General features: G+C 56.8%; 42 protein-coding genes and 1 tRNA gene (2 of these 43 only partly in view). 33 read left to right on the top strand and 10 right to left on the bottom strand.

The window, feature by feature from the left end; translation table 11 throughout:
* Both AABO57_01370 and recA read right to left on the bottom strand, forming a co-directional pair.
* Positions 1-415: the start of an RDD family protein gene (locus tag AABO57_01370; GenBank protein MEK6284372.1), read on the bottom strand. The gene continues 425 nt to the left of window position 1, outside the view; the window shows 415 of its 840 coding nt (coding positions 1-415); the start codon lies at positions 413-415; its stop codon lies off the left edge, out of view.
* Positions 416-1,039: 624 nt separating this feature from the next.
* Positions 1,040-2,110, bottom strand: a complete 1,071-nt coding sequence (recA, locus tag AABO57_01365) for a recombinase RecA (protein MEK6284371.1) — start codon at positions 2,108-2,110, stop codon at positions 1,040-1,042.
* A 578-nt stretch (positions 2,111-2,688) separates the two neighbouring features.
* Here recA and AABO57_01360 point away from each other — a divergent pair.
* The 5 genes from AABO57_01360 (at position 2,689) to AABO57_01340 (ending at position 8,354) form a co-directional block, all read left to right on the top strand.
* Positions 2,689-3,072, top strand: a complete 384-nt coding sequence (locus AABO57_01360; protein ID MEK6284370.1) for a hypothetical protein — start codon at positions 2,689-2,691, stop codon at positions 3,070-3,072.
* A 304-nt stretch (positions 3,073-3,376) separates the two neighbouring features.
* Positions 3,377-6,595, top strand: a complete 3,219-nt coding sequence (locus tag AABO57_01355; protein ID MEK6284369.1) for a HEAT repeat domain-containing protein — start codon at positions 3,377-3,379, stop codon at positions 6,593-6,595.
* Between the two features lie 33 nt (positions 6,596-6,628).
* Positions 6,629-7,213 (top strand): hypothetical protein, encoded by a 585-nt coding sequence (locus tag AABO57_01350; GenBank protein ID MEK6284368.1) that lies wholly within the window; start codon positions 6,629-6,631, stop codon positions 7,211-7,213.
* Between the two features lie 20 nt (positions 7,214-7,233).
* Positions 7,234-7,695 (top strand): hypothetical protein, encoded by a 462-nt coding sequence (locus tag AABO57_01345; GenBank protein MEK6284367.1) that lies wholly within the window; start codon positions 7,234-7,236, stop codon positions 7,693-7,695.
* A gap of 200 nt (positions 7,696-7,895) precedes the next feature.
* Positions 7,896-8,354, top strand: coding sequence for a signal peptidase I (locus AABO57_01340; protein MEK6284366.1), 459 nt, complete (start codon positions 7,896-7,898; stop codon positions 8,352-8,354).
* A 55-nt stretch (positions 8,355-8,409) separates the two neighbouring features.
* Here the strand turns inward: AABO57_01340 and uppP are convergent, their stop codons facing one another.
* Complete coding sequence (gene uppP, locus AABO57_01335) at positions 8,410-9,267, bottom strand: undecaprenyl-diphosphatase UppP (GenBank protein ID MEK6284365.1); 858 nt, start codon at positions 9,265-9,267, stop codon at positions 8,410-8,412.
* Positions 9,268-9,501: 234 nt separating this feature from the next.
* On the opposite strand from uppP, the gene AABO57_01330 reads away from it, so the two are divergent.
* From AABO57_01330 to AABO57_01305, 6 genes are all read left to right on the top strand, one after another.
* Complete coding sequence (locus tag AABO57_01330; GenBank protein ID MEK6284364.1) at positions 9,502-9,699, top strand: hypothetical protein; 198 nt, start codon at positions 9,502-9,504, stop codon at positions 9,697-9,699.
* A 90-nt stretch (positions 9,700-9,789) separates the two neighbouring features.
* Positions 9,790-9,865 (top strand) — tRNA-Phe (locus tag AABO57_01325).
* A 110-nt stretch (positions 9,866-9,975) separates the two neighbouring features.
* On the top strand, positions 9,976-12,453 hold the full coding sequence (locus AABO57_01320) for a class I SAM-dependent DNA methyltransferase (protein ID MEK6284363.1): 2,478 nt from the start codon (positions 9,976-9,978) through the stop codon (positions 12,451-12,453).
* Positions 12,446-13,756 carry a restriction endonuclease subunit S gene (locus AABO57_01315; GenBank protein MEK6284362.1) on the top strand — a complete coding sequence of 437 codons (1,311 nt, stop codon included), beginning with the start codon at positions 12,446-12,448 and terminating at the stop codon, positions 13,754-13,756. Before AABO57_01320 ends, AABO57_01315 begins: the two co-directional genes overlap by 8 nt.
* Before the next feature lie 4 nt (positions 13,757-13,760).
* Positions 13,761-13,997, top strand: coding sequence for a hypothetical protein (locus tag AABO57_01310; GenBank protein ID MEK6284361.1), 237 nt, complete (start codon positions 13,761-13,763; stop codon positions 13,995-13,997).
* Between the two features lie 18 nt (positions 13,998-14,015).
* On the top strand, positions 14,016-15,707 hold the full coding sequence (locus AABO57_01305) for an RNA-binding domain-containing protein (protein MEK6284360.1): 1,692 nt from the start codon (positions 14,016-14,018) through the stop codon (positions 15,705-15,707).
* Between the two features lie 358 nt (positions 15,708-16,065).
* Here the strand turns inward: AABO57_01305 and AABO57_01300 are convergent, their stop codons facing one another.
* A complete protein-coding gene (locus tag AABO57_01300) occupies positions 16,066-16,269 on the bottom strand; it encodes a hypothetical protein (GenBank protein MEK6284359.1) in 204 nt (67 codons plus the stop codon).
* Between the two features lie 134 nt (positions 16,270-16,403).
* On the opposite strand from AABO57_01300, the gene AABO57_01295 reads away from it, so the two are divergent.
* From AABO57_01295 to senB, 6 genes are all read left to right on the top strand, one after another.
* The gene (locus AABO57_01295) at positions 16,404-19,658 is read left to right on the top strand and encodes an HsdR family type I site-specific deoxyribonuclease (GenBank protein MEK6284358.1); all 3,255 of its coding nucleotides are present in this window, start codon (positions 16,404-16,406) and stop codon (positions 19,656-19,658) included.
* Positions 19,655-20,359: a SprT family zinc-dependent metalloprotease gene (locus AABO57_01290; GenBank protein MEK6284357.1), complete on the top strand. Its 705-nt coding sequence runs from the start codon at positions 19,655-19,657 to the stop codon at positions 20,357-20,359. The genes AABO57_01295 and AABO57_01290 overlap by 4 nt, the downstream gene beginning before the upstream one ends.
* 264 nt (positions 20,360-20,623) lie before the next feature.
* The gene (locus AABO57_01285) at positions 20,624-20,872 is read left to right on the top strand and encodes a DUF433 domain-containing protein (GenBank protein ID MEK6284356.1); all 249 of its coding nucleotides are present in this window, start codon (positions 20,624-20,626) and stop codon (positions 20,870-20,872) included.
* Positions 20,869-21,243, top strand: coding sequence for a DUF5615 family PIN-like protein (locus AABO57_01280; protein ID MEK6284355.1), 375 nt, complete (start codon positions 20,869-20,871; stop codon positions 21,241-21,243). The genes AABO57_01285 and AABO57_01280 overlap by 4 nt, the downstream gene beginning before the upstream one ends.
* Positions 21,244-21,300: 57 nt before the next feature.
* Positions 21,301-22,665: a selenoneine synthase SenA gene (gene senA / locus AABO57_01275; GenBank protein MEK6284354.1), complete on the top strand. Its 1,365-nt coding sequence runs from the start codon at positions 21,301-21,303 to the stop codon at positions 22,663-22,665.
* On the top strand, positions 22,662-23,618 hold the full coding sequence (senB, locus tag AABO57_01270) for a selenoneine biosynthesis selenosugar synthase SenB (protein ID MEK6284353.1): 957 nt from the start codon (positions 22,662-22,664) through the stop codon (positions 23,616-23,618). The genes senA and senB overlap by 4 nt, the downstream gene beginning before the upstream one ends.
* A 5-nt stretch (positions 23,619-23,623) precedes the next feature.
* Here senB and AABO57_01265 read toward each other — a convergent pair whose 3' ends face one another.
* The 4 genes from AABO57_01265 to ftsZ all read right to left on the bottom strand — a co-directional run bounded on the left by AABO57_01265 (position 23,624) and on the right by ftsZ (position 31,159).
* Entirely contained in the window at positions 23,624-27,640 is a 4,017-nt protein-coding gene (locus AABO57_01265; GenBank protein ID MEK6284352.1) for an amino acid adenylation domain-containing protein, read from the bottom strand.
* A 182-nt stretch (positions 27,641-27,822) separates the two neighbouring features.
* Positions 27,823-28,611, bottom strand: a complete 789-nt coding sequence (locus AABO57_01260; GenBank protein ID MEK6284351.1) for an enoyl-CoA hydratase — start codon at positions 28,609-28,611, stop codon at positions 27,823-27,825.
* Positions 28,612-28,691: 80 nt separating this feature from the next.
* A complete protein-coding gene (locus AABO57_01255; protein ID MEK6284350.1) occupies positions 28,692-29,633 on the bottom strand; it encodes a DUF1684 domain-containing protein in 942 nt (313 codons plus the stop codon).
* 320 nt (positions 29,634-29,953) lie between these two features.
* Positions 29,954-31,159 (bottom strand): cell division protein FtsZ, encoded by a 1,206-nt coding sequence (gene ftsZ / locus AABO57_01250; GenBank protein MEK6284349.1) that lies wholly within the window; start codon positions 31,157-31,159, stop codon positions 29,954-29,956.
* Between the two features lie 495 nt (positions 31,160-31,654).
* On the opposite strand from ftsZ, the gene AABO57_01245 reads away from it, so the two are divergent.
* Together AABO57_01245 and AABO57_01240 are read left to right on the top strand one after the other, a co-directional pair.
* A complete protein-coding gene (locus AABO57_01245; protein ID MEK6284348.1) occupies positions 31,655-32,899 on the top strand; it encodes an ABC transporter permease in 1,245 nt (414 codons plus the stop codon).
* Positions 32,900-32,911: 12 nt separating this feature from the next.
* Positions 32,912-34,162: an ABC transporter permease gene (locus AABO57_01240; GenBank protein MEK6284347.1), complete on the top strand. Its 1,251-nt coding sequence runs from the start codon at positions 32,912-32,914 to the stop codon at positions 34,160-34,162.
* A gap of 69 nt (positions 34,163-34,231) precedes the next feature.
* Here the strand turns inward: AABO57_01240 and AABO57_01235 are convergent, their stop codons facing one another.
* Positions 34,232-37,312 (bottom strand): VWA domain-containing protein, encoded by a 3,081-nt coding sequence (locus AABO57_01235; GenBank protein MEK6284346.1) that lies wholly within the window; start codon positions 37,310-37,312, stop codon positions 34,232-34,234.
* 218 nt (positions 37,313-37,530) lie between these two features.
* Between AABO57_01235 and AABO57_01230 the strand changes: the two genes are divergently transcribed.
* The 8 genes from AABO57_01230 to AABO57_01195 all read left to right on the top strand — a co-directional run bounded on the left by AABO57_01230 (position 37,531) and on the right by AABO57_01195 (position 47,931).
* On the top strand, positions 37,531-38,172 hold the full coding sequence (locus AABO57_01230; protein MEK6284345.1) for a TetR/AcrR family transcriptional regulator: 642 nt from the start codon (positions 37,531-37,533) through the stop codon (positions 38,170-38,172).
* A gap of 15 nt (positions 38,173-38,187) precedes the next feature.
* On the top strand, positions 38,188-39,999 hold the full coding sequence (locus AABO57_01225; GenBank protein ID MEK6284344.1) for a long-chain fatty acid--CoA ligase: 1,812 nt from the start codon (positions 38,188-38,190) through the stop codon (positions 39,997-39,999).
* Between the two features lie 52 nt (positions 40,000-40,051).
* Positions 40,052-42,457 (top strand): 3-hydroxyacyl-CoA dehydrogenase NAD-binding domain-containing protein, encoded by a 2,406-nt coding sequence (locus tag AABO57_01220; protein ID MEK6284343.1) that lies wholly within the window; start codon positions 40,052-40,054, stop codon positions 42,455-42,457.
* Positions 42,458-42,620: 163 nt separating this feature from the next.
* Complete coding sequence (locus AABO57_01215) at positions 42,621-42,896, top strand: DUF2442 domain-containing protein (GenBank protein ID MEK6284342.1); 276 nt, start codon at positions 42,621-42,623, stop codon at positions 42,894-42,896.
* 163 nt (positions 42,897-43,059) lie between these two features.
* Complete coding sequence (locus AABO57_01210; protein MEK6284341.1) at positions 43,060-43,539, top strand: hypothetical protein; 480 nt, start codon at positions 43,060-43,062, stop codon at positions 43,537-43,539.
* Between the two features lie 65 nt (positions 43,540-43,604).
* Complete coding sequence (locus tag AABO57_01205) at positions 43,605-44,786, top strand: acetyl-CoA C-acyltransferase (protein MEK6284340.1); 1,182 nt, start codon at positions 43,605-43,607, stop codon at positions 44,784-44,786.
* 187 nt (positions 44,787-44,973) lie between these two features.
* The gene (locus AABO57_01200) at positions 44,974-46,758 is read left to right on the top strand and encodes an acyl-CoA dehydrogenase family protein (protein MEK6284339.1); all 1,785 of its coding nucleotides are present in this window, start codon (positions 44,974-44,976) and stop codon (positions 46,756-46,758) included.
* Between the two features lie 219 nt (positions 46,759-46,977).
* Positions 46,978-47,931 carry an MBL fold metallo-hydrolase gene (locus AABO57_01195; GenBank protein MEK6284338.1) on the top strand — a complete coding sequence of 318 codons (954 nt, stop codon included), beginning with the start codon at positions 46,978-46,980 and terminating at the stop codon, positions 47,929-47,931.
* 2 nt (positions 47,932-47,933) lie between these two features.
* Here the strand turns inward: AABO57_01195 and AABO57_01190 are convergent, their stop codons facing one another.
* Positions 47,934-48,245, bottom strand: a complete 312-nt coding sequence (locus AABO57_01190) for a hypothetical protein (GenBank protein MEK6284337.1) — start codon at positions 48,243-48,245, stop codon at positions 47,934-47,936.
* Between the two features lie 985 nt (positions 48,246-49,230).
* On the opposite strand from AABO57_01190, the gene AABO57_01185 reads away from it, so the two are divergent.
* The 6 genes from AABO57_01185 to AABO57_01160 all read left to right on the top strand — a co-directional run.
* On the top strand, positions 49,231-49,431 hold the full coding sequence (locus tag AABO57_01185; GenBank protein ID MEK6284336.1) for a type II toxin-antitoxin system HicB family antitoxin: 201 nt from the start codon (positions 49,231-49,233) through the stop codon (positions 49,429-49,431).
* A 174-nt stretch (positions 49,432-49,605) separates the two neighbouring features.
* Complete coding sequence (locus AABO57_01180; protein ID MEK6284335.1) at positions 49,606-49,800, top strand: hypothetical protein; 195 nt, start codon at positions 49,606-49,608, stop codon at positions 49,798-49,800.
* Positions 49,801-49,810: 10 nt separating this feature from the next.
* Positions 49,811-51,397, top strand: a complete 1,587-nt coding sequence (locus tag AABO57_01175) for a S8/S53 family peptidase (protein MEK6284334.1) — start codon at positions 49,811-49,813, stop codon at positions 51,395-51,397.
* Positions 51,398-51,469: 72 nt separating this feature from the next.
* The gene (locus tag AABO57_01170; GenBank protein ID MEK6284333.1) at positions 51,470-53,080 is read left to right on the top strand and encodes a benzoate-CoA ligase family protein; all 1,611 of its coding nucleotides are present in this window, start codon (positions 51,470-51,472) and stop codon (positions 53,078-53,080) included.
* Complete coding sequence (locus AABO57_01165; GenBank protein MEK6284332.1) at positions 53,070-54,038, top strand: YCF48-related protein; 969 nt, start codon at positions 53,070-53,072, stop codon at positions 54,036-54,038. The genes AABO57_01170 and AABO57_01165 overlap by 11 nt, the downstream gene beginning before the upstream one ends.
* Before the next feature lie 467 nt (positions 54,039-54,505).
* Positions 54,506-57,671, top strand: partial view of a sigma 54-interacting transcriptional regulator gene (locus tag AABO57_01160; protein ID MEK6284331.1) — the 5' portion only. The gene runs 257 nt beyond the window's last position; 3,166 of the gene's 3,423 nt are visible here — the first part of the coding sequence; its start codon is at positions 54,506-54,508; its stop codon lies off the right edge, out of view.

The raw sequence follows: 57,671 nt of genomic DNA, 5'->3' as shown, positions 1-57,671 counted from the left end.
CGCCGAGCGCCTTATCGACCTTTCGAACCTCAGCTTCCAGATAATCCAGAGGCTCGATCTCATCGAGGACCAACACTGAAGCCCGCTCAACCGTTTCGCCGGCGGGTGATGTCTGCGAGTCGGTGAGATCAGCGATCACCGTCGTTTCCGGGCGTCGCTTTTCAGGGAACGACGCCTCGACGCGCGCAGACTTAATAATTGGAGGTTGAATAAACTCGGGCCTCGGCGCCGGTGTGAACTCGACCCTTGACTCAATTTCAGGTTCTGGAGCTAAGGCTCTCGCGGTTGCCTGGCGATCGCCTGCCAGCGAGACTTGCGAGCTCGCTTGAACGGACCGCGCGGGTTCGATCTTGGGTAGCGCGGCGCGGCTGGCGTTTTCGCTTGCTCGCTTTACGCGAGTAAGGGCAGCTTCCACGATGTTGTTGCTGGACCGTCGAGTGGGAGTCGCGGGCGACTCCGGTCGTTGGTTCGATTCGGATCGAGCCGTCGAAGCGCGGAGGCTCGCATCCCTGCCGTAGGACGTCCGAGCTTCTTCCTGTCGCGCGCCCACGCCAGCGGCGGGGGGCTCAACGTCGAAGGAATTGATCAGTTGTTCGCCAGAGGTCTCAGCTTGCGAGCTGGAAGCGCTACGATTAGCTCGTATAGCCCGGACCTTCTCGTTGAGTTCGAGGCGCCACGCGGGAAGCGAAGGCGTTGGTGCTTCGACCGGCGGTGAGACGCGCGCCCTTCTGGGAAACTCTAGCAGTCTTGAATCTGTGGACGTTCGGCCCCGCCTTGATGTGGAACGATGACAACGTGGGCAGCGCGGAAACGTGCCAGGAAACTCATGCCCGCAACCATGACATTTCATGCTAAAACCACCTCGATATTTGGGGGGGCATCCTGGTGAGTCGCGCGCGATAGTACCAGAAACTTCGCGCCAAGGTCAACACCAAATGTTGGGCAAAGAGCACATCCGGGCACATTATGCTGAGGCTAACGGCTTATCAAGCCGAAAGCCTCACAAAGGCCGCGATACTACCTGCCGGTAAACTAGTGTCTACTCTTTCGAGGCGGCTTTTCTCGAAGACCCAGTTGTTGCCCCGGGTGCCGCCGTTTCTCCGGAGGAGGCGGGGGTGAGTCCGAGCGCCCCGCGAACCTCGGCTTCGATACGGCTAGCCATGTCGTGGTCTGACTTGATGACGTTTTTGGCATTCTCGCGTCCTTGCCCGAGCCGTTCACCCTTGAAGCTAAACCACGCACCGCTCTTCTCAACGATTCTGTTTTCGACTGCCAGATCGAGCAGGTCACCCTCCCGCGAAATGCCTTCGCCGTACATTATGTCGAATTCTGCTTCTTTGAATGGGGGAGCGACTTTATTTTTGACGACCTTCACCTTTGTGCGATTGCCGACCGCCGAATCGCCATCCTTGATCGTACTGGTGCGTCGGATCTCGAGCCTGACTGAGGAGTAGAACTTGAGTGCGCGGCCTCCGCTTGTCGTCTCGGGATTGCCGAACATCACGCCGATTTTTTCGCGTATCTGGTTGATGAAGATCAGGCACGTGTTGGAGCGGGCGACCACGGCCGTAAGCTTTCTGAGAGCCTGTGACATCAGGCGCGCCTGGAGTCCAGGCAGCGAGTCTCCCATCTCGCCCTCCAATTCAGCACGGGGAACGAGCGCGGCAACCGAGTCGATCACAAGCGCGTCGACACCATTTGACCGGACCAGTGCCTCAGCGATCTCGAGCGCTTGCTCGCCGGAATCGGGCTGCGAGATGAACAGATCGTTAACGTTGACGCCGAGCTTTTCGGCATACTTCGCATCCATTGCGTGCTCGGCGTCTATGTAAGCGGCCACGCCCCCCGCCTTCTGGGCTTCTGCAACTATGTGAAGAGCGAGCGTCGTCTTGCCGCCAGACTCTGGGCCGTAGATTTCCACGATTCGTCCGCGAGGCACGCCTCCAATCCCGATGGCCGCGTCCAGACTCAAACAAGAAGTGGATATCGCTGGGATATCCAGTACCTTTTTTTCGCCCAGACGCATTATCGAGCCCTTGCCGAACTGCTTCTCTATACCTGCAATCGCGATGTCTATAGCGCGGTTACGCTCGGTTCGATCGTCTGCCATTTTTGTGATCCCTTTATGTGTGGAATGCACCCAGGAAGGCCACTATACCAATTTGGAAACCGACTCCACAAATGAATTGAACGGGTTCGCTAGTGAATCTGGTTCTCTAGCATGAAAAATCTGCGCGAAGTCGCAAACCCAGGACATCTCCCCGCGCCAGAGCTCGCATTTGTAACCGACTTCGCCTGGCCGCTGTCTAAGCCGTAGCGGGGTTCACTTGTTAGTACGGTCCAGTTCCGGGCGAATGTAGCCGGAGGAGACGCGGTGCTCGCAGAGCCCGCCAAGGCTCGGATCAATGAGAGAGTCTGAATCGGTAAAGTAGGGGTTGGCGCCGGGGCCAGGCAACCTGTTGGCACAAAGGTTGCACAAATGCTTTGCGACCGCCGCCAAAATGGCGTTTGCCGAGTTGTTTCCCGTGCAAGAGGCAACTCGGAAGTTTCTTGAAACAAAAGAATCCGAGTCGCGTTTGAGGGATGGATATCGCGCACTCTTGAGTAGTCGGTGGAGCGCGACGTTCAGGCTCAGGATGATACAGTTACGAACGGGTTCAGAACAGACGGGGGTTGGAGAGAAAGAAAATGGCTAAGAACAATCAAGTAAGACAAATCCGCAGCAGAAATCAGCCGGTAGAGGCACCAAAATTGTCGGCGCTCGGCGCCGATGAGCTTAAGGCCGTCGTTCGCGATGGGCTGGTCGCGATGAACATGACGGAGCGGGAGGAATTCATAGCAACGCTGGAAGCCGAAATGAGGCGTGCTGGCTTGAATATGCGCTCATATCTGGTGCCGCTGGGGATACCGGGGCGTAGCCCCGAGGACCTCACGCCCACCGAGGTCGCGCACCTCATAAGATTTCTAAAGCTCAACGTCTCTCAGGCTATGCGCGCGATCGACCGAGCGCTGGCGCATTACGGGAGTTTTTCAGCGAACGATGGAGGGAAAGGCCATCGCATTGCCGCATAACGCTCTGACGAAGTTGATTAGTCAGAATGCCCGCCCGGCTGTACCGCAGCTTGGCGGGCATTAAAGTGTGAAGAAACTAATCTGCTATCGTTGATCCGGTCCCTTAGCGGCTGAGACCAGGCCGCGAGCGCAAAGCGCGGGCGCTGAGTTGGGCAAGATTGCCTCAATCGCTGCGTCGCAGGCGTGGCCGTCTTGTTTACGCAAGCCGTCCGCCCCTCCACTTTCTAAACGGCTCATACCTAATGTAGTATTCCTGCTGCAAGCCGACTAGCGTTTGCTTCCCCCTGCCGTAAAGATAGGAGAGATGAGAAGGACCTTTCTCGCGATCGACTCAATTCTGCTCGCATCGCTCTGTGCGGTTAGTACGTTTGCACAGCAAGCTTCTGACTCCAGGGAGAGCCTGGCGAGCGCTGCGCTCGCGCGCGCCCAGCAACTAATTGCACTTATAGACTCGAAGGAAACCGACGCGCCCGCGAGGCTCAAACAAGCGCTCTCGGATGAGAACTGGTACGTGAGGGGCCAGGCGGCCAGGGCATTGGCCAAGCTGGGCGATAAATCAGCCGGCGTGCTCTTACTGCCTTTGCTTCGAGATCAAAGCTGGTTCGTGCGGTGCGCGGCTCTCGAAGCGATCGCATCGCTGGGCGGATCGGATGAGTCGACGCTGCGGGAGCTCATGAACTCACCCGACGCTTACGTCCGGGCCCGCGCTGCGGCGACGTTGCCGGTTGGCAGCTCCGCCTCCGCCGAGCCGTTGATTAAAGCGCTTGGCGACCCCGACCAGGTCGTGCGGCGCCAGGCAGCCCGCGCGCTGGGTCTTCTTAAAGCCGCGAGCGCAGTCGACGCGCTACTCGCCCTTCTCAAGGACGAAGACGCAAGCGTGCGGAAGGCTGCGGCGGTAGCGCTCGGCCGAATCGGTGACAAGAAGGCTGCAATCGCGGTCCAGGCTGGCGCTGCCCAAGCCGGGGCAGACCTGTGGGAATACGCCGCCGCGCTTTATCGATTGGGAAATCGCGATTATCTGGATCGAATAACGCCGGCCCTGCGAAGCGAGTATGCGGACATTCGCCAGGGTGCGTTCAAGACGCTCCTGGAATTCGGCGACAATCGCTCGCTCCCGGCGCTCTTGTCCATTGCCGTTAACGACCCGCCGGCTTCAAAGAAAGAAGTGTTGTCGATTCGGCTGGCGCTGGCAGAAGGTCTCGCCGGGTTTGACGGCGATGAAGCCAGGGTCGTACTGATCAATATGCTCGAGGATCCCGAACCCGCGGTGCGCGCGGCGTCTGTGGCTTCGATCCTTAAAGTAAGCCGTACCTCTCCGAAAAGTGATTCGTCCGAGCGTTTACTCATAGCGCTTGTCGGCGCGCTGAAGAAAGAGAATTCGCCAATCGTGATCGACGCGATCAGCGAAGCGCTGGCATCGTTCGATCGCGCCCGCGTTGCCGATCTCTTGCTCGACGCGCGAACTGCTGACGGTAAGCTGAGCTCTAATGCCCGCAAAGCGCTGGCGGCGGCCGGGGTCACCGCCGAGAGCGAGGCTTCTCAGTTGAGTGCCGGCGATGTCAGTGGTCGAGTCCGCGCCGCCGAGAGGCTCGCGCGCCTCGGCGACGCAAAGGCGGTCGAGCCTTTGATCGAAGCTCTGACCGGCGCCAGGGAGGTTCAGGTTAGAGTCAAAGCGGCTGAAGCGTTGGGCTCGCTACGAGACCGCCGTGCAGTCGGTTCTTTGGTTGGCGCCTCGCGCGCGCCCGAAGTCGAAGTCAGGGCCGCCGCCGTTATCGCTCTCGGCTTGATTGCCGATCACACCGCCGCCGAGGCCCTATTCCTTGCGGCCCGGGACAGCGAAGCGCCTGTTCGAGAAGCCGCGGTACACTCGCTCGCGGCGCTGGGGATATCTGTTGAAAAAGTTGCGCCCGACCTTTTCAGTCCGAGTTGGCAAGTGAGGGCTGCCGCGGTCACCACATTTGCGCGGCTCGGCGACCGAAGCGCGGTGCCCCTGATCATTGCGGCCTTGAAGGACAGTGATAGCCGCGTCCGCTCGGAGTCGGCGCGCACGCTCGGCGCTTTGAGCGACCCGCGCGCGACCGATCCCTTAACTGGCGCGTTGGGCGATCAGAGCGCTGACGTGCGAGTCGAAGCTACCTACGCCCTTGGAAGAATGAAAGACAGCCGCGCGCTTGGGCCGCTCGCGTCACTCCTCAGCGATCGGGACCCGCGCGTGAGTCTGGCGGCAGCGGAGTCATTGGCGCGACTAAGGGACTCGCGCGCGACTCGGGTGCTGATCGACTCACTGTCTAACGCCGATTGGCGAGTGCGTTCTCGCGCGACACAGGTGTTGGCGCGCGTCGCGTCCGAAGGCTCACTCGATCAGGCGGTTGGGCCTCTTGCGGTGGCGCTTGGCGATAAGGACCCGGTGGTCCGTTTCTACGCGGCAGAGGCGTTGACGGGAATCGGTGAGAAAGCGGTCCCGTCTCTGGTTGAGGTTTTTCGCTCGCCGCGGGAGAGTGACCGAGATCGAGCGGCGCGTGTCTTGTGGCGTATTGGCGCGCCGGCGGTCGATCCGTTGACGGCTGTGTTGCAGGATAGAAACTCAACACCTGAAATGCGCGCCTCCTCGGCGCGAACGCTCGGCATGATCGGCGACAAACGCTCGATCAAGGGGCTCGCTCTCGTGCTCAAGGATGAACGTTATTTTGTCCGCCAGCAGGCGGCATGGGCGTTAGGGCGGATGGGCGAACCAGCCGTCGACTTGCTTCTCGAGATGGCCGGCTCGCCGACGCCGGCGACGAGAGAAGCGGCCATCGAAGCTTTGGGCGGCATAAGTTCTACTCGGGCGGTTAACCGAGTCGTCGAAGCGCTTTCCGATTCAAACCCAAATGTTCGGTCGGCCGCTGTGCGGGCTCTTGGCGAAAGCTCAAACGAACGCGCCGTGCCTCATCTGATGGCGCTGTTACGGGACGAATCGAGCGCGCTCCGTGCGCAGGCCGCTACATCGCTGGCGCGGCTGGGACATATTGCGTTGCCGAGTTTGGTGTCGGCACTGAAGGACTCAAGACCTTCCGTTAGGCAGCTCGCGGCCGTCGCGCTTGGGGATATCGGTTCTAAAGACGCGGTCGCGCCGCTGATCGATCTGATCTCAACTGACCAATCAGGCGCGCGGCCGGAAGCCATCGAAGCGCTTGGCAAGATAGGCGACCCTGCGGCCATCGCTCCCATCCTCTCAATACTTAGAACAGGGTCGGTAGCGGTTAGAAAGCGCGCGATCGGCGCGCTCTCCAGGTTCCGAGACCCTCGCACGATCGATGCGCTAACGGATGCGCTGTTGGATCACAGCGAAGAGGTGAGACAATCGGCAGCGGCCGGGCTGGGCGAAATTGGCGATGAGCGTGCGATTGCAAGACTCGAGGGGATAGCTGACAAAGATGCAAGCGCCGATGTTCGCGGGGCGGCCGTGCAGGCTATCGAACGCATTCGTCAAGATCAGAGAAAGGTAAAGAAGCCTGAGCCGCAGAAACCGTCTCGACCGTGACGTAGAACTGCAAAGGATGATCGACACAAACAAATGAAAAGAACACTCTCGAGTTCGTTGGTTCTGCTCGTCTCGCTGATGCTTTTGCTGGTCGGATGCAAAGGCAGGGAGAGCGCCTCCAACACCGCGGCGAAGCCCGCGGCGGCTTCTTCGAATGCAAGCCCGGCTGACAATTCAAACCTGGCCCAGTCGGCAAGCGCAAATCGCAACGCGAACACGTCGAAGGAAACCGACACGCCCGCGCCAGTCAAGACCTTGCCGCCGCAACTGGTCGGCACCTATGAAGCGAGAGAGATCCAGGACAAGGGGGTCGTCACCCTGGTCAGTAAGATTAGGACCCTCATCTCGTTCTCAGCGGAGGGAACCTACTCGAGGGCGGCACAAGCAAACGGCAAGATCTATCACAGCGATTCGGGTCAGTTTCGCGTCGAGGCGCCCGACAAGCTCGTGCTCACTATCCAAATGTCCGGCCAGCAAGCCAACAAGAAGATACAGAGCCCGCCGCTATTAAAGACGCACAAGTTCAGCCTGTCTCCCGATGGCGACGAACTACGCCTGACTTCCGACAAAGGAGCAACAGCTATCTTCCAAAGAATAGGGAAGCCGAAGTCGTCCTAGTAGGGAACCCATCCGATCGAATGCAATGCTGGATATCAGTAGCAAAGCTGTGTCTGCTTGGAGCTGTAGCTCTGGCGGTTATCTCCTGCGGCGCGTCACCGCAGTCGGGGCAGTCGGGGCAACCGGGAGCTGCGCAGTCCTCCAATGGTGATCCGGTCGAAGATTCCGGCGAGCGGCTCTCGGGGGACTTCGACTTGAGTTCTTTAGAAGACGCTTATCGTGCTAAGAATGTTCAGGCGGAGCCTAAAACGATTTTCAGCTTTGATGACGTTGGAAACTTCAAGAGACAAGAGAAACCACGCATTGACGAAGGTACTTACTTGATCGGCGCCGGCAGCGAGCTTGTGATCTACATAGAGAAGGTCAACGGCGAACCGCTTGCAGCCGCGCGTGTCGAACGCTACGTGATCGCTGAGCGGAGCCGCGATTCGATCACGCTCCAAAGTGGGCCCTCGAGAAGACTCATCTTGCGAAAGCGCTGACTGAATTGACGTGCCCTACAAACGAAATCCGAATGCACGCGGGCTGAGGACCTTGCAACTTTCTTGTTTTCTGCTTTTCACTTTTCGCAACTCTCCTTCTGCGCTATCATTCCCGTAAGCTGTTTGACGCCTCATCCGAGGTCGAGTGATAACCAGGAGCAATTAGATCCAGAGCCGGATCGCAATTGGGGAGAAGCACAATGCGCGCCTATGAAATCAAGGCGGAGCGAGGGCGCGAGGTCACTTTAGAGACGCCCGACTTTCTCGAGCAAGCACGTCAGCTACTGTCCCGGAGCCTGCCCGTTGAGCTGCGTATGAGCGGAAGCAGCATGAGTCCGGCCATCGAAGACGGCGACATCATCACGCTTGAGCCGATGACCGAAGAACCAGTCAAGCAAGGTGACATCGTGCTCTATCACAGCCGCTACGACACCGCTGTCATCCACCGAGTCATCCGCTTGGAACGTTCCGCATCCGAGCGATGCATAGTCACCCGCGGAGACGCGGCTACGCACAACGACTCGCCGGTTCCGCTTCACAGAATTCTTGGCCGGGTCAAACGAGTCGAGAGGGCGGGCGAGCGGATAAAGATGCTTATCCCGAAACGCAGCTTTTCGCAGTCCGTGCTTGCGTGGCTGCATCGGCTGAGGTTCTGGTAGGCGCTCGTAAGGCCCTGTAAGGCCACAATCGACCACGGCACCTCGAAGCGCATCCCTACCTCGGGAGAACTCGCCCCGAAACAACCAGCCAGATCAGCAAAAGACCCAGTGCAATCCGATAAGCGACGAACACGTAGGTCGTGTGGCGTTGAAGATATCTGAGCAGGAACGCGATGGACAGATAGCCCGAGATGCCGGACACGATGGTGGCGACGACAATCGCCGTCCATCCTGTGTTGATCGAGTGTAGCGCCTTCGGAAGCTCGAGCAGCCCGCTTGCCGCCACCGCCGGAATGGAAAGCAAAAACGAGAAGCGCGCCGCGGTTTCGCGCTTCAAGCCTGAGAACAACCCGCCGGTGATCGTGCTGCCCGATCTCGACGAGCCCGGTACCAGCGCCAACACCTGAGCCATCCCAACGACAATTGCATCGGACGTCCTCAGGTCCTTCATGTCTCTGCGCTGGTTCCCCACGATCTCGGCAACCGTGAGAACAAGGGCCAACCCGATCAAGCTGCCGGCAATGACTCGAAGGTCCTTGGTGAGTATGCCTTCGATCTGATGCCTGAACAGCAGACCTACAATGGCGACGGGCAGCGTTCCGATAATGATAAGCCAGCCAAGAGTTGCGTATTGCTTCTGTGATTCATCAGCAGCTCGACCGGTGAGTCTCGCTAGATTGGCCGATATGAAACCGGTAATGATCTTGATGATGTCAGTCCGGAAGTAGACTATCACGGCGATGAGAGTGCCGAGTTGGATGACCGCTATGAAGGCGGTCCATTGATCAGGATGCTGAGGATCGACGAGGTTCATCCACTTGCCGGCGAGAGTGAGGTGAGCGGTGCTGCTGACGGGTATGAACTCTGTGAGACCCTGGATCAGGCCCAGGACTATGGCTTCGAGAATTGACATCGAGTGAGAATCTCCTGTTGGAGCCGGCTCAACGAGCGAGTGATACTAGCGAGCGGCTCGCGGACCTGTCAACGAAATGCCGCGGCTACTTTGCCTTCGTGTTCTTTGCGAGCTTTGCGAGATCTCTGCGAGCTTTGCGCGAAACCGACATCTCCAACATTGACACAGCGCCGTTCGTGGCTGTATCGACTCTCAGACAGACCGAACGTCAACCAGACAATCGCGAGGAGTTCGATGAACGAAGCAGGGAAGCGAGGACTAAAGATATTCGTGGAGTTCGGGCTGTTGATCGGATTGCTGGCAGCCTTCAACTTCTATAGTTACTCTCGCAGCGGCAGCAGGTTGTTTCTTGTGGTTGGAATCATCTGTGTAGTGGGCTTTATTGGATGGGCGTTGTTTTATCTTCTCTATGTGCGCAAGAGCGAAGAGTGACTAAAAGCGAAGAATGACGAAAAGTTGACAGTGTCGAGTTTGATGTTTAAGATCAGGGCTTGGTTTCAGCAACAAAAAGACAACCGGAGTGGCCAGGTAGCTCAGTTGGTAGAGCAGCGGACTGAAAATCCGCGTGTCGGCGGTTCAACTCCGTCCCTGGCCACCACCTTTCTATCAACCTCCCGCAATTATCGCGCTCCAGCGATGTTCCAGTTTCTGCACTCATCGAACGATCATTTCGGGAAGGACTGAGGTTTCAAGAAGAAAATCTAAAGGATGACGAAGCTCACTCTAAGCCAACTCTCCGGTCTTCTGTTCCGCGCGTGCGACGACCTGCGCGGCAACATGGATGCCTCCGAATACAAGGAGTACATCTTCGGTATGCTCTTCCTGAAAAGGTTGAGCGACCTGTTCGACCAGGAGAAGGAGCAGATCGCGAAAGACCTGAAAGCCAGGGGAATGGATGAGGCGGTCATCGCAGCTCAACTCGCTAATCCGGATAAGTACACCTTCTTCGTCCCGCAAGAGGCGCACTGGTCAGAGATTCGTCATCTGAAGACGAACGTCGGCACCGCCCTCAACAAAGCCCTCGAAGCTCTTGAAGACGCGAACGTGGATGCCCTCCAGGACGTGCTCAAAGGCATCAACTTCAACCGTAAGATCGGCCAGCGATCGCTTGACGATGACACGCTGTCGAACTTCATTCAGAACTTCGAAAAGATCCCGCTGCGCGATGAGAACTTTGAGTTCCCCGACCTGCTCGGCGCAGCCTACGAATACTTGATCAAGTTCTTCGCTGACTCGGCCGGCAAGAAGGCCGGTGAGTTCTACACTCCGGCAGACGTTGTACGGACGCTGGTCGAGATCGTTGATCCTCAGCCGGGCACAAGCATCTACGATCCTACGTGCGGCTCCGGCGGCATGCTCATTCAGACGCGCGACTACATCCGCGAATGCGGCGGCGATCCGCGCGACCTCTCGCTCTTCGGGCAGGAGAGCATCGGCACGACATGGTCGATCTGCAAAATGAACATGCTCCTCCACGGTATCTCCCATGCCGATATTCGTCAGGAGGACACTATTCGCAGACCTCAGCACAAGGATGAAAGCAACGAACTCAAACGCTACGATCGCGTGCTTGCCAATCCGCCCTTCAGCCAGAACTACATCAAGAAAGACATCGAGTATCCCGGCCGCTTCGCCGTGTGGCTGCCGGAGAAGGGCAAGAAGGCCGACCTGATGTTCGTCCAGCACATGGTTGCCGTGCTCAAGGCCGACGGAAAGATGGCGACGATCATGCCTCACGGCGTGCTGTTCCGGGGCGGCGAAGAGAAAGAAGCTCGCAAGCACTTCATCGGACGCGGGTGGCTGGACGCTGTCATTGGATTGCCGGCCGGGTTGTTCTACGGCACGGGCATCCCGGCTTGCGTGCTGGTGATAAACAAGAAAGATGCCGCGACTCGCAAACACGTCTTCTTTATCAATGCAGACCGCGAGTATCGCGAAGGCAAGGCACAGAACTTTCTTCGCCCCGAAGACATCTCGAAGATCGTCCACGCCTATCGCGAGCAGAAAGACGTCGAAGGCTACGCGCGCCGTGTTTCGGTGAGTGAGATCGCCGCCGAGGATTACAACTGCAACATCCGGCGCTACGTGGACAACGCTCCGCCGCCCGAACCCCACGACGTGCGTGCTCATCTGCACGGCGGCGTGCCGGTGACTGAGATCGACGCGCTCAGTCATTTCTGGAAGAACTATCCCGGACTTCGCGAACGAGTGTTTGCGCCGCGGGCGGCTGAAGCCGGAACTACGAACGCCGTCTACTCTGATTTCACTCCCGCCGTCGCTGACCGGCGCGCTTTGGCCGGGCTAGTCAAAACCGATCCCGGCGTAGCGGCGGCGCAAGCGCGATTTCTCCAAACGCTTGAGTCGTGGTGGCAGAGGGATCGCCCGCTCGTCGAAGCTCTCGAGCCAAGGAACGGAACGCGAGGAAATGTCTATGAACTGCGGCGGCAACTTCTGTCCAACATCTCGGAAACGTTTGCCGGGCAGGACTTGCTGACCGATCACCAGATTCGCGGAGCGTTCGCCCGCTACGTGGACGATCTGAAAGCCGACCTCAAATCCATCGCCGCAAGCGGGTGGGGCGCGGAGCTCATCCCGGACGACGAGATTCTTCAGAGCCAGTTTCCAGAAGTGCTCGCCGAGATGGAGGAGAAGCGGCTGCGGCTCGCGGAACTGTCCGCGCTCTTTGCGGCGGCCGATGAAGAAGATTACGAGGACAGCGACGACTGCGGCGTGCTGCCCGCCGAAGAAGTCAGAGCTCTCAAGGCTGAGATCAAAGAAGCCAACGCGCAGGCCAGGCTTGCGAAACGAGAGAAGCGCGACGCAACGGCGTTTCAAGCGCGCGCTCAGGCCGCCACTGCGCGGCTCGCCCGTCACAAAGCCTTGGAAGACCAAGCAAAACAGTTGAAGAGCGACTTGCGTGCGACCGAGAAGAAGGAGGAGGAACTCGTCGCCGCTGCCCGCGAGAAGATCGACCGCGACGAGGCCCGCCGCGTGATTCTAGAGCGCTTGCACCGCCTGCTCGTGCAAACGTATGAAGGCTACCTTCGAGCCGACCAACGCGCCTGCCGCGCCGCGCTGGAAAACCTGCACGCGAAGTATGCGGTCACCGCGAAGGACATCGAGGCCAAACGCGATGCAGCAGCGGTCAAGCTGAAGACGTTTCTGTCGGAGTTGGGGTATGAGTAACTTGGTCCAATTTGAGTGGCCACAAACAACGATCAAGGCATCCTCATATCTCAAGGGTCGGATTGGCTGGCACGGTCTGAAGGCAAGCGAGTTCACGGACCATGGTCCATACCTAATCACCGGGACGGATTTTCGAAACGGAAGGATAGAGTGGAGCACCTGCTATCACGTAACCGAACAGCGGTTTCAGGAGGGAAGATACATTCATATTCGCGATGGCGATCTTCTCATCACTAAGGACGGAACAATTGGGAAGGTTGCTTATGTCACTGCTTGCCCGACAAAGGCAGTCTTAAATAGCGGCATCTTTCTTATCCGTTGCTCCGATGGAAGCTACGAACACCGATTCCTGTATCACTTGCTGCAATCGCATCTCTTCGCCATATTCCTTCGTTTGCATCTAGCCGGCTCGACGATCAATCACCTGTATCAAAACGTATTTGAGCGATTCGACTTCCCTATTCCGGACATTAGGGTACAGCGACGCTTTGCCGACATCCTCGATCTGATCGATGGGGAGATCAGGCAAACGGAGGAACTGATCGCGAAGTATCAGCAGATTAAGGCGGGGTTGATGCACGACCTGCTCACCCGCGGCGTTACCTCCGACGGACACCTCCGCCCGAGCCGCGTCCACGCACCCCATCTCTACAATGAGTCTTCCCTCGGCTGGATCCCGAAGACCTGGCAGCTTTCAAGTTGCGCTGCAGAGTTCGTCGTCGATTCAGGAATTACCCTTGGGCCTCATCGCCGGGCGAATAACACGCCCCATCCCTATCTTCGTGTCGCGAATGTGTTCCGAGACAGTATTGTGCTCGATGATGTGGCTCAACTAGAGGCGTTTCCCGGCGAGATTGAAAATACTGCTCTCAAGACGTTCGATCTGCTCGTCGTTGAAGGGCACGCCAATCGGCAAGAAATCGGTCGCTGTGCAATGGTGCTCAACGATGCCGAGGGAATGCTCTTTCAGAATCATCTCTTCCGGCTACGCGCGATTCGATGCGATCCCCGCTATTCATTGCTTTGGTTGAATTCGTTTCACGCCCAACACTATTGGGAGTTGAACTGTGCAACTAGCTCGGGGCTAAACACGATCAACCGCAGAGCGCTCAGCGGCATGCAGATTGGCGTTCCGCCACCTGACGAACAGCAGTTGATTGTTTCTGCCAGTCTTGCGTACCGCGAGGACGAGGCAGCGAACGCTACTCACCTCGCAAAACTGCGCCAGCAAAAACACGGCCTGATGCACGACCTGCTGACCGGGCACGTGCGCATACAGGTTGAAGAATCGGAGGTGGCTTAGTCCAATGAGTACCAAGCGATCCAAGGCCGCGGCGCACGGGAAGAGACGTAAGGCCTCCCGCACGCTGGAGGCTCACCTTGCTTTTCAGCAGTTGCTAGCGGATATTCGGGCGCTCATTCTTGGCTATCAGGCTGCCACGCTGGTGGACGAACCGCCGGCCGACCTGCCAAACTGGCCATCACCCGAAGTAAAGGCGTTGATAGTCCGCGCGCGTAAGCACACAAACAAAGAGCCGAACTAAACTCGAGTCGAACCTGTGATGGCAACGACCGACCCGCAGAAAAAGCTGGATGCACTCCTTCCGCTGGATGCCGAAACGGAATGGGTGGAGTTCAAGCACAACAATGCGAATCCAGTAAAGATCGGTGAATACATTTCTGCCATTTCGAACGGGGCCGTGTTGCATGGCAAACGGGCCGGTTACATCGTATGGGGTGTCGAAGACCGCACTCACAATGTTCTGGGCACTACGTTTCAGCCGCGACGGGCGAAGGTCGGCAATGAGGAACTGGAGAACTGGCTGCTTCGACTGCTTAGCCCTCGGATTGATTTCACGATTCACGAATTCGAGCGGAACGGACTACCGATGGTTCTGTTCGAGATTCAGGCTGCCAACACGGCTCCGGTTCGCTTTCAGGGCGAAGAATTCATCCGCGTCGGCAGCTACAATAAGAAGCTCAAGGATTACCAGGAGAAAGAGCGCAAGCTCTGGCATATTCTTTCCAGCACTCGCCAGGATTGGTCTGCGCAGGTAGTGGAAGGCGCGAGTCTGGCTGACCTCGACCCGCAGGCGCTCCAATTTGCGCGCGCCCAATATAAGGAAAAGAATCCAAAAGCCGCAGCGGCGTCCTCTACCTGGGATGATGCGACCTTCTTAAACAAGGCAAAGGTTTGCATCGGCGGGAAGGTGACCCACACGGCCCTGCTGTTACTGGGCAAAGACGAATCCACCCACTACCTGTCTCCAGCGCAGGCCCGGATCACCTGGGTGTTGCGTGACGAGCGGAACCTGGAAAAGGACTACCAGCATTTCGGTCTGCCACTGATTCTGGCGAGCGATCAGGTGCTCGGCAAGATTCGCAATCTCACCATCCGGCAGTTGCCCAGCGGCACCTTGTTCCCGCACGAAGTCACGCAATACGAGCCGTGGGTCATTCGCGAGACTTTGCACAATTGCATTGCCCATCAGGACTACACCGTGGGCGGGCGCATCAACGTGGTGGAGACACCGGAATCGCTCTTCTTTACTAACCTGGGGTCGTTCATTCCGGGAACCGTGGAAGACATGATCCGCAGCGATGCGCCGCCGGAGGTTTACCGAAATCCCTTCCTCGCTCAGGCAATGGTGAATCTGAACATGATCGATACCATAGGCAGCGGGATCAAGAAGATGTTCACGCTGCAATGGCAGCGCAGCTTCCCGATGCCTGATTACGAGTTGGGTGAACCGAATAAGGTTGCGGTCAGGCTTACGGGCCGGGAGCTCGATGAAAACTACACCCGCTTGTTGATGAGTCGGACGGAGATTGATCTGATGGATGTGATCGCGCTTGATAAGGTGCAGAAGAAAAGACTGCTCGATAATGAGGCCTTCAAACGCCTCAAGCAACGGAAACTGATCGAAGGGCGGCGGCCCAATCTCTTTGTCTCTGCAAGGGTCGCGGCTGCGACTGGGGACAAGGCGGCATACATCAAACATCGAGCGTTTGATAAGGCTCATTACAAGAGTATGGTGATCTCTTACCTCGAGAGGTTTGGAGAAGCATCGCGGCCTGAGATGGATCGGTTGCTGGTGGAAAAGCTTTCGGACGTGCTGGATGAGATGCAAAAGCGGAATTTTGTAACGAACCTGCTTCAGGAGATGAAGCGAGAAAAGCTAGTCCGGCCTCAAGGCGCTACCCGAGCAGCGAAATGGGTATTGTATAAGACGGGCGATGAAGCCGATGATTAGACAATTAGTTTATACAAAGATGACCGCCTTTGCTGAGGGCCGCCCCTTTCAAGTCAATAGGTTGCATTGTCTATTTGACGGTGGCTTGTTCGTAGTTAAAGAAAGACGCTTCCCGTGTCCGAATACTTCCACGTCGAAAAGACGTTCCTGCAGAAGCCATGTGCTCCGAACCGTTGCGAGGAGCACCGAGAAAGAGGCGGCGGTAAGGTCCGAATACTCTCACAGTCTAAGGGCCATTCCCGGACAACTCGCGGCGATCGGCTGGACCGTCAACCACCATGGTCACGGCTTGATAGTGTCATCACTGCTGACACTATTGGGCTGGACTCACTTACTAATGATCATCCAGAGTAAACGTCTAGCGATTCTCTCTCGCAGCCTTGACGGCGGCGCGTCCAAGTTGGGCGGGCGAGGCATTGAACGCGGTCTTCATTCCCCTTCTTGCTTTGCGCGTCTGCATTCGAGTAAAGAGAGCGTTGCCCCCTTCTTCTAATTTGGCGATCGCTGTCCTTTTGGTAACAGCCAGATCGGCCTTGCTGTTGCGGGGTGTTAGCTTTGACATATGAAGCCACTCGAAGATTCGTTGGTAGACTAGGATCAATTGGCTATTCCGTCAACTCTGGCTATTATGCAGAGCAGTCCAGTCGTTAGACGAACTACTAGCAGCTTACTGAACGTTCGCAATTAGAGCCGTCGATGTCTGAATACTTCCACGTCGAAAAGCCGTTCCTTGACCAGCTCAACTCGCTGGGCTGGACGGTCATCGATCAGGGTCACGGCATGATCCCATTCGACCCAGCCGCGAGCTTGCGCGGGAGCTTCCGCCAATGGCTGCTGCCCGAAGTCTTTCGCAACGCAGTGCGAGCTATCAATCGCGCGGCTGACGGCAAGGAGTGGCTGACCGAGCGGCAGCTCGATGACTTGCGCGACCAGCTTGTGCGTCATCCCAGCCGCACGCTGCTCGAAGCAAACGAAGCGGTTCATGCGCTTTTTCTCAAGGCGCAAGTGGACGTGAACGAATTGACCGGCGAGTCCGATCCGGTTGTTCAGTTGATTGATTTCGCCCATCCCGAACGGAACGTGTTTCACGCGATCAATCAGTTCCGCATCGACACGCCGGGCTGCGTGAAGAGCTGCATAATCCCGGACATTGTTCTGTTCGTGAATGGCATTCCGCTCGTCGTGGTCGAGGCGAAGATCGGCGACGCAAACACCGCGAACCCAATGCACGCAGCCTTCGAGCAACTGCTGCGCTACCGGAACGCGCGTCCCGAGACGACCGCCGCCGGATTGCGTGAAGGCGAGCCGCGCCTCTTCTACTCGAACCTGCTGCTCATTCGCACCTGCGGCGAGAAGGCGGAGTTCGGCACCATCACTTCAGGCCACGAGCATTTCTACGCGTGGAAGGATATCTGGCCCGAGAGCCGCCGCGCTTACACGCCGCCGCTCGGCATCGAGCGTGAACAGGAGCGCATGATCCAGGGATTGCTCGCGCCCGACACGTTGCTCGACGTGCTGCGAACCTGCACTGTCTTCATGGACACGGACTCGGGCAAGCGGGTGAAGGTGGTCTGCCGTTACCAGCAATACCGCGCCGCTCGTCGTATCGTGGAACGCTTGCGCACGGGGAAGACGCCGGAGGAACGATCAGGCGTGGTGTGGCACACGCAGGGCTCGGGCAAATCGCTCACGATGGTGTTCGTCGCGCGGATGCTGCGTGCTTCGGCGGATCTCGCGGACTTCAAGATTTTGCTGATCAACGACCGAGTCGATCTCGAAGAGCAACTCTCGGCGACGGCAAAACTCATCGGTGGGAAGGTCAACGTGATCACGAGCACCGCAGACCTCCGCGAGCACCTGAGCACCGACGCTTCGGACGTGAATATGGTGATGGCGCACAAGTTCATGGAGCGCGTCGAGGAGTTGCCGCCGGCCGTTAAAGATGCGCTGGCGAGCTACGGCAAGCCACCCTCGGCGGAGAGCTTTGGTATCGTCAATTCATCGGAGCGCATCCTTCTGATGATTGACGAGGCGCACCGCACTCAAAGCTCAGACCTTGGCGATAACATTTTCGAAGCCTTTCCCAACGCGACACGCATCGCCTTCACCGGCACGCCGCTCATCACCGAGCAGCACGGAACGCGGCGGACAGTGAAGCGATTCGGCGAATACATCGACACCTACAAGTTGATGGACGCCGTGCATGACGGGACGACGCTGCAAATCCTCTACGAAGGCCGCACGGCGGACACGGCGCTGAAAGACAAGCACGGCTTCGACACAAAGTTCGAGGACCTTTTCCGCCACCGTACGGAAGCGGAGATTGAAGCTATCAAGAAAAAGTACGGCGCGAGTGGAGACATCCTCGAAGCCGAGAAGCGAATCGGCGCTATTGCCGGCGATCTGGTTGACCACTACATCGACAACATTTTGCCGGACGGGTTCAAGGCGCAGGTAGTCTGCCACTCCAAGCTCGCAGCGGTCCGTTACCAGAAGGCCATCTGCGAAGCGCTAGGCGAGCGACTCGATCGGGAGAAGGTCAAACCTAAGCCTGATCCCGAACTGACGCGGCGCATTGCATTCTTGAAAGCGGTGGTGGTGATCTCCTCCGATCCCACTAACGAGCTGGCGGTTATCACCGAAGCTCGCAAGGAAGCGAAGCGCTTGAATGCGGTGGAGAATTTCTGCAAGCCCTTCGACTTTGACGACCCGGAGAAGGAACTGACCGGAATAGCGTTTCTAATCGTGTGCGACATGCTGCTGACCGGATTCGATGCTCCCGTCGAGCAGGTGATGTATATCGACAAGAAGCTGCGCGAACACAACCTGCTGCAAGCCATCGCCCGCGTGAATCGAGTAGAGAAGAACAAGCATCGCGGCTTCATCGTGGACTACATCGGTCTGGCTAACCATCTGACCGAGGCCCTCGCGATCTATGCGGAGGAAGACTCAGCAGACATTCAGGAAGGCCTGAAGAACCTGCTTACCGAGCTGCCGATCCTCGAAGAGCGTTACCAGCGGCTTCTCCAGCACTTCCGCGGCGCCGGCGTGATGGAGATCGAACCGTTCTTGAGGGGCACACTGGCTACTCCAGAAGCGGAAGTAGCCGTCGTGCATGCCGCGGTCGGCGCGATGAAGGACATAAAGTGCCGGGCCGACTTCGATGTCTATCTGAACAAATTTCTCCAGAGCCTGAACTTAATTCTGCCAAATAGTGCTGGGCATTCGTATCGAGGACCGGCGCGGCGGTTGGGTTACTTATTGAGGATGGTGAAGGAGCGCTACAAAGACGACTCGCTCGACATCGCCGACGCAGGGGCGAAGGTGAAGGCTCTCATCAACGAACACCTCATTGACCTGGGAATCAATCCGAAGATACCGCCTATCGAACTGCTGTCAGATGATTTCATGGCGCACGTTCGGAAACACTCTCAAGGCGACCCCGAAGCGAAGGCGAGCGAAATGGAGCACGCCATCCGCAAGCATTGTACGATTCACTTTGACGAAGACCCGGCATTCTACAAACGGCTAAGCGAGAAGCTCGAGAAACTGATCGAGGCATTCAAAGATAACTGGAAGGTTTTGGCGGAGCGCTACGAAGAACTGCGAACCGAAGCGCTGGCAGGCCGAACGGAAACGATCGAGGGGCTCACCAAAGAGGCGACAACTTTCTTCGACTACGCTGTGCAACTCGCGTACGACGGTGGTGACGTGCCCGTCGAACACCGGCAACGCCTGAAGGACTTGATGGCGCGCATAGTCGAGACGCTGCAAGATACGATCGATATCATCGACTTCTGGAAGAAGCCGATCGAGGTGAAGAATCTCCGGGGTAACATCGACACGGAGATTCTGCTAGCGAATATTCCGCCTTTGACTGAGAAGCACGAACGCATTGCGGTCGAGATCGTCAAACTCGCTGAGAAGAGGCACAACGAGCTGACAAAATGAAAGCCAAGCCAGTGGAAGACATTTCATACGAAGTCGTGCGTAGCAATCGCGCGACGGCGGACATCGTCATCGAGCGCGATGGCCGAGTGCTCGTGCGTGCGCCCGAGTCCATTCCCGCCGAGCGTATCGAGGACATAGTCGAGGCCAAGCGGTATTGGATTTACAAGAATCTCGCCGAGTGGCGCGACCTCAATGCAACCCGTGTCTTGCGCGAATATCGAAACGGTGAAGGCTTTCTCTATCTCGGCCGCTCCTACCGGTTATCGCTCGTTGCAGACCAGGAAGAACCCCTGCTGTTGAAGAACGGCAGATTCTGCTTGCGCCGCGACCTGGTGGATCGTGGGGAGATAGCAGCCGCAAAGGCAGCCTTTCGTGATTACTACATCGCACAGGGCCGCGAGCGAATCTCGCGACGAGTTGGCTACTACGCGCCTAAGGTCGGGGTTACGCCTCATGTAGTCGATGTCCGAGAGCTCGGTCGCCGTTGGGCTTCATGCTCGCCCCGAGGCAACGTTGCCTTTCATTGGAAATGCATGATGGCTCCTCAAACCATCGTAGACTACATTGTTGTGCACGAACTTTGTCACTTCCACCATCTCGACCACACTGATGCATTTTGGAACGAGGTAGACAAGGTTATGCCCGCCTACGGCGAACGCAGAGAGTGGTTGCGGAAGAATGGGGCCGGACTGGACGTTTGAATTGCGAGTGAGTGGAACAAGCCGCTTTTCACGTTTACCAGTGAAGCCAACAGCAACCTGGTCGCTCTTGGCGCCAAGGCTCTTGATGCGACTTTTCCCCGTTGATCCCTTCGCCAACCACTTTGAACCGGAAGGTCTAAACCTCGCCGAAAGCCCACGCCGCGGTCAGGAATCGCATTCAACGTGATTGACCCTCGCGCAAGCAAGGCAAGCAAGTGATAATGCGAGTGATGAATCAGGGAGAAGTAGATTAGGAGAACGGACATGACTCGCGACGAACTACTGAAACGCATTTGGATCGACCCCGCGCGATGCTTCGGCAAGCCTTGCATACGCGGTACCCGGATATGGGTCTCATTGATCCTCGACCTGCTCGCTTCAGGCAGCACGTTCGATGAGATCTTGGATGACTATCCTGGGCTCACCAGAGAGGACGTTCAGGCTTGCATCGCCTACGGTTCCGAGATGGCGCGTGAGCGCTATGTAGACGTTCCTCTGGAGACTCTCGTATGAGGCTGACGCTCGATGACAGTCTCGGCAACCGCGCGCGCGACATTCTTCATGCCGCGGGGCACGAGGTCTCAACCATGCCGGGCGAGGGGCTCGGTGCGGCGATTGATGACGAAGTGCTACAAGCGGCCATTGGCGAGGGGCGCGCGCTGGTAACTTTCGATCTCGATTTTGCGAACCCTCTACGTTTCCTCCCGAGTAGCTACTCGGGCATAGTCTTGCTGAGACTGAGGTCCAGGCCCTCGCTCGAAGATGTGCTGATTCTCGTTCGAACGCTTGCCAAGTTTCTGGAAAGGGAACAGCCGGGCGGCAAGCTTTGGATAGTCGAGCCCGGGCGGGTTCGGGTCTACCAGGAGCCCTCAAGCGACGACTAGTTTTTTAGTCAGCTTCACTGAAGTGATTTAGTATCGGCACCGGATGCTCACCAAACAATGACCGCGAGTGCAACCACAGCATCAACTGATCAAATCCTTGAAGCGCTCCGAGAAGCGCGCGATCGCACTCTCGAACTCGTGGCCGACCTCAGCGATGACCAACTCCTGGGGCCGCGCCTTGCCATAGTCAATCCGCTTCGTTGGGAGATTGGTCACGTCGGCTGGTTCGCAGAATTCTGGTGCTTGCGTCATCTGCACGGCGAACCGCCTCTCCTCGCCCACGGGGACAGCCTCTACGATTCGGCGCGAGTAGCTCACGACACGCGATGGGATTTGCCCTTGCCCTCGAGAGCCGAAACGCTTGCGTACCTCAAGCGTGTGCTTGATCGCGTCATCGACCTGAATCGCGAGCCGAGCGACAAACAAATTGATCGTTGCGGTCAGTCGTATTTTTTGCATCTCGTTCTGTTTCACGAGCAGATGCATGCCGAGGCGATTGCCTACACGCGACAGACTCACGGCTACTCAGCGCCGCGCCTGAGCCTCGAAACCCACCTGCCGGCTGAAACCGCGTCTCGGCTTGAAGACGTCGAACAACGCGAGCCAGAAATACTCGGAGACGCTCACATCCCAGGCGGAACGTTTCTTCTGGGTGACTCACCGGGCGCAAGTTTTCAGCTCGACAACGAGCAGTCCGCGCACGAAGTTGAAGTCGCTGAGTTCTCGATCTCGCGAACCACGACGACTAACGGGGAGTTCTTGAACTTTGTTTTGGACGGCGGCTACCTGAATCGCGATCTGTGGAGCGATGAAGGTTGGCAATGGCGCGAGGCCGCCGCCGCTGAGCATCCAGTTTACTGGCAGCCCGACTCCGGCGGGCGGTGGCTACGCAGGAATTTCGATCAGCTTGGTCCGCTCGAAGCTCGGCTGCCGGTCGTTCACGTCAACTGGTTCGAAGCCGAGGCCTATTGCCGGTGGGCTCGTCGCCGGTTGCCCACGGAAGCTGAGTGGGAGATGGCCGCGAGCTGCGAGCCCGCGCGCGACGGGCGAGGCATCGCGGCTCGCAAGCGCGCGTATTCGTGGGGCGACGAATCGCCGATGCCGGATAAAGCCAACCTGGACTGGCGCGCGATGGGTTGCGTGAATGCAGTTAGTTTTCCGGCAGGTGACAGCGCGTTCGGATGCCGGCAGATGATCGGCAACGTATGGGAATGGACCAGCACAACGTTCGCTCCTTATCCTGGGTTCGCCGCCGGCCCATACAAGGAATACTCGGAGCCGTGGTTTGGCGATCAGAAAGTTCTGCGAGGCGGCTGCTGGGCGACGCGGTCGCTGCTGATTCGAAATGCGTACCGGAACTTCTACACACCCGACCGCCGCGACGTATGGGCGGGCTTTCGGACCTGTGCGCTGAGCAAATGAAAATCGGAATCGTCACGCCGGCTCCCGCGCGATCCCGCTATGGCAATCGAGTGACGGCGATCAGGTGGTCGCGCATTCTCCGAAAGCTCGGGCATCGGGTGAGCATCCATCAGACCTACAACGGCGAGCATCTCGATCTCTTGATCGCCTTGCACGCCCGGCGAAGCTTTGTCTCGATCGATCGCTTCCATCGCAAGCATCCTGACTCGCCGATCATCGTCGCGCTCACCGGCACCGACCTCTACCGCGATCTAAACGTCGGCCTGCGAGCGCAGAAGTCTCTCGACCTCGCCACGCGAATTGTTGTGCTTCAACCAAAGGCGCTCGAGGAACTGAGCGGGAGTTGGCGCGGGAAGACGCGGGTGATCTTTCAGTCGGTCGCGAAACAAACGGCTACGTTGCGATCGACGCGCGGCTTCAACGTTTGCGTCATCGGCCATCTTCGCCCGGTTAAAGATCCGTTTCGAGCCGCGATGGCTGCGCGATTGTTGCCGGCGTCGTCGCGACTCCGAGTGTTGCAGGTTGGCGGTGCAATGACCGAGCGAGCCGCGACGCGCGCGCGCGAAGAAGAGAGGGTCAACCCTCGCTATCGTTGGCTTGGGGAATTGCCGCCGTGGCGTGTTCGGCGCGTGTTAGCCGGGTGCCGAGTCTGTGTTCTGTCGTCTCGCGTCGAAGGAGGCGCGAATGCGCTCGGAGAAGCAATGGTGGCAGGCGTACCGGTGCTCGCTTCGCGAATTCGAGGTTCGGTCGGAATCCTCGGCGAAAATTATCCGGGATATTTTGAAGCGGGCGACACGGACGGGTTGGTTGCGCTTTTGACCCGCGCGGAAGCCGATTCCAAGTTTCTTCGCAAGCTAAGAGAACACTGCGAGAAGCTCGCTTCGTTGTTCGACCCCGGGCGCGAAGAAGTTGCTTGGGCGAAGTTGCTCGACGAAATCTTCGAAGCTAACTGATTCAGTCATTCATTTCGGGTCTTGACCGGGCGGGTTGGACAACCGCTGTATGAACGCCCAGGAAGAAGGCTCTCGCGCTTCATCACTACGCTGTGCGGGGCCACGTGAGTCCCAGCGCCAATGTCCGCACCGTAGAGCAACACCGCTCCGCTTCCTACCGTTGCCCGGCGGCGAATCAGCACTCGATCAATCTTGAGAACTCGATCTTCAAACGTGTGGGCCTGAAAGTGACAACTCACTGTTGCTCCGTCCTCGAACTGCAGCATGTCAGGATCCACCACCTGAGAGAACCCGCCCCCCAGAATGACCCTTCGGCCTACACGCGCGCCCATCGCTCTCAGATACCACGATAGGAGCAACGTTCCTTCTAAGAAAGCGAGCGGGCCGCTTGCATAGAAGGCCCAGGCCACGTACAGAAAATCCCACCGGCTGCACCAGCAAGACCAAAATGCATGAATGCCCGGGCGAACCCGTCCCAGTAGACTCCACTTGAGAGCAAGCACGAGCAGGCAGAAGAACGCGACCGTTCCCAGGGTAACCAACGGCACGACAGCTAGAAGGAAGAGCGGCGATGAAACCGTCGTCTTGGCGGCCGCTAGCAACTCGAACCACGCGGGAAAGACGAGCAGCGGCACTATCAATAATCCGTTGCGCAGCAGCTCCCAAAACACCCGGTCCACGTAGCGGATCAACGATGGTTCGTGGGTGAGGTGACGATCGAATTCAGTGGTTTCCCGCCTCGGCAGCTCGAACGGCGGATGACCGAACCAGGCGGTCCCGGCGCGAATGACCGTATCATCCGCCACAGTGCAAACACCAACCAGAATATTGTCCGGCAGCCGTTCACCTGCCGGCACGACGACGTGATTTCCCAGAAATGTGTTTGCACCGAGGCGGGTTGGCTCAAGCGTCACGGCGCCGCGGTGCACGCGCGGCCCGCAGAGATAAATGCCATCGGCGAAAAAGCTTTCGGCGCCTATCTCGACTAGTTCGGGAACGACATCGATGATGGTGCTGATCTCGCATCGGCGTCCGACCTTCATCCCGGCCAGGCGCAGCCAGACCGGCCAAAACAGCGTTCCGCTGAGCCACACGCCGGCCGACTGAACGATCTGCGTTTTCAACCAGACCCGCACATAGGAGGGGCTCCAACGGCCGATGACGCCTGACCGGACCCGTCCCATCGCTCTCATGGCAAGAGCTTCAATGGTCACAGTGAGCGGCACAATCAGGGACACCATCACGAACGCGGCAATGATTAATGAAAGATTAAGCGAAGGGCTAAGCAGCCAGTCCAGCAAGCTCTCGGCGTCAAGTCCGTAGATCAGCGCCAGGGTGACGGTTGGCAGCTCCAGTGCCAGGGCAACGATCAGCCAGAGTCCGAATCGCGCAAGAATCATCGCAACGCCATGCCAGAATGGTGAAACGATTCGCTCTCCACCGGGCACTCGTGGTTGAGGCGGCGACTGACCCGCCGGTTTGGCCGGAATGCCGTCCCATCGTTCGCCTCGCGGGATACGGCCACCGGCAGGCAAAGACGACAATGCAGTGAGAAACGCTCCCGGCTCGAGTAAAGTGTTCGCGCTCACGCCGGCGCGCACGTCCAACGTGCTGCCCTCACCCAGAGAGACGGGACCGACAAGCACTTGCCCATCGTCGAGGTCCACGACTCGTGCAGCGGCGTCTTGACTGAGCGTCACATCGTCGCCGATTTCGAGCAGGTCCCAGCCGCCTTGAAGAAGGTTGACGCCGCGATGAATATGCACGCGCCGCCCGATGCGCGCTCCGAGAGCGCGAAGCGCGGTGAGTTGAAACTCGGTTCCTCCGAGCAGCCGCCACGGTACCATTCGCACCGCCTGTTGGACCATCCAGTTCCGCACGTAGAAGCTCCCGAAAACAGGCTCTCGCAACGGACGATACCGGCCAATGAGGACTTTCTTCGCAAGCACGGCAAACAGCACTGCGACCGGCGTATAAACTATCAAAGCCCCAAACAGCAAGAACGGAGTCACCAGAAGAAACGGGATCAGGCCCAGGGTACGAATAAGGAAGGGCGTCGCGTCAAAGGCGGCGAAATAAGCGACGGACGATCCAACAACGAGGCCAATCAAAAGCCAGAGGATCTGAACGCTTGTCGCTAGAACCGGACGCCCGACTGGCTGGGCGGACTCTACTTTGACGGCCGCCTCCGCAGCCCCGTTCGCCTGCGCTCGTCTAGCCAACTCCGCCACCGAGCGTGCTTCATAGAGATCGCGAACGGTTATAGATGCAGTGGACGGGTCGTCCCTCAACGCGGAGATCAACTCCGCGGCGTTAAGCGAATCCCCGCCCAGATCGTTGAAGAAATCGTCGTGGATGCCGACGCTGTCCGGCAGGCGAAGAGTCTCTCCGAAAGCCGCAGCGACTCTTTCTTCCATCAGGTTCCGCGCCACGACCGATCGCTTGTCGTGGTTGCGGCCTGGATTCTCGACCTGGGGAAGCTCATCCCGGTTCAGCTTTCCTCCAACGTTGGTCGGAAGCTTGGAAAGAATTGCGAAGCGGCTCGGAACCATGTAAGCCGGCAGGGTCTTCAGCAGCGACGCTTTGAGATCGTCGAAGAACCGAGGCTCGTGGCCATTCTCCGGCACGACGAATGCGACGAGCATCTGCTGCGAGCCGTTTTGCTGGACTCGGCAGGCAGCTTCGCGCACGCCATCGCACTCGGCGAGCCTCGCTTCAATCGCCTCAAGCTCGACTCTATAGCCGCGCAGCTTCACCTGAGAATCCATCCGGCCGTGGTAAAAGAATCGGCCATCGGGATCGCGATGCGCGAGGTCGCCCGTGCGGTAGATCCGTCCCAGGCGTGGGTGCACGGGAAACTTCTGGGCAGTCAATTCAGGCCGATTGCGATAGCCTCGCGACAGACCGATACCGCCAAGACAAAGCTCGCCTCGTTCGCCGTCACGAACTTCGTCGAGTGCGTCATTCATCACCCAGGCCAGAAGACCGCAGACAGGGCGCCCGATCGTGATCGGCTCGCCTTCAGTGATTCTCCCGCGCATCGCGGTCACCGTGCACTCAGTCGGCCCATAGCCGTTTACCAGACGACGGCCCGGCGCCCAGCGCTCGGCGACATCTTCGGGCAGGGCCTCGCCGCCGACGTAGAGAAGCGACAGATCCGGCAGGGCTTCCATGGGATCCTCGCATCCAGTAGTGCGAAGAAGCGTGGGAGGCGGACACAAAACGTTAATGCGTTCGCGGCGCAGCCAGGGGACTAAATCGGGCCCAAGTCTGATCGTTTCGTCGTCCATCACCACGACCGTTGCTCCCGCCGCGAACGCAAGCCAAATCTCTTCGACTGACGAGTCGTACGCGGAAGATGAGCTCTGGCCGATTCGGTCGTCGGGCGAGAGATCGAACTCGCAGAGGTCCGCGCCGACGAGGTTGGCAACGCTGCCGTGCTCGATCATGACCCCCTTGGGCCGGCCCGTCGTGCCTGATGTGTAAATGATGTAGGCCAGGCTTCGCGGCGTGAGCCAGGAGCGAGGCGGTGGCGAAACGACCTCGCTTCCGGCGTGGGTCATCAACTCCACAACATCGAACACGCGCGCGCAGGCGATCCCTGAGCGCCGAGCACGAGCCAGGCCATCGTGGTCGGTTAGCACCGCCACGGCATCCGAATCTTTTAGAATGTCGCGAAGCTGTTCATCTGGAAAAGTGGGATCGATACATGTGTACGCGGCGCCGGCTTTGAGGACCGCCAACTGGCTGCTGTACAGATGCTCGGTGCGCCGGGGGAGAAGAATAGCCACGACGCACTCCCCCGTTATGAAGGTGTTAAGCAAACTAACCAGGGCATCGCACTGGCGTTCCAGTTCTCGATAAGTAATCAGTCGCCGAGCGGGCCGCCCCGGTGCAGGTGGAACATCGACAGCGAACCGATCCGGCCAGAGCCCGGCGGCCCTTTCAAAGAATCCATGGAGTAACGAAGGACCCTCAGCATGCGATGTGCGAATTGATGGAAGTTTAGCGAACAAGTTCACCCACTTGAGACCATCTCGACTGCAAACCAAGATGTATCGAAAACTGCTTTGGTGTACCCAACCGGAAGGACCTGACCGCCTCAAGAGGATCGAGACGTATATCTTCCAGGCCGAAAGATTCCGGGGCCTCCAGAATCATTCACGAGGGTCGCTGTGTGGACGAACGACAGTGTAGCTCACATCTAACGCCCGCGCCAGCACGGTGTGCGCTTCTCGAGAAACGCTCCCATTCCTTCCTGGGCGTCTTCAGCCATTGCATTCAAGCTCATCACTTCTTTTGCGTAAGCATAAGCCTTTGGCTGATCCAGATCGATCTGCGTGTAGAACGCTTGTTTCCCAATCGCCACAGTGAACGCGCTTGCTTCCGCGATCCGCTGCGCCAGCGCGTATGTTCCCTCCCGCAGTTGAGCGGCTGGCAATACCTGATTGAGCAGTCCCCACTCCATAGCGGTTGACGCGTCGATTGGTGTTCCGGTTAGCAACATCTCAAGCGCGCGCTTGCGGCCAATTGCCCGTGTGAGAGCGACCATCGGAGTCGTGCAGAACAAACCTATGCGCACGCCCGGTGTTGCGAACTGACTCTTCTCGGACGCGACCGCGAGATCGCACGTCGCCACTAGCTGGCAACCAGCGGCAGTGGCGATCCCGTTGACTTCGGCGATCACAGGCTGCGGGATGCTTTGAATGAGAGTCATTAAGTTTGCGCACAGGTCGAACACGTGACGGTAGTCGCCGATCCCTCGGTCTTTCAACTCGCTCAGATCATGTCCCGCTGAGAACGCTGGTCCATTTGCCGCCAGTATGATCGCGCGAATCTCCGGCTGTTGACCGAGCGCGCGGAAGCAATCGATAAGCTCTTCCATAAGCGCGAGCGAAAGCGCGTTGCGCCGCTCGGGACGATTCATCGTGACGATAGCGACTGGCGCAATTGGCGCGTCGCCTTCGACCAATAGGCAATCATACGGTTTCATCAGATCCTCCAGGACAACTTGCGAGAGCTCAGCTTGTGCAACAAGCCGAAACCCTTTCGAATATTCGAGACCCTCTTTGCTCAGTGGCTGGCTCTCGCGTACTTCTTCTCTCCGGCGTCGATGCGGAACGGGAGCCGGTTCTGCCGCGGCGGAAGAGGACACGTCGCGAACTGCGTGAAGGCGCAGGGCGGATTGTGAGCCTTGTTGAAATCCACAACCACCTTGCCGTCCTCACCGGGCGGATCGGCATAAAGATACCGCCCCGCGCCATAGGTTTCTTTCCCGGCCGTTTTGTCGGCGAATATAATGAAAAGCTGCTTCGAACCTTTTTCCAGCACTGGATCGAGCCGATAAGTCTTCCCGTTTACCTGGAAGACCAGCGCGCCCGGTGATGTCATGTTGTCGACCATCCCGAGCACATTGGCAATTGGAACAATCTTGGGAGGATCATAAGGCTCGAGCCTCGCTTCAAGTCTCCACTTCGAGTTGATGGGGAAGTAGTCGAGTCCGGCGAAGCTGGACGGCGCTGGACTCTGTTTGTCCTTAACTCGCAAGCCGAGCTTCTCACCGCGCTTGATGACAAAAAGCGTGAGCGAGCCAAGCTTCAAGACTGTTGCTAGGCCATCGGCATCAGACTGAAGCACGAGGGTCCTCACGGTCTTGTCACCATTCGTGATGCCGGCATCGGGCGTTGCCTCCAGCCTCACCACGCCCTTGTCGAGCAACAATGAGCCCGCGAACTTTGGAGCGCGCTCTCTCGGAAGGACTATGTCATTCGATGGATCACTACCGAGCTTATTTTGCCCCTCATTAAGCCAGAACAGTCCGACAAGAGAGGTCCAGCCATTATTGCCGTTGATCTCCTCAAGACGCTCGGAGCGCCACCGTTCGATTTGCTTCAGGTACGAAGGCTCGTCTGAAACGAGCGCAGGGTTTGTAGGTTCGCCTGCGGCAGGCGCAGTCGTAGACACAGCAAGAAAAATAATTATCAGTCCCACGCTGAGAATAGTTCTGGTTGTCATAGCCTCACTCGTCGATCGCAGGTTAATCATGTTCCCGGGCAAATCATACTATACGGATGCTACCGTCAGAAAACGGCTGCGCCGAAATGGCCGACAGAGACTTTGACCAGGTTGGTCCGTGACGATGAGTAAGATGGGCTCGAGGGTGGGGCTAATGCATACCGCTTCTGTAACCGGCATGCGAGCACTGAGAGTGTGTGGGAGGGAAAGCCAGGGGCGCTCGCGATTGGCCCCCATTGGAGTCACAGTCAAAATCGGGAAGGGAAGCCGCGGGTATTGATGAGCGTTCGACTCCCGCACGGCTCACCAAACGCGCGACACTAATTCACCGTCTTGCGCATGAAGGCGGGCGTATCTGTATCAGGTTGAGCCTCAGCAGCGGGGAGCTTTCCGGTGTTGTTAGCGCCAGCGCGCAGAGCTGCCCCGTTGTGAACCAATTCTGATGAAGCGGCAGCAGAGGCAAAATGTGTCGCGATCACCGTTACCTTTATTGCGCCGGTCAGCCGCTCATCGATCACCGCGCCAAAGATGATGTTAGCCTCGGGATCGGCCGAGTCGTGAATCAAATCCATCGCTTCGCTGATCTCAAACAGAGTCACATCGGAGCTGCCGGTTACGTTCACAAGCAACGCCTTAGCGCCCTGGATCGATGCTTCTTCAAGCAGCGGGCTCGAGATGGCTCGCTGCACAGCCTCGATCGCCCGGTTCTCGCCTGATGCTGTACCTGTTCCCATCAGGGCAACGCCTTTGCCTTCCATGATGGCTTTAACATCGGCGAAGTCGACGTTGATCAGACCGGGAAGCGTTACGATGTCTGAGATGCCTCGCACTGCCTGGCGCAAGACACCGTCCGCAAGACCGAAGGCATCGACAAACGGAATAGCCTTGGTGATCGATTTGAGCAGCCGCTCGTTTGGGATGGTGATAACGCTATCAACGCAGCCTCGCAGTTCCTCGAGCCCCTTTTCAGCCTGAATTTCCCGGCGCCGTCCCTCGAAAGCGAAAGGCTTGGTCACGACCGCGATTGTCAATGCGCCCAGTTCGGTGGCAAGACTTCCTATGATGGGGGCAGCTCCAGTGCCGGTTCCGCCGCCCAGACCCGCCGTCACGAAAATCATGTCTGCGCCATCAAGCGCATCGACCAGCTTGTCGGTATCCTCAAGAGCCGCTCGTTTGCCTACTTCGGGATCTCCCCCCGCGCCAAGCCCTCGCGCAATTTCCTCGCCGATCTGGATCTTTACTGAAGCCTTTGAGTCTTTGAGTGCCTGGAGATCGGTGTTTGCAACCAGGAACTCGACCCCCTCCATGCCGTCTTCAATCAGGCGATTGACAGCATTGCCTCCCGCGCCGCCGACGCCGATCACTTTTATCCTGGCGCCCCTAGTCCCTTCCAAATCGGCAAACGTTATTCGGGCGGATCTGGTGGCTTCACCTTCATCTGAGAACATATAGGAACCTCCGTCTTCGTAGGCTTCTTCCAGCCGCGCAGGACCCAGGCTTGCGCGCGTGTGTCGAACGGGTTTCAATCGGTATCGTCCCGAAAAAAACGCAGGGTCGCAATTGTATAAAACCGGTAGCGGATGTCAAGTTTGAAGACGCACCCATTATTTTGATTTTGCACAGGTTTTGTGCAACTAGTGCGACTTCGGAAACGCACCCCAAAATCTTGTTATATGGTCCAACTTCAGAGCAACAACCACAAGATATTGTGATCACCGGGACAGAGGATTAAACCAGTAAACAAAAGCAAACCGTCCGGCCCTTCGTCCAGGATATGTCGATATCCCGTCCAGATCTCTCGTTGCCTTCAGTTTAGAGATACCTCTTAAGGTTATGGTTGAAGCGGTGAGGATCAAGAGGATCAATCTGTTAATGCAGGTCTCCGTTGCCGCGTTTGTGTTGTGCGTTCGGAACTCGCTTGCTTCGCGTGGCGGCTTGTCGTGCTTGTTATTGCCAAACTTTGTACTAGCCTGTAGTGTGTACAACGAGGTGATTCGCTAAGTCAGACTCAGCTCAATCCTATGGGGACCGTCTACTCGTTCTATCTGGATGCCGCCAAGATTGCCCTGCAATCAATCTTCTCGCACAAGCTCCGCGCGTTTCTCACGCTGATTGGAATTATCATCGGTGTCGCATCGGTGGTGGTTGTCGGCGCCTCGATTGACGGGCTGAATGCCTACGTCGTCGAGAAGGTTTCAAAGCTGCTGGGGGTAAACCACTTCGTGATCGCTCGAATAGCCCACGTTGGAAACATGACTGAGGAAGAGTGGGAGAAGATGATGAAGCGGAACAAGCGCCTTGATTGGGATGACCTGGATTGGCTTCTCAACAAATGCGTCTCCTGCAAGGAAGTCGGTGCCTCGGCAGATTCGCGCACCGATCTAAAGCACGAGGGCCAGGAATTGTTCGGGACACAGATCTCGGGCGTGACCGCCAACTTTGCCGAGATAGGAGACAAGACCATTTCCGAGGGGCGCTTTCTGCTACCGCACGAAGTCGAGCATGCCGCGATGGTTTGCGTGATTGGAACTGATCTGAAAGATAAGTTCTTCACCGGTCTCGATCCGGTTGGCAGGACGATCAAAATCAAAGAGCTGCCCATGACGATAGTCGGTGTCGAAGAGAAGCGAGGCTCGATGTTCGGCCAGTCACTGGACAACCATGTCTATATTCCGCTGACAACCTTCGGGCGAATGTTTGGCCGGCGCCAGAGCTTGGAGCTCCACGGAAAGTCGCATAACCGCGAGACCTTTGATTCGACGCTAGAAGAAGCGCGTATCGCGATGCGCAACCGGCATAAGCTAAAGGGCGATGCAGACGATGACTTCGGACTGGTGAATGTTGAGCAGATAAACAACCAGGTCGATCAATTCACTGGAGCTATTGCGGTGGCAGTCATACCTATAACGCTCATCTCGCTGTTGGTGGGTGGCATAGTGGTGATGAACATAATGCTCGTCAGCGTGACAGAACGAACCTTTGAGATCGGGCTGCGCAAGGCGGTCGGCGCGAAGCGCAAACACATTCTGGTGCAGTTCCTGATCGAGTCATCGGTCTTGTGCTCGTTGGGCGGTGTTCTGGGCTTATTACTCGCCGCTGGGGTGTCGGCGTTAATCAGCGCAGCGACCCCTGTGCCAATGACTATCACCCTAACGTATGTTGTCCTTTCAATCGCTGTGTCGAGCATTATCGGAATGCTATTTGGGATTTATCCGGCGGTGAAGGCGGCTCGGCTCGATCCGATTATTGCATTGACCAAGAACTAAGAGGCGAAGCACGTGAAGCTAAAGGCGTTTGTTCCAAGCGAAACACTCTTGATGGCATTGGACAATGTCCGCTCGCATAAGTTTCGCAGCTTCCTCACGGTGCTCGGCATAGTCATTGGAGTAACCACTGTTATCTCCATCGCCTCGATCCTGACAGGGCTTCGAACGAACATCATTCAGTTTGTAGAAGAATACGGTACCAACAACATCTACGCCTTTCACCTCTCGACCGGCATATCGTTCCAGCATGATCGCTCGGAACGAACTCGAAAGCCGTTACGTCCCGAGGACGGTGAAGCCATTCGGCAGTTCGCCAGTGCGGTTCAGGACGTCGCAAACCAGGGGTTCATCGAGTGGAATTTCGATAAGACCCTTACCAACGGCGGGCAGACATACAAACAGGGCAACCTGCAGGGAGTGTCGGCCAGCTATGCGGCGATCACAAACCAGTCGATGCAAGAAGGCCGTTTTATCAGCGATCTCGATGATCAGCATCGGCGCGAAGTGATGGTGATCGGCAGCGGTGCGGCGGACGCCTTGTTCCTGGGCGGCGCTCAGGTGGTCGGCAAGCAAGTGATGATGGGAGGCAAGCCATACGATATCATCGGAGTGCTCGAGAAACGAAAGGGCGTGATCGGCGACAACGAAAGCGACAATTCCGTGATGATCCCTTTCCGCACTCTGCGAAAGGTTGCCCCTCGAAGCGAATGGATGCTGCTGGTTATCCGAGCTCACTCAGGCCACCTTCGACAGGCACTTGATCAGGTTCAGGATATCCTCCGCCGGCAGCGCGGGGTCAAATATGACGAAAAGGACAACTTTGACCTCCAGACCGCGGATCGGTTCATCGAGCAGTTTGATAGCATTACGGCAATGGTCGGGTTGGTGGCGATCGCGCTTTCGAGCGTGGGTCTTTTAGTCGGCGGAATCGGCGTGATGAATATCATGCTGGTCAGCGTGACCGAGCGCACCGCTGAAATCGGTATTCGTAAAGCCATCGGGGCTCGCCGACGCGACATCACCACCCAGTTCTTGTTCGAGGCGATGACATTGACATTCCTCGGCGGTGTGTTGGGAGTGCTGTTGGCAGTTGCAGTCAGTCAGATAATAGTTCTTATCTTCCCGTCACTCCCAGCCTCGATTCCGTTGTGGGCGGTAGTAACCGGCTTAGCGGTCTCAGTCGCCATTGGGTTGATCTTCGGAGTGTGGCCGGCAAGAAAAGCCTCTCGGTTGGATCCCATCGAAGCTCTGAGATATGAATAAACCACTAGCAGCGATCGAGTAGGAAGACCGCGCCTCCCGGAGCTGAGGCTTTACCTCTCACTTGTTAGTTTAGGTTGTGAGCCTGCTATAAATCCCGGGCAGTCTTTCGGGCAAACTCAAAACATCGTCTATTATCGTATATCCTACCTCGCCGTACATATCGCGCAGTTGATCCTCAGACTCGCGATCGATCGTGATGCAAAACGGGGTTATCCCCTCGATGCGAGATTGCCGCAGCGCCATTCTCGTGTCCTCGCGAGCATATCGGCTGTCACCGTAGTCGTGATCGTAAGGCCTGCCGTCCGATAGTACGATCATCAGCTTGGTGCGCGCATCCTGACGCGCGAGCCGGGTAGTTGCGTGCCGGATCGCCGCGCCGAGCCGCGTATTGTTTTGGTAGGAGATCCCACCGATGCGCCGCTCGACCTCCGCCGAGTAACTCTCGGAGAAATCTTTGATAACGTAAAACTTCACGTTGCGGCGGCCCTCGCTGGTAAAGCCCTGCATCGAGTAAACGTCGCCCACCGCTTCCAGCGCCTCGCTCATCAATACCAGCCCTTCCTTCTCGATGTCGATGATCCGCTGGCCCGGCTGGGTGTAGGGATGATTGGGATAGCGGCTAATCGTTCGCGCAGTTGAGCTGGACATATCCAGCAGGAACGATACAGCGACGTCGCGATCACGCCTGAGTTTGCGCGTGTACAGACGATCATCGATCAAGCCGGTGCTGCGCTTGTCGAGCGCGTAGTCGATTACCTTTTGCAAGTCGTAATCTTCTCCGTCAATCTCTCCGCGAATTCGTCTCAGGTTCTCGGGCCGCATCAATTGAAACTGATATCGGATCGACGAGATCACGCCGGCATAACGGCTTCGAACAAGCTCGACAAAGCCGCGAGAGCCGCGAGAGCCAGCCCGCTCGATTACGCGGCACCAGCGAGTTCGGTAGTCGGCAAGTTCTCGGTCCCATTCGTCGTAATAAAATACGCGATCGTCTTTCTCCAGATCCTGCTCCGGGCTCTCAGCGCCCTGCAGGCGATTGAATAAACTCTGATCCGGGCTAATGTCTTGCTGCTGCCCGGTGTTCCACAAACTTAAGGGATCATCTTGAACGTTGATGTGCTGACGTTCTCCGCTGTGCTCGGTAGCAGCATCCGCATTCGACGCATCATTGCTCTTACTCTCACCGCCCTCGGCGGATTCTTCGCTTTGAGTATCAGACTGGCTTGGCTGCTCGACGAAGAGTTCGTAGACGTGCCGCGTCGCCATCAAGGAATCGGCAACGGTGGCGTCCTCGCGCATGACGTAGCTGGCAAGGATCTGTTCGATCTCGCGCACGACCGTTGGGTAAGAGCGCCGAGCCTCGGGAGTCGCGCCTCCACAGACGGCAAGTTGAAAGAGCAACTCGAAGGGCAGAAGTTCGGGCGGAATGTCTTCGATGTTGGGTCTCCGTTCGTTCAGGCGTATCCGAACAAAATCGAGATCCCTCCTAATACCCCGATAGACCGTGCGAAGCAGATAGTCGATCCGACCGTTCTCGATCGTCGTAAACAACCGCAACGCAAGCTCATTGTTCGGATACTCTGCAAGAACGGCGAGGAAGTCGATGCCGGGGGCAGGAGCCTGAGCTCCACCCAGGGTAGCGCGATCTGCCATGTTACTTTCAGGGTCGGCCTGCTGACTATTCATCCGTTGGCTAAAGGCAATTCGCGTCTCAGCCAAAGCTGCAAGTATCTCGGGAGCATCCTTGAAGTAAGTTCTGAATTCGATCTGTCCTGCTGCGTGCGCGGCTAGAACCTTGAATAGGCGAAAGTTTTCCTTCTCGTCTTCGAATTCCGCGACCACCGATGGCAAATAGATCGTACTCCCGTCGCCGATCTTCGCTTCGTCGGGTATCGATGCCAACGATGCAATGTGCAACGAACGACCCGTCAAGCCCTCAACGTAAAGTCTCAAGGTGTGAGCGACCGAATCAAGCGTTAGCCCACCTTCGATCTTGAACAGCGCTTCCTGGCTCGCCTTCGATTCGAGAGAGTAATAAGCCTGAACGCGGCGCGAGTTGTCCCCAAGTTTATCTAAGCCGCGCCGGGCCCAGTCGCGAAACTGTCCGAGTGAGGCGGCGCCGAGCGCAAGAGGGCTCGCCTTAAAGCATTCGACCGCTGCAAGAGTACTCCGATCGGCGATCTCTTCGACAATCTCGAGCACGGCGGAGATAACCTGCGCTCGGCGCTGCGCGCCAACGCGCGCAGCAAGCTCCGCTACTATATGCGGGCTCTGTTTCATAAAGTGATAGCTTGCGGCGTTTCCTTGCAAGGCCACACGCTTGGCAAGTCCGGTCCAACGTTCAAAGGAGTCTTTGCCGGCGATGGTGAGAACGCGGCTCGCAGCTTTGAAGTATTGCAATGCGACGCCCCCCGATCGATCCAGATACGATTCCGTTATATCAAAAAGTCTTTCAACTGATGTTTGCTCAGCACCGAGCATGACCGAGGGAAGCGCGCTGAAGAACTCGGCCGCAGTTCCGCCCGACCTGAAAGCAAAGGATGAAGTCAGCGTCAACGCCCGCTTGATCAGTTGACCGCTTTGCGGATCGCTGAGAGTTTCAATCTGAGAAATCACTTGAGGCGCGGCAAGGAATAGGTCGTTGCTATGTTTCACCGAATGACGCGCAAGTTCCAGGCAGATAGTCAGGATCTGCGCAACGTTCTCGTGATCCCTGATGTTGCTGATAACACCGGGCGCCGAGTTGAAGCTTTCGATAGCGGTGCTGGCGGAGAGCGCGGCTTGCTTGTTGACGAGCCTCAGTATCGGCGACCGCATATCGTCAGGAATCGACTCGAGAACCGCGGCGCTTGTTTGAAAGAAAGCTATTGCGCTTTCGGGGCTGGTGGCAGAGAGGCGCTTGCCAACTTCGCCCCACACTCGAGTATCTCCGACATCGATCAGGCGCGACACTTCGGGGGCAGCCTTGAGCATCTCGACTCCCGCTCGCAGATTCGTCGCCGCCAGGGCCACGCCGATGTCAGTAGTGAGCAGCACCCGTTCATAGGGCAGACTTCCCAGCCTCTTAACGAGATTCTCAATAGTCGACCCGCCGACGCCCCTAAGGTGCTTCTTGAGTTGTTTCTTTACTTCTTTCTCCAAGTCTTCCATTCGGCGTTGATGATAGCAAAACTTGGAACCGGCTGACCAAGAGGATTGGCTCAGTCGACCTCAGAGACTAATGTAACTTTGCGGATCCGACTTGTACATCTCTTTTCCTGATTCAAATGGAGGGGGAATTTGAGGGCGCGTAATTCCTGCTTGCATTAGGCCGGCGTTTTAGAGTAAAAGATGAATGAACCATCATTCAGTCACGATTGGATACTCGAATGGCGTCTGCCAGGGTTTCACAGCCGGAACGAAAGGCTAACGGCAAGTATGAGGCGATACTTCGCGCGGCGATAAAGGTGTTCGCCGGAAGCGGCTTCTTCAACTCTAAAGTCGCCGATGTTGCGCGCGAAGCCGGAGTCGCCGACGGGACCGTCTATCTTTATTTTCGGAACAAGGACGACATTCTGGTTTCAATCTTCAACGACTACATGGAAGAGGCTTTAGCTGCCGGCAGGAAGAGCCTTGCCCAGACCGACGATCCAATCGAGAAACTTAGGCGAATAGTTCATGCGCATCTCGAAGGGCTCGGCCGCGATCGAAATCTTGCCGTCGTGTTTCAAGTCGAGCTGCGCTCTTCCACGAAGTTCATGGAACAATTCTCGGCCACCAAGGTCACGGAATATCTCGAGCTGATACGCGAGGCCATCGAAGAAGGCCAGCGACACGGCGTGTTTCGTTCGGGGCTGAACACAAAGGTCGTCGCTAAGGTGCTGTTCGGCGCATTGGATGAGATGGCTACTAACTGGGTATTGAGCCGCAAGCGCTACAGCCTCGCCTCGACTGCCGAGCCGGTGCTTGATGTCTTCCTGAACGGCATCGCGCGCCCGAAGTCAGGCAAGCGCTCGCGCGAGATCAGCTAGCCAACTGGAGAGACGATGGGCACAGAGCCCAATACATTAAACGAGCTGTTCAACTCAGCGGTCGAGCGCTATCGCGAGTTGGAGTTCCTTCGCTTCAAGGTTGGCGGTGAATGGCGCTCGCTCACGTTTTGCGAAGTCGCGCGGCGGGTTAGAGAACTAGCTCTCGGGCTGAAGGCGCTCGGCATTGGCGGCGGAGATCGAATTGCGATTTGGTCTGAGAACCGGCCCGAGTGGAATCTCGCCGACCTTGCGGCGCTGGCGATCGGCGCGGTTGATGTGCCGATCTATGCAACGCAGACCCGGGCACAGGTCGAGTACATACTCGCAGATTCGGCTGCCAGAGCCATTTTCGTGTCGCCAGCTTTCGCGAAAGACGCGCTCGCCATCAAGTCTCGATTACCCGAGCTCGAATTTGTCATCTCGCTCCAGGAGATATCGAGCCCTATCGTCGGCGTTGAAGATCTGGTCGACAAGGGCCGCGCTCTCTATGGTGAGCAGCCGGGTCTCTACGAAAGCCTGTGGCGGGCCGCGACATCAGAAGACCTCGCGACGATTCTGTACACATCAGGCTCGACCGGCGATCCCAAAGGCGTGATGCTGACGCACAAGAACCTTACGGCGAACGTCTTGAACACTGCACGATGGCTTCACCTCGAGAATCGGCGTGAGCTCGCGCTGACTTATCTGCCGTTCACGCACATATTCGAGCGCGCGGTCTGGTATCTGTACGCGCACACCGGTGCGACGATCGCCTACGCAGAAAGCATCGAGACTGTTGCGAAGAACCTGCTCGAGGTCCACCCGACCGCGATGACCAGCGTGCCGCGAATGTTCGAGAAGATATATGCGAGGATAATCGAGCGCGGTCTGTCGGCTGGATTTCCTAAGCGGCAGATTTTCCTTTGGGCGCTGGCCGTTGGCAGGCAGTGGGCTGAACACAAAGACCGAGGCGAGCGCATCGGACCGCTGCTGGCGCTGGCCCATAGGATCGCCGACGTCCTTGTGTTCAAGAAGTGGCGCGAAGCTGTTGGCGGCAACGTTCGAATATTCATTTCAGGAGGAGCGCCGCTGGCGCCGGAGATTGCTTACCTGTTTCTTGCGGCCGGTCTGCCGATCCTGCAAGGTTACGGCTTGACCGAGACCTCGCCTTCGGTTTCTTGCAATACTGAGACGCGCAATCGAATTGGCACGGTCGGCCCAATCATCGACGGAGTCAGCGTACGCATCGCCGAAGACGGGGAGATATTGGTCAAGGGCGACAACGTTATGAAGGGCTACCACAACCGCCCCGCTGAGAACGAAGAGGCCTTTACTTCAGACGGCTGGTTTCGGACCGGCGACATCGGACACGTCGACGCCGACGGGTTCCTGGTCATCACTGATCGCAAGAAGGACTTGATCAAGACCAGCGGCGGAAAATATATCGCGCCACAGAGGCTCGAGAGCTTGATTAAGTCGAGTCGTTTCGTTTCGCAGGTGGTGGTCGTCGGCAACGCCCGAAAATTCGCCTCGGCGCTGATCGTGCCAAATATGGAGCTGCTGCGCGGTTATGCCCAGCTCAAGGGTATCAGCTTCAAGGACCAGGGCGAACTTCTAGCGAATCCGCGAATAGTCGATCTGATTGAGCGGCAGGTTGACAAGTACACGGCGGAGCTTGCCAGGTTTGAGAAAGTGAAGAAGGTGGCGCTGCTCGGACACGAGTTCACCACCGAATCGGGCGAGCTGACGCCGACGCTCAAGCCTCGCCGCAGCGTGATCGAGAAGAAGTACGCAAACGTGATCGACCGGTTGTACGAGCAAGAGACTCCGAGTCTGGCGGTGGTGTAGGTTTTTGAACGGGCGTCCCTCCGTGGGTGCCCTTACAAGAAGGAGACGGATCGTGAGTTACAAGATCAACAAAGTCGCGGTGCTGGGTTCAGGGACAATGGGAGCGCAGATCGCGGCGCACTACGCAAACGCCGGCCTCGACGTCCATCTGCTGGACATCGCGCCGAAGGAACTCACGAAGCAAGAAGAAGCGCGCGGACTCACGCTCGCGAGCAAGCAGGTTAGGAATCGAATAGTAAACGCGGGGCTTGAAGCGGCGACGAAGATCAAACCCTCTGCTTTCTTCTCACCGAAGCTCGCCGGCCTGATTACCACAGGGAACTTTGACGATGATCTTCAGAGGGTGTCCGGCGTAGATTGGATCATCGAAGCGGTTGTGGAGAACCTCGAGATCAAGCGTGATTTGCTTGCGCGAGTTGAAGGTTTTCGAAGGCCAGAAACAATTATTAGTTCCAATACTTCGGGCATCCCTATTAAAGCGATGGCCGAGGGCTTTTCCGAGGGGTTTCGCAAACATTTTCTTGGCACTCATTTCTTCAATCCGCCGCGGTACTTGAAACTGCTCGAAGTCATCCCGACCGCAGAGACGCTTCCTGAAGTCGTTAGCTTCATCGCCGACTTCTGCGATCGAAGGCTCGGGAAGGGAATCGTCTTCGCCAAGGACACGCCGAACTTCATTGCCAACCGCATCGCGACTTTCAGCTCGCTCAACGCCGTTCGAGTGATGATGGAAGGCGGCTACTCCATTGAAGAGGTCGACGCGATGACTGGGCCGATCCTGGGGCGGCCGAAGTCGGCGTCGTTCAGGACTACCGACATCGTCGGGCTGGACACTGCGCTTTACGTCGCGGAAAACCTCTACCCCGCAGTACCAAATGACGAGAAGCGCGACGCTCTTGTACCGCCCGACTTCATGCGCGAAATGGTGAAGCGCGGCTGGACCGGCAACAAGGCGGGGCAGGGGTTCTACAAGAAGCAAAGAGGCGAAGGTGGAAAGACCGAGTACCAGGTGCTCGACTACAACACGATGGAGTACAAGCCTGCTCAGAGAGTGCGCTTTCCATCGCTTGACGCAGCGAAGGCGATTGAAGATACGGCCGAGAGAATCCGTACGCTCGTGTACGGTAAGGATCGAGTCGGCGAGTTCTTGTGGAAGACCATAAGCGCCAACTTGACGTACACGGCGAATCGAATTCCCGAAATCGCAGACGACATCGTGAACATCGATAACGCGGTGAAGTGGGGCTTCAATCACGAGCTCGGCACGTTTGAGTTGTGGGATGTGATTGGCGTTGAGAAGTCGCTTGCGAAGATGCGCGAAGAAGGGCAGGAGATTCCGCCGCTTGTTCAGAAGCTGCTCGATTCGGGCAAGAAGAGCTTCTATGAACATCGCGAAGGCCGAACCTTCTATTTTGATTTCCCTTCGGCCGACTACAGGGAAGTTCCCGCGCGCCCGGGCGTCCTAATCCTGAAGTCGCTCAAAGATCAAAGTGCGGTCATCAAGAAGAACGCGTCGGCTTCGCTGATCGACATCGGAGACGGCGTGGCTTGCCTCGAGTTTCATTCGAAGATGAACGCGATCGGCGCGGACACAATCTCGATGATGAACTACTCGGTAAAGGAAGTCGGCGAAAACTTTGAAGCGCTGGTGATCGGTAACGAGGCTGATAACTTCTCGGTCGGCGCGAACATAATGATGCTGCTGCTTGGTATTCAAGAAGGCGAATGGGACGAGATCGGAATGTCGGTGCGGCAGTTTCAAAACGCGAATATGAATCTTCGTTATTCGGCAAAGCCCGTGGTCGTCGCGCCGCAGGGCATGGCTCTTGGCGGCGGCTGTGAAATCACGATGCACGGCGACAAGGCTCGCGCGTCGGCTGAGGCCTATGTCGGGCTGGTCGAAGTCGGAGTCGGACTGATACCCGGAGGCGGCGGCGTGAAGGAGTTGCTCCTGCGTGCGGTGGAAGACGCAACGCCGGATGAAGTTCTTTTCCCTCGAATCAGAAAAGTTTCAGAGACGATTGCGATGGCTCGCGTGGCGACGTCAGCCGTTGAAGCTCGCGAGCTTGGCTTCCTGCGCGAGACCGATCCGATCACGATGAACCGCGATCGCTTGATTGAAGACGCGAAGCAGACGGCGCTGGCGATGGTGCGCGAGGGCTACACGCAGCCGCACCCGCGCACTGATATTCCAGTGCTCGGAGCGCCGGCGCTTTCTGCGATCAAGCTGGCGGTTCACATGATGGTGCGAGGCGGATTTATCAGCGAGTACGACGCGCACGTGGCTAAGAAGCTCGCGTACATAATCACTGGCGGCGATCTGTCACATAAGACGCTTGTGTCGGAGCAGTACTTGTTGGACCTCGAACGCGAGGCTTTCGTTTCGCTGTGCGGGGAGAAGAAAACGCAAGAGCGCATTCAGCATATGCTGAAGACTGGCAAGCCGCTGAGGAATTAATCTCCTTCAAACAACTCCGTTAGGAGTTGCATGTTCATAGTCGGCGGTGCGAGAACGGGGCCAACTCCGTAGGAGTTGAATGCGCAGTCAAAGGCGGCGGCTAGCAATGACGGTAGGACGTCGGAGAGATGTTCAAGATCGAACCCCTGGAGTCGAAGGATCGATGGATCCGCATGTCACATTCGTCCGTGCGCTGGACGATTACCAGTTGGATGTTTCATTCGACAACGGCGAGCGCCGCATATTTGACGTGAAACCCCTTCTCTCGCGTGGCATTTTCGTGCGCCTGCGAGACCGCTCGCTTTTTCAAGCGGCGCGAGTGGTCGCGGGTTCCGTCGAGTGGCCGGGCGGCCTCGATCTGAGCTATGAGACTCTCTACCTTGAGAGCCAGCCGATTGCCGAGACAAGCGACAACGCGCACGAGACTCCTGCTGCGTGAGACGCTGGTGTTGGCGCGGTATTTGTTGGACCTCGAGCGCGAGGCGTTTGTTTCGCTGTGCGGAGAGAAGAAACGCAAGAGTGAATACAGCATATGCTAAACACCGGGAAGGCGCTGAGGAATTAGTGACGTGGATAATCCCAGTCCTTGAGAAGGAAGTCCTATGACTGCAGGTAAACACAAGGTAAAGTTCGTTGTCCTTCTGTGTCTTTTGACGATTACGACTTCTTCATCCGCGCAGATCAGAAACGACAAAAGGCTTTCGGTGATTCAGCCTGAACTGCGCGAACGGTTTGTTGGCAAGTTAAACCTCTATTTTGAACTAAAGCGGACACATCACTACGAAAAGCTATACGAATTGCTATCTCAACGGTACAGCGGCGTAACCCGCGAAAAGCTAAGCAGAGAGGAATTCAAAAGGAAGAATCAGGAAGTGGCCGCACAGGGCAGAAATGCCATACCGATTAAGTGGAAGTTGGCCAAGATTATGAAGGCCTTAGATGACAAAGGAAACGAAACATACTTCATCTTCGTGGATATGAAAGCCCGGTACAGAGGCAGGGACATTGATGATAAGGCGTATTTTGAGGCGCGCATGGAGAATGGGGATTGGTATTTTAGAGAGTACTACGTTGAGACCTAACACCTGCCCACTGAAAAACTGTACCTTGCAAGCTTCGAATTCTAAGACGAACTGGAGTTCAAACAATGAAAGACGCAGTGATAGTTTCAGCACTCAGAACAGCCGTCGGCAAAGCGCCGCGCGGAACACTCAAAGACACAAGACCCGATGACATGGCTGCTACGGTCATCAAAGCAGCCATCGAGCGCACACCCGGGCTCGAGCCTGCGATGATCGAAGACGTCATTCTCGGATGCGCGATGCCTGAAGCAGAGCAGGGAATGAACGTCGCTCGTCAGGCGTCGTGGCTCGCGGGAATTCCGAAAGAAGCGTCGGCAGTTACGATCAATCGCTTCTGTTCGTCGGGGCTTCAAGCCATCGCCTTCGCTGCGGAGCGCATTATGGCCGGCTGGTCCGATTGCATTGTAGCCGGCGGAACTGAATCAATGAGCTTGATTCCGATGGGCGGTCACAAGATCGTGCCCAACCCTACGCTCGTCGAAAATCATCCCGATTTCTATTTGAATATGGGACTGACGGCCGAGAACCTCTCGCGGAAATATTCGATTTCGCGCGAAGAAGCGGACGAGTTCTCATATCGCAGTCATCAGAAGGCAATTGCCGCAATCAACGATGGCAAGTTCAAGGATGAAGTCGTGCCCTTGACGGTCAGAACAGTCGAGCTCGACGCGAAAGGGAAGCGCGTAGTCAAAGAAACGGTCTTCAACACCGATGAAGGTCCGCGCGCGGATACGTCGCCGGAAGCGCTCGGAAAACTCAGACCCGCGTTTCACGCTCGAGGCACGGTGACCGCGGGCAACTCGTCGCAGATGTCAGACGGCGCGGCTGCCGCGGTGGTGATGTCAGCGGACCGCGCAAGAGAGATTGGAGCGAAACCGATTGCGCGAATGATCGCGTACGCTACAGCAGGTGTTGATCCCGATTACATGGGCATCGGGCCGGTGGCTGCGATACCGAAGGCGTTGAAGATCGCAGGCCTGACGCTTGATCAAATCGACTTGATCGAGTTGAACGAAGCTTTCGCCGCTCAGGCTCTATCGGTAGTGAAAGAGCTTGGCATCAATCAAGACAAGTTGAACGTGAACGGCGGCGCTGTTGCGATGGGTCACCCGCTCGGCTGCACGGGAGCAAAGCTCACCGCGACGATTTTGCGGGAGATGCAAAGGCGAAACGCGCGTTACGGGATGGTGACGATGTGCGTCGGCGGCGGCATGGGCGCGGCCGGAATCTTTGAACTGATGGAATGAAAGCAGGCGCCTTCTGTTAGCTCGGCGGCGGCAGCTTTGCGGCCTTTGCGCCTTGGGCGGCTTTGCGCGAACCAATGGTCTTACTCTGACGACATCACAGGTTGTCAAAGACGCGGTCCCTCCGAGGATCGGACTTGTCGCCGACAGTTCAGTGATGAAATTGCGGGAATGATAAAGGGAGGAACTAATGACTAGCGTTGCAGAAACAAAGAAAGTGATAAAAGGCGGGAGCTTCATTCTTGAAGACCACGACGCCTCGGAGGTATTCACCCCCGATGATCTGAGCGACGAGCACAAGATGATCGCGCAGACGGCGCGCGAATTCACCGAGAAGGAAATCCTGCCGCTCGATGCCGAGATCGAATCGAAAGATTATGAGTTGACCAGAGGCTTGCTTAGAAAAGCCGGCGAGTTGGGGCTGTTGTCGATCGACATTCCGGAAAAGTACGGCGGCGCGGGGCTGGACCTTCTCAGCTCGCTCGTTGCTTCCGAGGCCATGTCGGGTCAGGCATCATTTTCGGGATCACTCGGAGCGCACACGACGATAGGCACGCTGCCCATCGTTTACTTTGGCACCGAGGAGCAGAAGAAGAAGTATCTGCCAAAGCTTGCAACGGCCGAGATGATCGGCGCTTACGCGCTGACCGAATCGGGTTCGGGCTCTGATGCGCTCGGCGCGAAGACCAAGGCGGTGCTCTCTGAAGACGGTAAGCATTACGTGCTCAACGGTCAGAAGATGTGGATCACCAACGCCGGCTTCGCCGATGTGTACATCGTATTCGCTAAAGTCGACGGCGAGAAGTTCACTGCATTCATCGTCGAGCGCGGATTTCCGGGAGTATCAATTGCGCCCGAAGAGCACAAGATGGGACTGCAGGGTTCCTCAACGTGCGCGGTGAATCTGGAAGAAGCGCAAGTGCCCGTTGAGAACGTGCTTGGCGAGATAGGGAAGGGTCACAAGATAGCTTTCAATATTTTGAACCTCGGCAGGCTCAAGCTTGGCGTAAGCACCATTGCAGGATCGAGGCGGCTCACGACGATCGCGACCGACTACGCCAAACAGCGCTATCAGTTCGGCGTGCCGATCTCGTCGTTCGGCTTGATCAAGCACAAGCTGGCGGAGATGGCGATTCGCACTTACGTTGCCGACAGCATGACTTATCGCACGGTTGGGATGATCGAAGACTCGCTGGCGACGATTGACCGGGACAATCCCGCGCAGATGCTCAAGGCGATCGAGGACTACGCCGTCGAGTGCTCTATCATCAAGGTTGTAGGCAGCGAGACGCTCGACTACGTTGCAGACGAAGCGGTACAGGTCTTCGGCGGCAACGGCTACTCGAAGGACTATCCGGTCGAGCGCGCGTATCGCGATTCGCGGATCAGCCGTATCTACGAAGGCACCAACGAAATCAACCGGCTGATCATCTCCGGTCAACTGCTTCGCCGCGCGGTGAAGGGCGAATTGCCGTTGTTTGCGGCCGCTAAGAAATTGATGGACGAGATGCTGTCGCCATCGATGCCCGAAGAACCGGCCGAAGGAGTCTTCTCTCAAGAGCGAGTCGCGCTCGGCAATGCGAAGAAGGCGGCGGTAGCCGTGCTGGGATCAGCCGCGCAGAAGTATCGCGACAAGGTGCAGGAGCAGCAAGAGGTGCTTGCGGCGGCGAGCGACATCATCATGGAGATCTACGGCATGGAGAGCGCCATTCTTCGCACCGAGAAGTTCATCGCCGGACGAGGCGAGGCGTCTTGCTCGAATCACATCGACGCTACGCGTGTCTTCGTCAATGACTCGATCTCGAGAGTTGAACAGCATGCGAAGACGGCGCTGGCCGCGATGTCGGAAGGCGATGAGCTTCGCACAATGCTTGCGGTGCTTCGGCGCTACATGAAGTACACTCCGATCAACACCGTTGCGGCGCGACGGCGGATCGCGGACTCGATCATCGAGGCGGGAAGATATAACCTGTAAGGTGATCTCAGGGAATCGGGCCAGTGCGGATTCACATCGACTGAGATGCGAATCTGCCCTGGCTCGACAGATTCACCGCTGATTTCCGCTGCCTATCGGCTCGCTGATTCGCGCTGATCTGCGAACATCAGCGTTACGCAGTCAGCGATGATCAGCGGTTAATTACCCTCACATATCGACGAAAGGACGCCAATAGTTGACTTGTCCGGGCCCCGCGATATGAAGATTCACAGAATCAGTGTACCCACGCCTTTCTATGTCGGGCCCGTCAACGTCTACCTGATCGAAGAAGATCCTCTCACGCTGATCGACGCCGGACCGCGTGATGACGCTTCACTCGAAGCGTTAAGGTCAGGACTTTCCCGCCTGGGCTATAAGCTTTCGGATATCAAGCGAATCATCATCTCTCACGCTCACGCCGATCACTACGGGCTTGCGCAGTTGATAGTCGAAGAGTCAGGCGCCACCGCATACATACACGAGTGGGACGCGCCGGCTGTCGGGGCGGAGACTGATTATCACGCGTATCGCGAGCTGCTGACCGCGGCTGGAGTTCCGCGCGAAGCGATCGATCGAATGGAAGCGGGCTACGAGAAGTTCAAGGGCTTTGCCTATCCGCTCGAGCGCGTCGAGAGGTTGAAGGATGAAGACGAGATCCTCTTCGATCATGAAAGTCTGATCGTCCTTCACACGCCCGGGCATACTCCAGGTTCGATATGCCTTGTTCGAACGAGCAACCGAACAGTGTTCGCGTCGGACACGGTGCTGAAGACGATCACCCCCAATCCGGTGCTAAGCCCGGATCCAATCGATGCGAAGCGGCGATTTCAATCGCTCGGAGAATATCTTGTATCGCTCGCCCGCATTCGCACGCTCGCGCCGACGGTGTTGAAAGGCGGCCACGGCGATGACGTGACCGATTACGATGAGCACTTTCATCGGATGTATCGCTTCACCAAAGCACGCCAGACGAAGCTTCTGGGTCTGCTCCCGAAGAACGGAGCTACGGCCTGGGAGACTTCGATGCTGTTGTTCCCTGATCCGCGCAGTTATCATCGCTTTCTTGCGCTTTCGGAGACGGTAGCTCATCTCGACTACGCGGTGGCCGAGAATAAGCTTAGAATTGAACGCAAGGGAGACCAGGAGATTTATCAATTGAGTTATGTGCCCTAAGACTAATCATCGCTCGACCAAATCCTGCCTTGCTCGTTAAACAGCTCTATCGTCGGATCTTGGTCTTTCGGCATTCGAATCGAAACACGAGACTTATCATTGTTTAGATAGATACTAGGATTCCCATCCGCGGACATCTCGATTGAAAGGCGCCCTCCGCCATGTCGTTGGTTCTCTTTATAGTGATAGAACACAAGGTCTACTGATCCGTCGTCATTAACATCGAATGCTGCGCGAAGCCTGCCCTCCTTATCAACAAGATTAATCGATTGTGCATAAATTTCGCGCGCTTCTATATCCTTTGCGTTATCCATTTGTTCTCCCTCGTTGCAAATCCTAGTGCCCTTCTGCCAGATTCAAAAGGTCCACATAGTTGTGATTTTTCCAGTACTCCAAGTACGCGCCCTTTATGGGTCGAACGGGTATCTCGGCTTTAGCCCTGAACGTGATTGTAGGTGTCGCTTGACCCTGCGTTTCAACTTGTACCGTGACCTTTATCGGGGAATCCCCAATCCACGCTAATTCATTAGCGAATTGCGCATCATTATGAGCGGTCGGTGGCGACACATCCACCACCAAATCGCAACATAGTGGAGGTTCGCCCGGGCTAAGCCAGCGCGGCATTGTAAGAAGCCTGCCTTCCGTATCCAACGGCCGAGAGGATTGATCACCCCAAGGTAAGTCACTACCGACTGTTGAGGCATAAATTGAAAGAGTGTGTACTCTAACAGAGCCCATGTTAGCGATTCGACAGTGCAACGTTATTCTGAAGTTTGGTAATCGCTGTCTGGCTCCATCCCGCGACAGAGAAATGGAGTATTCGCTCCCTTCAATCAATTCAACGCTGAGCGATGGTCTTGGCGGTGGCTGATGCGGATAGTTCGGTATCTGTGCGACTACGTGCTGAAAAACCTGAAAACTAGCCCAAAACAGACCAAGCAGGGACAATCCTACTAGTGCTTGGCGGGGAACCACGAATGACGGAACGATAAGCGCTATGATTATGGCAAGGACGTCCATAGCTAGAACTACCCACAAAAACCAATGCTTCAGTAATAGGAAAGAATAGTCTAGCAACTGACGCAGGATGTATTTCATTTTCGCAGGCAAAGTATAACGAATATCGCTCGATCTGTCTTTTGGCTCGCCGGCTCATCCTAAGGCTAGAAGAGGGGCATCCCCCGCTCCTATCCATTCGGGTGTGCCCCGATCTTAGCATCTGGGGTTGATTACCGGGCTCGGCAACCCGCTTGCCTGTCTCTCGATGACATGCAATCATCTGGCAATTGGAGGTTCGCTATGAGATTTAACATAACACTCGACAGAGATGAAGATGGTGTTTGGATCAGCGAGTGTCCTTCCATACCAGGCTGCGTGAGTCAGGGAACGACCAAGCAAGAAGCCGTTGAGAATATCAAAGATGCTATCGCGTTGTGTCTTGAAGTAAGAGCCGAGAAGGGGCTGCCTTTACGTCAATCCCCGACGACTTGCCCGCATTGAGCACTGTGCTAAGATTCGGAGAAAGCAATATGTTCGGAAGCGAGGATTGATTTATGGCGAGGCGACTTAAGGATATCAAAGAAATCAAGATCGAACGGCCTCCGAGGGCTAAGCTATCTGAAAAGGAAATTCTCAAACGCATGGAGGAATTCCCAAAGCGAAAGGAGAAGTTTATTGCCTCTATCCGAGCGGGCAAGAATTGCAGCCTATCTCCCCGACCTTCCCAAGCCTTCGTATCAGGAATTGCTTGAGACTCTCGATCGAGAATTCACTTACACTTTCGGAGGCTCGACAATCATCCGAGGCCTTGAAGGTAGTTACCTTTCGCAACTCGGAATCAAGATGCAAGATGGAATTAATGTGGAATAGGAAGTAAGCAATGAGACCACGACTCTTAAAGCGAGTTATCTCTGTTTTCGCGATTATCCTTATAGGCGGTCTTGGTTCCCCCCACCTGTCCGGGTTCGCTGAACAGGCTCAGCGCAAGGAGAGGCAGCATCTCGATCCGCGCAGTCTTGCGGGCGGAATTTTATTGAGATTCGCTCAAGATCCGGAACCCGATTCCTTCGGGCCGTTCCTCGATTCTGATCAAGAACATGTTGAGGTGCTGCAAGCTCGCGAACAGAAGCGCAGGTCCGAGTTCGAGGCCGAACACGGTGTTCAGCTCGAACACATCACCGAGACTCCTCGAGGTGACATCTATAAGTTGGATGTCGACGCGGCAAACGTCGAACGGACAATGTCGGAGTTGGAACAAGATCCCCGCGTGGCTCAAGCTTCTCCCAACTGGTTGGTAAGAGGCGGGCCGAACCCCACCACAACCCCTCCAGAGGACTGGAGCGAAGCTCAAGGTTTTCGGCCCTCAAGCGTTTCTGCTACCGGTAGCGATGGCACGATTGTCGCAGGGTTTTTTGATGGCGGTCTGAAACAATCTGATTTTGAAGGCGATCTTTGGACTGGCATCGGACCCGATGGTAACCCTGCCAATGGTTTCACGATCTTGAATGGAGTGCAAAGCAACACCCCGGAAGAAGATCCGGCTTATGTGCACGGGGACGCGACCGCAGGCATCCTCCGGCTAAACTTTCAGCGCGGCAATCAAATGATCGGCCGGGACTACCAGGTTCAGTTCTTGATGATAAGGATGCTGAGGCCCGACTCATTCGGAAGCAGTGCCGACCTGGTGGCCAGCGCTCAGCTCTTCCTTCAGTACGCGCGCACCGATGCGACGATTCGCGTATTGAACATGTCGCTCATCGAGTTTGGTTACAATCCGTTCTTGGAGGAAGCCCTAACTGAGTTCTTCTTCCTTGGCGGAGTGTGGGTTGCGAGTGCAGGGAATGGCTTGAACAGTCAGGGGAGGAACCTGACGCTGTCGCCGCGTTATCCTGGAGGATATGCTTTACGCTCTCCCGGCGCTGTGGTTGCTGCCACTGAACGCAACGGAACACCCACGGTATGGTCTGACTACTACAACCGCACTACCACCTGGGCGGTCGGGGTCGGGGTGAACTCCGGGCTGGGACTGTTCTTGAGCGGTACGAGCGCGTCTGCTCCACAAGTGGCCGCCGGTGCTGCTTTACGCAAGGTGATGGGGGAGTCGGCAGCTACGGTTTTACAGGCGGTCGCTTACTCGGCGCATCCTCGCGATGACTTGGCAGGGAGAGTGATTGCTGGTGGCGGAGCTTACGACCTTGAGAACTTGATAACGGGTACAACGTGGTTAGGTCAGCTTAAGCAGCCGGTCACGCTGCAGGTCAACAAGGCGAAGCCGGGTAAAGTGACGGGACAGATTAGTGACCCCGCCTTGCGCGTATTCGTGATTGGCTACCCCAATCTCAACGTTGAGGTTCAGCCTGACGGGTTCTTCGCGAGGAAGAATCCAGGTTTCACTCATACACCAGCGTGGTTTGCCGTTCCTGACGGGTTCGCGGCCGCCTTCGCCAAAGTCAAAGGTTTCAATTGATTCAAAGGTAGTTTGTGAGTGGCCAGGTAGCGGCTTACTTGAATTCCAACGCTCATCCTAACGCAAAGCCGATTGATCGAAGTTTCATCGCTGGCATATAATCGGCACCCGATGTCGGTCTATCCATCGCAATTCAATCTCTGCGATTACTTCTTAGGCGACGAGCGACTTCGTCAGATCGGCGATCGCACTGCTATCGAGTACCGAGATAGGCGGATCACTTACAACGAGCTTCGCGATGAGGTGGATCATTGGGCGAGCCGGATACTGAGCTGTGGATTGAACGAGGGCGACCGCGTTGCGCTGTTGCTCTACGACTCGCCTGAGTTCATCGCGTGTTTTCTTGCGGCCGTCTCAGTTGGAGCGGTGTGCGTTCCCATCAACACGTTTCTACCTGCCCGCGACGTCGAGTTCATACTCGCAGATTCGGCCGCGCGATTGCTGGTTGTCGAGAGCGAGCTTGAAGACAAGGTGAACTCGAGTGGTGAGACAGAGAATCGCTGCGCGGTCCTCAAGGTGGACACGCGAACGCGATCTTGTTCCAAGCCTGACGACATCAACCCACGCACAGAACCGCTCGCGCACGCGGCAACAACTCGCGAGACTCCTGGTTTTCTACTCTACACCTCGGGCAGCACGGGAACTCCCAAAGGCGTGTTGCATCTTCACGGCTCAATACCGTTCACCGTCGAAAACTACGCCGCTAATGTTCTTCGTCTCAACAGCGAAGACCGAGTCTTCTCAGCATCGCGGATGTTCTTTGCTTACGGGCTTGGAAACAGCTTGTCGTTTCCGCTGGCCGCGGGCGCTACGGTCCTTCTTGAATCTGAGCGAATGAGCGCGGAACGCCTCGCGGGATTCATCGAAGAACGAGCGCCTACGGTTTTCTTCGGCGTGCCCGCGGTCTATCTAACTCTGTTGGATTATCGATTGAGTGGAAAACGAGTCGATCTCTCGAGCGTGCGGTTGTGCATATCCGCCGGCGAGGCGTTGCCCGCGAAGATCTTTGAAGACTGGCAGCAGGAGTTCGAGTTGACGATTCTGGATGGCATCGGCTCGACTGAGATGCTTCACATTTTCATCTCGAACAGAGAAGGGAACTCGCTGGTGGGATCGAGTGGCACGGTGGTCGAGGGCTACGACGCGCGCCTTGTCGATGACGCGGGCCACGCGGTTGGCGCGAAGGAGCTGGGAAACCTCTGGGTGCGTGGAGGGAGCGCGACAGCAGAATACTGGAACCGGCCCGAGCTTACCGAACAGACGATCAAGGATGGCTGGGTCCACACTGGAGATGTCTATCGTCGAGACGACGATGACTTTTTCTATCACATCGGCCGCTCCGACGATTGCTTCAAAGTGCGCGGGCTTTGGGTCTCGCCGATCGAGGTCGAATCGGTGCTGATCTCACACGAGGCGGTATCAGAGGCGGCGGTGGTTTCGAGTGTCGACGACAGCGGGCTGGCAACCGCACGGGCTTATGTGGTCATCCGAGAGGGTGAGCGCGGCGAGGCGCTGAAAGATGAAATACGCAGTTTCGCAGGCTCGCGGCTTCCGCAATACAAGGTGCCTTCCCAGATCGAATTCATCGAGGAGATGCCTCGAACATCGACGGGAAAAATTCAAAGGTACAAGCTGAGAGCGGAAAGCGGGCGGCTTTTAAGCGGAGGTTCGGATGATCAATAGGCAAGGCGTTACCAGGGCATTCACGCTGGTGTTATTGGCAGGTACGCTGTGCGGCGTGGTGTTTGCGCAGCAGGGGTGGGCTCGACTGCACACCATCAAGACGACGAGCGCGCCTTCCGGGATAAACTCGGTCTACTATGATGGCGATGACATCTGGGTAGTGGGCGCTCACGGACTAATCGCGAGGTCGCACGACGACGGGCAAACGTTTCAGGAGATGAATCAGGGCATCGATGCGGGGCTGAACGATGTCCACATTCGAAAAGACAGAATATGCATAGTCGGCGACGCGGGCACCATTTTGAGAAGCACCGACGGCGGCCGGAGCTTCGTCAGGATATTGCGCGGGACTCGGCGCGCAGGAGCAACCGGCGGAGACCTTGATTTGTATTCTGTGCAGTCCGTTGACGACGATCACGTTTACATCGTCGGCGATAAGGGGCTGATTCTGGTGTCAACGGACGGAGGCGCAACGTGGCGCGAGCAGCAAAGCGGCTCCGATGCACAACTGTTTCACCTGAGCTTTCGGGGTGAGCGCGGCTGGATTATCGGCACCGGCGGGATGATTATTCACACAGACAATGGCGGACGAAACTGGTATCCGCAACGGTCCGGGGTCAACGACGACTTGAACAGGGTCTATATGGTCACCGAACGTATTGGACTCATTACCGGAGACAACGGGACCCTGCTGCGAACTGAGAACGGCGGAGCGACTTGGGAACGCGTCTCCTTGAACGTGCGAGAACCTCTTTTCGGGATGAGCTTCATTGACAATAAGACCGGTTGGGTCGTCGGTTACAAAGGCCGCATAATCCGGACCTACGATGGCGGACGCAACTGGGTTGAACAAAACAGCAACACCGTCAACGACCTGTTCTCGGTTTCCTTCCATAAGAACCGCGGCTACGCCATTGGACGTGATGGATTGGTGATGAGGTATTACGAAAAGAGATAGTTGTCCAGGCCGGCGATTTAAGCAAGATCAAACGACCTAACCTCCCTTTACAAGAATCCCCTCGGTTCAAGCCACGAAACCCTTCGGCCGACGCTGTGTTCCGGCTACTCGTGGCTCAATCAAACCGGCCCGAAGTTTCCATTCCGTCACTGATGTATACAATGAGCTGAAATGAAACTGGAAAGATAGTTGTTGACGGGTTAGTAGTTTTTTGTTATTTTCGGAGCCTCGTCGAGCCAACTGGGTAACGGGGTTGAAATAGAGACGGTCCGAATGAGGAGTCGCGCTTCGGATCGGACCGGATGAAGGCAGCAGATAGTTTCAACTTTTTCAGATCAGCCCCAGACAGAACCCAGAGAGTCGAGACAAGGCGCAAAATGTTCCAACCTCTATTGGTCCGACCCCTGACAACCGGCGAACTAGAAGGACTCAAGCGTTGCTCGAAGTCTTCGAGCAAAGAGGAAGGAGTGCGAGCGCGTGTCATTCTGCTTTCCGCTGAGGGCAGAACCGCGGTGGAGATTAGTCAGTCGATTGGCTCTCATCCTTCCAACATCAAGAAGTGGATTCGCAAGTTCAACAAAGACGGGGTGGAAGGGATATCTACAAAGAAGCGCGGTCCGCAGGGTGGACCTAGACCGAAGTTTACATCCTCTCAGATCGAAGAAATGCTTAGCCTGGCCGGCATGTCACCCTCTCAGGTGGGCTACGGATTCAAAGAATGGACTCCCCAGAAGCTGGCCACGGCTGCGATGGAGCGGGGAATAGTCGATCGCATAAGCCACGTGACCGTAAGGCAGATGCTGAAGAGACAAAGCACAAACGGCGCGGCAAAGACGCTGGCGCCTGCCTTGCCGCACGTAGCTGAGACCGGACTAGCCAGCGATATGACGAAGTTTCAGCTGGGAGAAGCCGCACTAGCGCAATCCCGCTACGAAGCCGCCGCGGAGTATTTGTACGCCGCGCTTGCCGAGGGCGGCGCGACTCCCGAGAACGAAGCGGTGACCCGCTCGCTTCTGAGTAAAGCGCTCGAGGAGTTGAGCAAGTACGAAGAGGCCCACAGTGTCATCGGGAAGTACGACGATCCGCGAATGGTCACTTCGCTGTCGCCACGAACGCGTGCTCGCGTCAGGCTTCGCCTGGGCTGGGTCAACAGCTTCCTGAGAAACCATCCTAAAGCGATTGCCGGGCTGAATGAGGCCAGGCGACTCTTCCTCGAGCAGGGTGATGACCTCGGGATGAGCGAGGCTCATTACGCGCTCGGCCGCACCTACATCGAGATAAACGAATTCAGAATTGCCAGGGACCACCTGGTGACGGCGGCAAGCTTTCAAAAGACCGCTTTAGACCGCGAGCTCCTCGCTCAAATATATCGTCGACTCGGCACTGCGGATTTCTTTGAGGGCTCATTTTCAAGCTCGAAAGAGCATTATATGAAAGCGGTCGCGTTGGCCGAGGGAGCCACGAATCCGAACCTGATTGGAACCATTTTGGTAGACCTGGGCACAACTTTAATGGAGAGCGACCCTGGAAAGAACCAGGAATCCGTCAGGTATATTGAGCGTGGAATAGGATACCTTGAAAAGGGCGGCGGCCATAAAGATTACTTAGCAAGTGCCTACAATAATCTAGGTGATTTATTTCGTGACTTGGGATTATGGGAAGAGGCTATAAAGAACATCGATAAAGCGATAGACATTGCCCAGCGCTATACGAAACCAAGTTATGAAGCTACCGGTTGTATCACACTCGCGGAAATCCTCTGCGCCAGAGGTCAATTTGCAGACGCGGAGGCGCACCTAAAGAAAAGCCTCGCCTTATTAGAAGGGAGTGGAGACAGATGGCTGGAAAGTAATGCGCTACGAATCCTAGCCACTGTTCATAGAGGCACCGGGCGAGTAGATCTGGCGCTTAAGACTCTCCGGGAGACGATGCAGCTTTCAACGTCTATAGGTGACCTGCACGGTGTAACTCTGGCGATGGTCGGGCTGGCAGAGTTTCACATCTCGCAGGGCGGTCACGAACAGGCCGGAGAATATCTCGAACTGGCGCAGGGCCGATTGAAGGAAGAAATGTACCTGCCGGTGTCGGGGTTGATCCAGAGATTAACAGGTCAGCTCGAGGCTTCGTCAGGGCGGCTTGCCGAAGCCAAACAGCACATCGCGCAAAGCGTATCGATCTTCACCACGACCGAGATTCCCTGCGAGCTAGCTCGGAGCTATTACGAGATGGGGCTGTTGCTGGGAAAAGCGCACGACCTCAAAGGCGCGGAATCGAACCTGCTTCAAGCCAAGGCGATTTTTGAAAAGCTAGGCGCTGAGCCCGATTTAGAGTTAACGAGAAGGGCTCTGGCGTTGGGTGCAAAGGCAGAGGATCTTCCACAGGCATCGCGAGTCTCGACGACCAACGATGTTCTGTTGATGCAGAGGCTCATCGAGGCTTCAGCGTCCCGCGAGCTTCTAGTGCAGGAGCTAGCGGCAGTTATTTATGAGAACCTCTCAGTCCGCGCGGTTATTATCTGCCGAGTAGAGGACAAAGGGCGCCCGGAACCGCTGGCTGCGCAAGGCGCGAGTCGTACCGAAGCTGAAACGCTGTGCGCGACATTGGATGCTTCGACAGAGGAGAGCATCACCCATTTGGCCGACGGATATCTCATAAGGCTCGGCGACAGTGTTAACCCTCCGATAGTTGTTTACATTCGAGCAAACGGTTCGCTGGATGTCGGAAGACTGCAGCCGCTATTGAGGCAGGCAGAACTTGGGCTTGAAACGTGTTCGCTTCGCGCGGCCGCTCGTGGAGGCACGACTAGACGTCTGGGACAACGCGTACAGACCATAATGCCCGGCTTCATCGTTGCCAGCCCTTCGATGCTCGACGTAATCGATAAGATCTACAAGATCAGAACAAGCGATGTCACAGTCTTGATAACCGGCGAGTCCGGGACCGGCAAAGAGCTGGTCGCAAGGCATATACACAATCAATCCGCCAGGCCGCGTGCGATTTTTCTCCCTTTCAACTGTACTGCCGCGCCCAAGGAGATCATAGACAGCCAGCTCTTCGGGCATAGACGTGGTGCGTTCACCGGGGCGACCACCAACTATCCTGGGATTATCAAAGCTGCGGACGGAGGGACCCTTTTCCTCGACGAGATTGGCGACTTGTTATTGGAGGTGCAGCCAAAGCTGATGCGTTTCCTTCAGGAAGGCGAGATTCAGCCCCTCGGGGAGACAAAACCGCTTCGAGTAGATGTAAGGATACTCGCGGCCACCAACACGGACCTGGAACGGGCCGTGGAGGACGGACGTTTCAGGGAGGACCTGTTCCACAGGCTTAACATCATCCGCATACACGTTCCGCCGCTTCGAGAGCGTCGTGAGGAGGTGCCGGTTTTGGCCGCCCATTTCCTCGAGCACTTTTCGTCTCGAGCGGGCAAGCAGCCCCTCACCATGACTCAGGAGGCAATCGACGCGCTCACCGAACATGACTGGCCAGGGAACGTGCGCCAACTAAGAAACGAAATAGAGAGGGTCGTGGCGTATGCGATGGATGGGGCGCGCATATCGACTGAAGACCTGTCGCCCGAAGTGATCCACCCGCGCAAGCAAGCTGGTTCCGACCGGTCACGATGGGGCGCCG

This window comes from Acidobacteriota bacterium (assembly GCA_038040445.1).
Classification (GTDB): Bacteria; Acidobacteriota; Blastocatellia; order UBA7656; family UBA7656; genus Onstottus_A; species Onstottus_A frigus.
This window is presented reverse-complemented; position numbering and strand designations above follow the sequence as displayed.

Coding starts and splice junctions, on each gene's coding strand:
- recA (MEK6284371.1), bottom strand. CDS start 2,110: ATGGCAGACGATCGAACCGAGCGTAACCGCGCTATAGACATCGCGATT.
- AABO57_01360 (MEK6284370.1), top strand. CDS start 2,689: ATGGCTAAGAACAATCAAGTAAGACAAATCCGCAGCAGAAATCAGCCG.
- AABO57_01355 (MEK6284369.1), top strand. CDS start 3,377: ATGAGAAGGACCTTTCTCGCGATCGACTCAATTCTGCTCGCATCGCTC.
- AABO57_01350 (MEK6284368.1), top strand. CDS start 6,629: ATGAAAAGAACACTCTCGAGTTCGTTGGTTCTGCTCGTCTCGCTGATG.
- AABO57_01345 (MEK6284367.1), top strand. CDS start 7,234: ATGCAATGCTGGATATCAGTAGCAAAGCTGTGTCTGCTTGGAGCTGTA.
- AABO57_01340 (MEK6284366.1), top strand. CDS start 7,896: ATGCGCGCCTATGAAATCAAGGCGGAGCGAGGGCGCGAGGTCACTTTA.
- uppP (MEK6284365.1), bottom strand. CDS start 9,267: ATGTCAATTCTCGAAGCCATAGTCCTGGGCCTGATCCAGGGTCTCACA.
- AABO57_01330 (MEK6284364.1), top strand. CDS start 9,502: ATGAACGAAGCAGGGAAGCGAGGACTAAAGATATTCGTGGAGTTCGGG.
- AABO57_01320 (MEK6284363.1), top strand. CDS start 9,976: ATGACGAAGCTCACTCTAAGCCAACTCTCCGGTCTTCTGTTCCGCGCG.
- AABO57_01315 (MEK6284362.1), top strand. CDS start 12,446: ATGAGTAACTTGGTCCAATTTGAGTGGCCACAAACAACGATCAAGGCA.
- AABO57_01310 (MEK6284361.1), top strand. CDS start 13,761: ATGAGTACCAAGCGATCCAAGGCCGCGGCGCACGGGAAGAGACGTAAG.
- AABO57_01305 (MEK6284360.1), top strand. CDS start 14,016: ATGGCAACGACCGACCCGCAGAAAAAGCTGGATGCACTCCTTCCGCTG.
- AABO57_01300 (MEK6284359.1), bottom strand. CDS start 16,269: ATGTCAAAGCTAACACCCCGCAACAGCAAGGCCGATCTGGCTGTTACC.
- AABO57_01295 (MEK6284358.1), top strand. CDS start 16,404: ATGTCTGAATACTTCCACGTCGAAAAGCCGTTCCTTGACCAGCTCAAC.
- AABO57_01290 (MEK6284357.1), top strand. CDS start 19,655: ATGAAAGCCAAGCCAGTGGAAGACATTTCATACGAAGTCGTGCGTAGC.
- AABO57_01285 (MEK6284356.1), top strand. CDS start 20,624: ATGACTCGCGACGAACTACTGAAACGCATTTGGATCGACCCCGCGCGA.
- AABO57_01280 (MEK6284355.1), top strand. CDS start 20,869: ATGAGGCTGACGCTCGATGACAGTCTCGGCAACCGCGCGCGCGACATT.
- senA (MEK6284354.1), top strand. CDS start 21,301: ATGACCGCGAGTGCAACCACAGCATCAACTGATCAAATCCTTGAAGCG.
- senB (MEK6284353.1), top strand. CDS start 22,662: ATGAAAATCGGAATCGTCACGCCGGCTCCCGCGCGATCCCGCTATGGC.
- AABO57_01260 (MEK6284351.1), bottom strand. CDS start 28,611: ATGAAACCGTATGATTGCCTATTGGTCGAAGGCGACGCGCCAATTGCG.
- AABO57_01255 (MEK6284350.1), bottom strand. CDS start 29,633: ATGACAACCAGAACTATTCTCAGCGTGGGACTGATAATTATTTTTCTT.
- AABO57_01245 (MEK6284348.1), top strand. CDS start 31,655: ATGGGGACCGTCTACTCGTTCTATCTGGATGCCGCCAAGATTGCCCTG.
- AABO57_01235 (MEK6284346.1), bottom strand. CDS start 37,312: ATGGAAGACTTGGAGAAAGAAGTAAAGAAACAACTCAAGAAGCACCTT.
- AABO57_01230 (MEK6284345.1), top strand. CDS start 37,531: ATGGCGTCTGCCAGGGTTTCACAGCCGGAACGAAAGGCTAACGGCAAG.
- AABO57_01225 (MEK6284344.1), top strand. CDS start 38,188: ATGGGCACAGAGCCCAATACATTAAACGAGCTGTTCAACTCAGCGGTC.
- AABO57_01215 (MEK6284342.1), top strand. CDS start 42,621: ATGGATCCGCATGTCACATTCGTCCGTGCGCTGGACGATTACCAGTTG.
- AABO57_01210 (MEK6284341.1), top strand. CDS start 43,060: ATGACTGCAGGTAAACACAAGGTAAAGTTCGTTGTCCTTCTGTGTCTT.
- AABO57_01205 (MEK6284340.1), top strand. CDS start 43,605: ATGAAAGACGCAGTGATAGTTTCAGCACTCAGAACAGCCGTCGGCAAA.
- AABO57_01200 (MEK6284339.1), top strand. CDS start 44,974: ATGACTAGCGTTGCAGAAACAAAGAAAGTGATAAAAGGCGGGAGCTTC.
- AABO57_01195 (MEK6284338.1), top strand. CDS start 46,978: ATGAAGATTCACAGAATCAGTGTACCCACGCCTTTCTATGTCGGGCCC.
- AABO57_01190 (MEK6284337.1), bottom strand. CDS start 48,245: ATGGATAACGCAAAGGATATAGAAGCGCGCGAAATTTATGCACAATCG.
- AABO57_01185 (MEK6284336.1), top strand. CDS start 49,231: ATGAGATTTAACATAACACTCGACAGAGATGAAGATGGTGTTTGGATC.
- AABO57_01175 (MEK6284334.1), top strand. CDS start 49,811: ATGAGACCACGACTCTTAAAGCGAGTTATCTCTGTTTTCGCGATTATC.
- AABO57_01165 (MEK6284332.1), top strand. CDS start 53,070: ATGATCAATAGGCAAGGCGTTACCAGGGCATTCACGCTGGTGTTATTG.